The 51,271-nt window shown below is 58.5% G+C and carries 43 protein-coding genes; 28 read left to right on the plus strand and 15 right to left on the minus strand.

Annotation, left to right across the window (positions count from 1 at the left end; genetic code table 11):
* Positions 1-54: 54 nt before the first annotated feature.
* The 4 genes from PMI16_RS26655 to PMI16_RS05080 all read right to left on the minus strand — a co-directional run bounded on the left by PMI16_RS26655 (position 55) and on the right by PMI16_RS05080 (position 12,047).
* Positions 55-177 (minus strand): hypothetical protein, encoded by a 123-nt coding sequence (locus tag PMI16_RS26655; protein WP_007877038.1) that lies wholly within the window; start codon positions 175-177, stop codon positions 55-57.
* A gap of 112 nt (positions 178-289) precedes the next feature.
* A complete protein-coding gene (locus PMI16_RS05070) occupies positions 290-1,423 on the minus strand; it encodes a sensor histidine kinase (protein WP_007877039.1) in 1,134 nt (377 codons plus the stop codon).
* Between the two features lie 53 nt (positions 1,424-1,476).
* Positions 1,477-10,203 carry a GH36-type glycosyl hydrolase domain-containing protein gene (locus PMI16_RS05075; RefSeq protein WP_337469344.1) on the minus strand — a complete coding sequence of 2,909 codons (8,727 nt, stop codon included), beginning with the start codon at positions 10,201-10,203 and terminating at the stop codon, positions 1,477-1,479.
* A gap of 362 nt (positions 10,204-10,565) precedes the next feature.
* Positions 10,566-12,047: an MDR family MFS transporter gene (locus tag PMI16_RS05080; RefSeq protein ID WP_007877041.1), complete on the minus strand. Its 1,482-nt coding sequence runs from the start codon at positions 12,045-12,047 to the stop codon at positions 10,566-10,568.
* 295 nt (positions 12,048-12,342) lie between these two features.
* Between PMI16_RS05080 and ilvD the strand changes: the two genes are divergently transcribed.
* Complete coding sequence (gene ilvD / locus PMI16_RS05085; protein ID WP_007877043.1) at positions 12,343-14,205, plus strand: dihydroxy-acid dehydratase; 1,863 nt, start codon at positions 12,343-12,345, stop codon at positions 14,203-14,205.
* 128 nt (positions 14,206-14,333) lie between these two features.
* On the opposite strand, the gene PMI16_RS25725 is transcribed toward ilvD, so the two are convergent.
* Positions 14,334-14,498, minus strand: coding sequence for a hypothetical protein (locus PMI16_RS25725; RefSeq protein WP_007877045.1), 165 nt, complete (start codon positions 14,496-14,498; stop codon positions 14,334-14,336).
* A 360-nt stretch (positions 14,499-14,858) separates the two neighbouring features.
* On the opposite strand from PMI16_RS25725, the gene PMI16_RS05090 reads away from it, so the two are divergent.
* The gene (locus PMI16_RS05090; protein ID WP_007877047.1) at positions 14,859-15,974 is read left to right on the plus strand and encodes a zinc-binding metallopeptidase family protein; all 1,116 of its coding nucleotides are present in this window, start codon (positions 14,859-14,861) and stop codon (positions 15,972-15,974) included.
* A gap of 64 nt (positions 15,975-16,038) precedes the next feature.
* Here the strand turns inward: PMI16_RS05090 and PMI16_RS25730 are convergent, their stop codons facing one another.
* From PMI16_RS25730 to PMI16_RS05100, 3 genes are all read right to left on the minus strand, one after another.
* Positions 16,039-16,296 carry a hypothetical protein gene (locus PMI16_RS25730; RefSeq protein WP_157212530.1) on the minus strand — a complete coding sequence of 86 codons (258 nt, stop codon included), beginning with the start codon at positions 16,294-16,296 and terminating at the stop codon, positions 16,039-16,041.
* Between the two features lie 19 nt (positions 16,297-16,315).
* On the minus strand, positions 16,316-17,341 hold the full coding sequence (locus tag PMI16_RS05095) for a D-cysteine desulfhydrase family protein (RefSeq protein ID WP_007877051.1): 1,026 nt from the start codon (positions 17,339-17,341) through the stop codon (positions 16,316-16,318).
* 96 nt (positions 17,342-17,437) lie between these two features.
* Positions 17,438-18,352 carry a LysR substrate-binding domain-containing protein gene (locus PMI16_RS05100; protein ID WP_007877056.1) on the minus strand — a complete coding sequence of 305 codons (915 nt, stop codon included), beginning with the start codon at positions 18,350-18,352 and terminating at the stop codon, positions 17,438-17,440.
* A gap of 118 nt (positions 18,353-18,470) precedes the next feature.
* Here PMI16_RS05100 and leuC point away from each other — a divergent pair, with 118 nt between their 5' ends.
* From leuC to PMI16_RS05115, 3 genes are all read left to right on the plus strand, one after another.
* Complete coding sequence (leuC, locus tag PMI16_RS05105; RefSeq protein ID WP_007877062.1) at positions 18,471-19,886, plus strand: 3-isopropylmalate dehydratase large subunit; 1,416 nt, start codon at positions 18,471-18,473, stop codon at positions 19,884-19,886.
* A complete protein-coding gene (leuD, locus tag PMI16_RS05110) occupies positions 19,879-20,553 on the plus strand; it encodes a 3-isopropylmalate dehydratase small subunit (protein ID WP_007877064.1) in 675 nt (224 codons plus the stop codon). The genes leuC and leuD overlap by 8 nt, the downstream gene beginning before the upstream one ends.
* Positions 20,554-20,625: 72 nt before the next feature.
* Complete coding sequence (locus tag PMI16_RS05115) at positions 20,626-21,948, plus strand: 2-hydroxycarboxylate transporter family protein (RefSeq protein WP_007877066.1); 1,323 nt, start codon at positions 20,626-20,628, stop codon at positions 21,946-21,948.
* A 38-nt stretch (positions 21,949-21,986) separates the two neighbouring features.
* Here the strand turns inward: PMI16_RS05115 and PMI16_RS05120 are convergent, their stop codons facing one another.
* Positions 21,987-24,572, minus strand: coding sequence for an EAL domain-containing protein (locus PMI16_RS05120; RefSeq protein ID WP_007877068.1), 2,586 nt, complete (start codon positions 24,570-24,572; stop codon positions 21,987-21,989).
* 225 nt (positions 24,573-24,797) lie between these two features.
* Here PMI16_RS05120 and PMI16_RS05125 point away from each other — a divergent pair, with 225 nt between their 5' ends.
* Genes PMI16_RS05125 through PMI16_RS05150 form a run of 6 tightly spaced genes read left to right on the plus strand, consistent with a single transcriptional unit; the run spans position 24,798 to position 30,992 of the window.
* Positions 24,798-26,093, plus strand: coding sequence for an ATP-binding protein (locus PMI16_RS05125; protein WP_007877073.1), 1,296 nt, complete (start codon positions 24,798-24,800; stop codon positions 26,091-26,093).
* Positions 26,094-26,148: 55 nt separating this feature from the next.
* Positions 26,149-27,498, plus strand: coding sequence for an HD domain-containing phosphohydrolase (locus PMI16_RS05130; protein WP_007877075.1), 1,350 nt, complete (start codon positions 26,149-26,151; stop codon positions 27,496-27,498).
* Positions 27,499-27,515: 17 nt separating this feature from the next.
* On the plus strand, positions 27,516-28,334 hold the full coding sequence (locus tag PMI16_RS05135) for a response regulator (protein WP_007877080.1): 819 nt from the start codon (positions 27,516-27,518) through the stop codon (positions 28,332-28,334).
* A gap of 6 nt (positions 28,335-28,340) precedes the next feature.
* The gene (locus PMI16_RS05140) at positions 28,341-28,664 is read left to right on the plus strand and encodes a hypothetical protein (protein WP_007877081.1); all 324 of its coding nucleotides are present in this window, start codon (positions 28,341-28,343) and stop codon (positions 28,662-28,664) included.
* Positions 28,661-29,515, plus strand: a complete 855-nt coding sequence (locus tag PMI16_RS05145) for an HDOD domain-containing protein (RefSeq protein ID WP_007877087.1) — start codon at positions 28,661-28,663, stop codon at positions 29,513-29,515. Before PMI16_RS05140 ends, PMI16_RS05145 begins: the two co-directional genes overlap by 4 nt.
* A 31-nt stretch (positions 29,516-29,546) precedes the next feature.
* The gene (locus PMI16_RS05150) at positions 29,547-30,992 is read left to right on the plus strand and encodes an ATP-binding protein (protein ID WP_237719791.1); all 1,446 of its coding nucleotides are present in this window, start codon (positions 29,547-29,549) and stop codon (positions 30,990-30,992) included.
* A 51-nt stretch (positions 30,993-31,043) separates the two neighbouring features.
* Here PMI16_RS05150 and PMI16_RS05155 read toward each other — a convergent pair whose 3' ends face one another.
* Positions 31,044-31,682, minus strand: a complete 639-nt coding sequence (locus tag PMI16_RS05155) for a response regulator (protein ID WP_007877091.1) — start codon at positions 31,680-31,682, stop codon at positions 31,044-31,046.
* Entirely contained in the window at positions 31,675-33,048 is a 1,374-nt protein-coding gene (locus PMI16_RS05160; protein ID WP_034379293.1) for a cache domain-containing protein, read from the minus strand. Before PMI16_RS05160 ends, PMI16_RS05155 begins: the two co-directional genes overlap by 8 nt.
* A gap of 348 nt (positions 33,049-33,396) precedes the next feature.
* Here PMI16_RS05160 and PMI16_RS25735 point away from each other — a divergent pair, with 348 nt between their 5' ends.
* The 10 genes from PMI16_RS25735 (at position 33,397) to PMI16_RS05205 (ending at position 41,198) form a co-directional block, all read left to right on the plus strand.
* Positions 33,397-33,555 (plus strand): hypothetical protein, encoded by a 159-nt coding sequence (locus PMI16_RS25735; protein ID WP_007877096.1) that lies wholly within the window; start codon positions 33,397-33,399, stop codon positions 33,553-33,555.
* 16 nt (positions 33,556-33,571) lie between these two features.
* A complete protein-coding gene (locus PMI16_RS05165) occupies positions 33,572-33,793 on the plus strand; it encodes a DUF3311 domain-containing protein (protein WP_007877098.1) in 222 nt (73 codons plus the stop codon).
* Positions 33,793-35,292, plus strand: a complete 1,500-nt coding sequence (gene mctP, locus PMI16_RS05170) for a monocarboxylate uptake permease MctP (protein WP_007877103.1) — start codon at positions 33,793-33,795, stop codon at positions 35,290-35,292. Before PMI16_RS05165 ends, mctP begins: the two co-directional genes overlap by 1 nt.
* A gap of 296 nt (positions 35,293-35,588) precedes the next feature.
* Positions 35,589-36,119: a TetR/AcrR family transcriptional regulator gene (locus PMI16_RS05175; RefSeq protein ID WP_237719792.1), complete on the plus strand. Its 531-nt coding sequence runs from the start codon at positions 35,589-35,591 to the stop codon at positions 36,117-36,119.
* A 329-nt stretch (positions 36,120-36,448) separates the two neighbouring features.
* A complete protein-coding gene (locus PMI16_RS05180) occupies positions 36,449-37,114 on the plus strand; it encodes a DUF3313 domain-containing protein (RefSeq protein ID WP_007877116.1) in 666 nt (221 codons plus the stop codon).
* A 42-nt stretch (positions 37,115-37,156) separates the two neighbouring features.
* A complete protein-coding gene (locus tag PMI16_RS05185; RefSeq protein WP_007877119.1) occupies positions 37,157-37,357 on the plus strand; it encodes a hypothetical protein in 201 nt (66 codons plus the stop codon).
* Entirely contained in the window at positions 37,344-38,969 is a 1,626-nt protein-coding gene (locus PMI16_RS05190) for a PqiB family protein (protein WP_007877121.1), read from the plus strand. Before PMI16_RS05185 ends, PMI16_RS05190 begins: the two co-directional genes overlap by 14 nt.
* Entirely contained in the window at positions 38,966-39,562 is a 597-nt protein-coding gene (locus tag PMI16_RS05195; protein ID WP_007877123.1) for a PqiC family protein, read from the plus strand. The genes PMI16_RS05190 and PMI16_RS05195 overlap by 4 nt, the downstream gene beginning before the upstream one ends.
* Positions 39,563-39,912: 350 nt before the next feature.
* Positions 39,913-40,614, plus strand: coding sequence for an alpha/beta hydrolase (locus tag PMI16_RS05200; RefSeq protein ID WP_007877125.1), 702 nt, complete (start codon positions 39,913-39,915; stop codon positions 40,612-40,614).
* A 134-nt stretch (positions 40,615-40,748) separates the two neighbouring features.
* A complete protein-coding gene (locus tag PMI16_RS05205) occupies positions 40,749-41,198 on the plus strand; it encodes a MarR family winged helix-turn-helix transcriptional regulator (protein ID WP_007877127.1) in 450 nt (149 codons plus the stop codon).
* Between the two features lie 169 nt (positions 41,199-41,367).
* On the opposite strand, the gene PMI16_RS05210 is transcribed toward PMI16_RS05205, so the two are convergent.
* Positions 41,368-42,417, minus strand: coding sequence for an asparaginase (locus PMI16_RS05210; protein ID WP_034379296.1), 1,050 nt, complete (start codon positions 42,415-42,417; stop codon positions 41,368-41,370).
* Between the two features lie 58 nt (positions 42,418-42,475).
* Between PMI16_RS05210 and PMI16_RS25740 the strand changes: the two genes are divergently transcribed.
* Together PMI16_RS25740 and PMI16_RS05215 are read left to right on the plus strand one after the other, a co-directional pair.
* On the plus strand, positions 42,476-42,796 hold the full coding sequence (locus PMI16_RS25740; protein ID WP_157212531.1) for a hypothetical protein: 321 nt from the start codon (positions 42,476-42,478) through the stop codon (positions 42,794-42,796).
* Between the two features lie 40 nt (positions 42,797-42,836).
* Complete coding sequence (locus PMI16_RS05215; RefSeq protein WP_007877133.1) at positions 42,837-43,523, plus strand: DJ-1/PfpI family protein; 687 nt, start codon at positions 42,837-42,839, stop codon at positions 43,521-43,523.
* Between the two features lie 443 nt (positions 43,524-43,966).
* Here the strand turns inward: PMI16_RS05215 and PMI16_RS05220 are convergent, their stop codons facing one another.
* Positions 43,967-44,863, minus strand: a complete 897-nt coding sequence (locus PMI16_RS05220; protein ID WP_007877134.1) for a LysR family transcriptional regulator — start codon at positions 44,861-44,863, stop codon at positions 43,967-43,969.
* A gap of 130 nt (positions 44,864-44,993) precedes the next feature.
* Between PMI16_RS05220 and PMI16_RS05225 the strand changes: the two genes are divergently transcribed.
* The 4 genes from PMI16_RS05225 (at position 44,994) to PMI16_RS05240 (ending at position 47,897) form a co-directional block, all read left to right on the plus strand.
* Positions 44,994-45,974, plus strand: a complete 981-nt coding sequence (locus PMI16_RS05225) for an aldo/keto reductase (protein WP_007877135.1) — start codon at positions 44,994-44,996, stop codon at positions 45,972-45,974.
* Positions 45,975-46,053: 79 nt separating this feature from the next.
* Positions 46,054-46,827 carry an SDR family oxidoreductase gene (locus PMI16_RS05230; protein ID WP_007877136.1) on the plus strand — a complete coding sequence of 258 codons (774 nt, stop codon included), beginning with the start codon at positions 46,054-46,056 and terminating at the stop codon, positions 46,825-46,827.
* A gap of 10 nt (positions 46,828-46,837) precedes the next feature.
* Complete coding sequence (locus PMI16_RS05235; protein ID WP_007877138.1) at positions 46,838-47,149, plus strand: putative quinol monooxygenase; 312 nt, start codon at positions 46,838-46,840, stop codon at positions 47,147-47,149.
* A gap of 16 nt (positions 47,150-47,165) precedes the next feature.
* Positions 47,166-47,897, plus strand: coding sequence for a carboxymuconolactone decarboxylase family protein (locus PMI16_RS05240; RefSeq protein WP_007877139.1), 732 nt, complete (start codon positions 47,166-47,168; stop codon positions 47,895-47,897).
* Positions 47,898-48,067: 170 nt separating this feature from the next.
* Here PMI16_RS05240 and glmS read toward each other — a convergent pair whose 3' ends face one another.
* Complete coding sequence (glmS, locus tag PMI16_RS05245) at positions 48,068-49,885, minus strand: glutamine--fructose-6-phosphate transaminase (isomerizing) (RefSeq protein WP_007877141.1); 1,818 nt, start codon at positions 49,883-49,885, stop codon at positions 48,068-48,070.
* Positions 49,886-50,023: 138 nt separating this feature from the next.
* Here glmS and PMI16_RS05250 point away from each other — a divergent pair, with 138 nt between their 5' ends.
* A complete protein-coding gene (locus PMI16_RS05250) occupies positions 50,024-50,491 on the plus strand; it encodes an Lrp/AsnC family transcriptional regulator (RefSeq protein WP_007877144.1) in 468 nt (155 codons plus the stop codon).
* Positions 50,492-50,506: 15 nt separating this feature from the next.
* On the opposite strand, the gene PMI16_RS05255 is transcribed toward PMI16_RS05250, so the two are convergent.
* On the minus strand, positions 50,507-51,271 hold a 765-nt coding region (locus tag PMI16_RS05255; protein ID WP_007877146.1), incomplete at its 5' end, for a bifunctional UDP-N-acetylglucosamine diphosphorylase/glucosamine-1-phosphate N-acetyltransferase GlmU.

A 51,271-nucleotide genomic window follows, 5' to 3' on the forward strand; every position in this document is an offset into this window, starting at 1 on the left:
GTGGTGGTGGCCAGCCACATCCGGCCGCCCACGATGGAAGCGCGCAACGAGGTCTTACTTCTCGCCGCTGCGTTCGGCCACTTCCGCAGCCAGTTCTTCCAGCATGCTGTTGACCAGCTTGGTGAAGTAGATGCGATAGGTCGCTTCCATGTTCTTGATACGTCTGAGCTTGCGCATGTTGTTCCTTTGCCTGGGTTGCTGTGTTGAAATTTTCCGGCGTCATTTCTGACGATAGCGCGGCAGTATATCCCAGTACGCGGCCTGCACCGCCTGATACGCCTGATTCCGTTCAGAGAGCGTTCTTGGGAAGCGTGACGGTAAAAATCGTTCCCGACTCCACGTCCGACTCGACCTTGATGCTGCCGCCATGCGCCAGCGCCACTTCGCGCGCGATGAAGAGTCCCAGGCCCAGGCTGGTCCTGGGACGTCCGTCGCTGCTCGATTCGGTGGGCAACTGGACCAGCGGCTTGAAGATGGATTGCAATGATTCGAACGGGATCTCCGAACCGTAGTTCTTCACGCTGACCATGATATTGCCGTCGGCGCTGCGCGCGGCGATGCTGACCGGCCGGTCGGGCGTGCCGTATTGCGCGGCATTGAGCAGCAGGTTGGAAAACAGCTGGTGCAGGCGCACGGCGTCGAAGGAACCGCGCATGTCGCCTTCCGCATGCAGCTGGAATTGCATTGCCGGATGCATGGCGCCGGCTTCTTCCACCACCGACCGGAACACCTCGCGCAGATCGATCGGCAGGCGCAGCGTCGGCATGCCGTTGCCAAGTTGCGTCCTGGTATAGCCGAGCAGATCGTCGACCATGCAATTCATCATGCGCGCGCTGCGCTTGACGCGCGCACCGAGTTCGACGGTTTTTTCCGCCGACAAGGTCGCGCGGATCAACAGATCGCCGGCCAGACCCATGTTGCTGAGCGGCGCGCGCAGATCATGGCCGAGAATCGCGAGGAACAACTCGCGAGTGTGATCGGCGCGGGCCGAAAAGGTCAGTATCGATTCGCTCAACGCCTGGTCGATCGCTTCGTTGAAGCGCACCATCTGTTGCATCGCTTCGCCGGACATGGCGGTGACTTCCGGCAACCACAAGCGCAGGACCGTGGCGCGCAAGGCACGGTATTCCGCGCTGACCTGCAACAGCGAAAAATCGCCGGCCTGGCGCAGCGCGCCATGGATCGAGGCAGCACTGCGCTGCGAATACAATCCCGGCGCCAGGCCTTGCGACTTCAGTTGTTGCTGTTGCGGATTCTGCAATGTCTCGATATCGACGGCGATGGCCTGGAGAATCTCCCTGGCATGATCGCGCAACACCAGGTCGGGCTGTTCGCGCGCATTGCCCGAGACGGTATGCGCAAAACGCTCCCACTCCGCGAGGATGTCGTCCATGCGTTTGGTGATGAAATAGTAGAGTTTCATAACAGCCTTTCGTGGCCCTGTGTGATCATGGCGAGGTCACAGTGCAAAAACGCTCAGCGGGACAATGCGACATTGATCTGATGCTCCTGACGGTCGTCCACCAGCGTCAACGCCGGTTCGGGCAAATCGATGCCATCGCGGCTGAAGCGGCATGTTCCCGGCGGTTTGGTCGCCGTCGCAGGGGAGATCCTGACCGTCATCCGATAACGCGTGGCGCCGTAGCGATAGTCCATTTCGTAACTTTCCCAATCGGGCGACAGGCAGGCCTGGATCGTCAGCTTGTTGCCTTCGATGCGCAGCCCCAGCAGCGATTCCACCAGCAGCCGGTACATCCAGCCTGCCGAACCGGTGTACCAGGTCCAGCCGCCGCGGCCGGTGTGCGGCGTCACGGCATAGACATCCGCTGCGACGACGTAGGGCTCGACTTTATAGACGGCGATCTGTTCCGCGTTGCCGGCATGGTTGAGCGGATTGATCATGCGCATCAGGTCCCATGCCGATTGTTGATCGCCCATGCGGGCAAAGGCCATGATGGTCCAGATCGCGGCATGCGTGTACTGCCCGCCGTTTTCGCGCACGCCGGGCACGTAGCCGCGGATGTAGCCGGGATTCTGGTCGGAGCGGTCGAACGGCGGATCGAGCAGTTGGACCAGTTTGTCTTCATCGCGCACCAGGCGTCGCCGCACCGCCTGCATGGCTTGCTGCGCGCGTTGCGGATCGCCGGCGCCGGACAGGACGGCCCAGCTTTGCGAGATCGAATCGATCTGGCATTCGGCGTTGGCGGATGAGCCCAGCGGACTGCCGTCGTCGAAATAGGCGCGCAGATACCAGTCGCCGTCCCAGCCGTTCTGTTCGATGTGCTGCTGCAGCATCTGCGCGTGGTCGCGGCAAGCGAGGCCGAATTCTGCATCCTTGTGCAGGACGGCCACTTCCGCAAAACGCATCATGACTTCGTAGAAGAAGAAGCTGAGCCAGACGCTTTCGCCCTTGCCATGTTCGCCGACTTTATCCATGCCGTCGTTCCAGTCGCAGGAGCCGATCAGCGACAAGCCATGCTGGCCGAATCGCAGCCCGTGCCGGATGGCGCGCACGCAATGTTGATAAAGGCTCGCGCTTTCGGCGGAGCGTTGCGGCAGGTCGTAGTAGGAGTCTTCTTCCGCACCGACTGCCCGCCCTTCAAGGAAATGCACCGTTTCATCGAGCACGCTGGTGTCGCCGGTGGCGACGACGTAACGATGCACCGCCAGCGGCAGCCACAGATAATCATCCGAGCAATGCGTGCGCACGCCGCGATCGGTCGGCGGATGCCACCAATGCTGGACGTCGCCTTCGACGAACTGATGCGCCGCGCACAGCAGCAAATGCTTGCGCACCAGAGCCGGTTCGCTGTGCACCAGCGCCATGCCGTCCTGCAACTGGTCGCGGAAGCCGAACGCGCCGCCGGACTGATAGTAGCCGCTGCGCGCCCACAGCCGGCAAGCCAGCGTCTGGTACAACAGCCAGCCGTTGGCGAGTACGTCCAGCGCCGGCTCGGGCGTGCTGACCTGAATCGTGCCCAGCGTGTGTTGCCAGTAGTTCTTCACCGCTTGCAATGCCGAACGCGCCGTGACGATGCCGCGATGGTGCAGGATCAACGCGCTCGCATTGGTTTGGCGCGTATCGCACAGGCCGAGCAGGAATACCAGTTCGCGCTCTTGCCCGGGCGCCAGTTCGAAGATCGTCTGCATCGCGGCGCACGGGTCCAGACCCGCGCCGGTCTTGCCGGACAGGCGTTGCCGCTCCAGCGCCACGGGATTGTGCAGCGAACGATTGCGCCCGATGAATTCATTGCGATCGCAGGTGACGGTCTTGACGGCGGCATCCAGGTCGAAAAAAGCGACGCGTTGCGGAAACTCGGTGTTGTAGTGGTTGCTTGCCAGCAGCGCGCCGGTGGCGACGTCGGCCTCGCTGCCGACGTGCATCGCGGTCTTGGCGCGCAAGTCGCCCAGCACCCATTCGACGTAGCCGGTGGCCGACAACTGGCGTTGCATCGGCGAATCGTTGCGCACGCGCAGCACCATGTATTTGACCGGCGCATCCAGGGCGACGAACATGGTCAGCTCGGAAAAAATACCGGTTTCGCTGTGTTCGAAGACGCTGTAGCCGAAACCGTGCCGCGTCAGATAGTCGCCGCTGCCGCGTCGCGGCAAGGGCGTCGGCGACCAGCTGAGGCCGCTGTGTTCGTCGCGCAGATAGAAGGCTTCGCCGCCGCCGTCGCTGACGGGATCGTTGGCCCACGGCGTGAGGCGGAATTCATGTGCATTCTCGGCCCAGCTATAGGCCTGGCCGCTTTCCGACACCACGCTGCCGAAGTGCGCATTGGCGATGACGTTGCTCCACGGCGCCGGTGTATAGCGGGCGTCGCCGGTGGTGATCAGGTATTCGCGGCCGTCGGCGCTGAAACCGCCTATGCCGTTGTCCAGCAATGGCGGTCGAGGAGCAATCGCCGGTAACGTCGCTTCCGCTTCATCCGGCGTGATGGCGGCCTTGGGAGACAGCAGCGGCATCTTCACCTCGGGCGTGTCGCGGCGGGCGACCTGCTCGGCCAGGGTGCCGCTGCTGTCGTTGAGGATCACGCGCGCCACCGATTGGAACAGGATGCGGTCTTCGTCGGAAATCTGATCCAGCAGGCGTACGAAGATGCCGCCCGGCCGGTCGATGGTGTGCGCGCCGGTGACGGAAGAGATCAGATTCAGGATCTGCTCCTGCAGCACTTGCCGATAACCGGCATGGTCTTCGTTCCAGATCACCAGATCGACGGCCAGCCCTTTGGAACGCCAGTAGGCATGGGCCTGCACCAGCTGGCGCACCAGTTCGATGTTGACCATGTCGCGGATCTGCACCAGCACGATAGGCAGATCGCCCGAGATGGCATAACTCCACAGCGCCGACTGGCCGCGCCGGTTGCGCGCCAGGATGCTGGCGTCGGCACGCAGCAAGGGATTGGCATAGACCACCGAGTTGGCCAGGCGGCCATACAGTTGAGCCTCGGCCTCGCTGGCGTTGAGCTGGCGCAAGACCACCTGATTGTGGGTCCATGCCAGTTCCATCACGCGGTCGGCCAGGTGGAGGTCCTGGTATTTGCCGATCAGTTCTTCGCAGATGTCGCGGTTGACGGCGACGCCGGTCACCATGTCGATGGTCGCGGATTGCTCGGCCTCGAGCGTGATGCGGCGACGGATAGCCACGATGGGATCGAGTACCGATCCGGCGCTGTTCGACAGCGCTCCGGTTTGTCGCATGGCCCGCGGCGCGGCCGGCGTGTTGCCGCGGCCGAGGAACTGCATGCGGTCGGTTTCGTAAGATGCCGCCTCGGCTTCGGCGCCATGCACGGCCATCAGGTGGAACATCCACGGCACGCTTTCATTGACCGAACGCGGCCGGCGCGTGCACAGGATGGCGCCGCGCTGCATGTCGATCTCGGTCTGCACGAACAGGTTGCTGAACGCCGGATGCATGGCGTCCGCGGCCGCCGGCGCCAGCACCACTTCGCCGTAGCTGGTGATTTCCAGCGTGCGCGTGGTGCGCGAGCGATTGGTGATCTTGGTGCGGCGCAGTTCGATGTCGTCTTCGGGCGAGACCACGATCTCCGTGTGCATGTCGATGTCGCGGTCGCTGCGGCGGAACTCGGCGCGGCCTTCGGAAAAAATCACTTCGTAATGCGTCGGCGGCGTCAGCGTCGGCTGATAGGCCGTCGACCAGAATGCATCGTTACTGATGTCGCGCACGTAGCAAAAGCTGCCCCAGTGATCGCGCGTGGTGTCTTCGCGCCAGCGCGTGACGGCCACGTCGTTCCAGCGGCTGTAACCGCCGCCGGCACTGGTAATCATGACGTGATAGCGACCGTTGGAGAGCAACTGCACTTCCGGCGTGCGTGGATCGGGACGGCGCACTACGCGGATCTGCTGGTTCTGGTCGACGGCGGCAATGCGCACGTCGGCCAGTTCGGACGCGGTGGAGTAATTGGCGCCGGCCTTGGGAACCCGCTCATGCAGCAGCGACATGGTGGCCTGGAACAGCGGATGCGACTCGAAGCGCCGTTGCATCGGCCGGTCCAGCAGCAGATACGACAGCGACAGCAATCCCATGCCCTGATGATGCGCCATGAACGAGCGAATCACCGCATTGCCCTGGCCGCGCGGCAGGCGCGACGGCGTATAGTCGATCGCTTCGTACATCCCGAAGACGCCTTCGAAGCCGGCGGCGCTCATGGCCTGCAGATTGTCGCAAGCCTGTTCCGGCGCCACCATCAACGCCATCATCGTGGCATATGGCGCAATCACCAGATCGTCGCCCAGGCCGCGCTTGAAGCCGAGTCCCGGCACGCCGAAGGTGCGGTATTGATAATTCAGGCTGGCGTCGAAGCTGTGATAGCCCGACTCCGACATGCCCCAGTACACGCCGCGTTGCGTACCGTAACCGATCTGTCGTTCCACCACCGAGCGGTAGGTTTGGTCGAGCAGGGTGCCGGCAAAGGTCGGCATCACCAGCAGCGGCATCAGGTATTCGAACATGGAGCCGCTCCACGACAGCAGGATGGGTTCGCCGCCAGCCAGGGTGAGTTGCCGGCCCAGCGCGAACCAGCTGTCTTGCGGCAACTGGCCTTGGGCGATGCCGACGAAGGTCGCCAGCCGGGCTTCGGATGCCAGCAGATCGTAGAAACCGGTATCGCGGCGACGTTCGGCGGCGTTGTAGCCGATCGCCAGCAGGTGTGTGGCGGGGTCGTACAGGAAGCGGTATTCCATGCGCGAGAATTCGGTCGCCTGGGTGATCAGCATGTCGATGGCGGCCAGGCGCGAGGCAGCCAGGTCGCTGCCTTCTTTGAGCAGGGCTTGCAGGGCCGCCGGCATGGTCTGGGTCAGTTGAATCAGGGCCGGCAACTGCGCAATCTGACGCAGCGTAAAACTGCCGTTGAGTGCAGCCGCGAGTACAGGCAGGTCGTCGCCGCATCGCGCGAACTCGTCGTTGCGCAGCCATGGCGCCAACGCCTGCAGTTCGGCCAGTGCTTCCCGGCATTGGCTGGCGAGCGCGCGTTCCCATTGATGGATCCGGCCCAGGCGCTGCAGGTTCTTGTCGGATGGCGTGCCTGGCGCGGCGGACGTGGAAGCCTGGTGCAGCCGGTGCGAGAAATCGTTCACATGGCGATGCAGGCTCTCGAGAATCGCGCAGGCCTGCGCCGGAGACGGCGGCGTCCGACAGGCGGATTCCAGTTCGGCGGCGAACAGCGGCGACAATTGTTTCTCTTCGGGCAGCGGCAGGGACTGCGACAGCTCATGGAGGATGACATGGGCCGCGCGGATGCCGTGAAACACATTGGCATGCAGCACCGGCGCATCGGCCAGCGCTTGCAGGCCCGGCACCAGCGTCAGCAGATGGCCGGCCAGGTTGCCGCTGTCGACCGTCGATACATACGCCGGCGGCAACGGACGGAGATATTGCGTGTCGTACCAATTGTAAAAGTGACCCTGATAACGTTCCAGCGCCGCCATGGTCTGGAAGGTGTTGTGCGTGCGTTCCAGCAATTGTCCACCGGGAATGTAGCCGAAATCATAGGCCGTCAGATTGGCCAGCAGCGACAGTCCGATATTGGTGGGGGAAGTGCGCCGCGCCAGGACTTCCACCGGATGTTCCTGCATGTTGTCGGGCGGCAGCCAGTTGTCGGCCGGACCGACGTAGGTCTCGAAGAATAGCCAGGTCTTGCGCGCCAGTGAATTCAGGTAGGTCTGTTGCATATCGTTCAGACGCGGCCGGCGCCGCGTGACCGGCTGGCTGATGCGGAACACAATGACCGGCGCCAGCCACCAGAGCAGCAGGATCGGCGCGGCGGCCGCCAGCGCGGCCGGATGGCGCAGGTCAAGGTATACGGCGACCAGCAGCGCCAGCAATGGCGACTGCCACATCGCGGCGTAGTAGGAACGCAAGCGATTGCCGGTGCGTACATGGGCTTGGGCTTCGCCGGAGCTGTTCCATTCCAGCAGATGCTTGCCCGAGACGTGCAGACGCCATTGCGTGCGGAGGACGGCGTCGAGGTGATACCAACTCTCGTAGGGCAACAAGCTGATGGCCAGGCCGGCATGAATCAACTGCGCGCCCAATGTCGCGAGCGACGCCGAGACATGTTGCTGCAGCCGTATGTCGTCCGGTTTTTTCAGCAGGTTCAGCAGCAAAGAACAGAAGGCCGGCACCAGCGCCACCGCCAATACCGCGCCAGTCCAGAACCAGGCCTGCGGCAGCAAAATCCATCCGCTCGCTGCGACCAGCGTCAATGCCGGCGCCGCCAGGCTGCGGCGCAGATTGTCGAACAGTTTCCAGCGCGACAGGGCCGACAACGGCGTTTTTTCGTACTGCAGTTTTCCGGCCTTATCCCGGCTGACCGGCACGCGCGGCCACAGCCAGGCGGCAATCTGCCAGTCGCCGCGAATCCAGCGATGGCGCCGGCTGACGTCGGCGCTGTAGCGCGACGGATACCGCTCGTACAACTGCACGTCGCTGATCAGGCCGGCGCGCGCATAGCAGCCTTCCAGCAGATCGTGGCTGAGGATGCGGTTTTCGGGCATGCGTGCGTCCAGAACTCGTTCGAAGGCGTCGACATCGTAGATGCCCTTGCCGATGAACGAGCCTTCGCCGAACAGATCCTGATAGACGTCGGAGACGGTGCGGGTATACGGATCGATGCCGGTTTCGCCGCCATAGAGCAGTTCATAGCGCGAGGCCTGGGCGCTCGGCGAGCTGACCGCGATGCGCGGTTGCAGGATGCCGTAGCCGTCGGTGATTTTCTTTTGCGCGGCATCGTAGTGCGGACGGTTGAGCGGATGCGACATGGTGGCGACGAACTGGCGCGCGGCATCGCGCGGCAGTTCGGTGTCAGTGTCGAGCGTGATGACGTAACGGGTATTGACAAGTCCGGCGGTATCGCCGGCGACGGCGCAGAACGCCTCTTGTCCCGCACCCCGCAGGAAGGCATTGAGGTCCCCGAGTTTGCCGCGCTTGCGTTCGTAGGCCATCCAGGCCGCTTGCGTCGGGTTCCAGCGGCGCGGGCGATGCAGCAGCAGGAAGTTGTCGCCGCCCGTGCGCGGATACTTGATATTGAGGTCGCTCATGAGCCTGGTCGCCAACTCCAGCAACGGCGCATCGTCCGGCATGTTCTCGCTGGCGGCGTCGGCGAAGTCGGTCAGCAGGCAAAAGCGCAGGTTGATATCCTGATTGGCAAGGAAGCGCACCTCCAGCGCCTCGACCAGGCTTTCCGCGCCGGCCGGGGTGATCAGTAGCGTCGGCACCACGACCAGCGTACGGCATTCGGGCGGAATGCCGCCGGAAAGATCCATTCGCGGCAACAGTCGCGGCGGCACCAGCAACGGCACCAGCCAGTTAACGATGGATTGCGCCAACTGGCTGGCCGGAAATGCCGCCAGCAATCCCAGCAGCGCCAGCCAGACCGGATGCCACTGATGTGCGCCGTTACGATGCGCTTCGGCCAGCACCCACCACGTCGACAAAGCCGTGATCAGCAAGATGGCGCCGAGATACATCGCCAACGGAGACGAGCTCGCGAGCCGCGCCAGTTTTGTGCGCGCCGGCACATGCTTGACGACGCTGGCCTGCAATTGTTGCAGTCCTTGCCCGATCAGGTAATAGCCGACATGCGCCTGCCGGTCGCCGATATCGCTCTGCATCGCTGCGGCGCGCGCCATGGAAACCGCCTGGCGCGCCACATCGGTTTCGGAAATGGCAGCTTCGCGAGAGGTTTTTTCCACCACGTGGCGGTAACGGTCGCGCGTGGCGAAGTCCATGCGTGCATACGTATCGTCGGGGTCTTCGCGCAGAATATGGTCGACGGCGCTCATGGTCTCGACGAATTCGCGCCAGTCCATGCTGCTCAAAAAACGCAGCGAGCCGATGCTGTTGCTGATGGAGACCTGATCGGCAGCCTGGCGCTGGCTTTCCTGCTGCACCAGTTGCTCGATGCTGGTGCCGGCGGCGGCCAGCCGTTGCGCCAGCCAGGTCAGCGGCAACGTGAGCGAGGGACTGTGTCCTTGCAAACGGCGCACCATTTCAGCGACGAAGGAGCTCTCCATCGGCGGCGCCGAACGCGCCATGTCGGCTACTTGCAGAATCAGGTCGCCGGGGTTCTTCTCCGCGACGTCCAGCATGGCGTCGGCCCAGTAATGCGCGAGGTTGCGATGGATGCGCGTCGCCGACAGATGCGCCGCAACGCGTCGCAGGTTCTCGATCAGCGCCAGGCGCAGCATGATGGGAATGGCCCATAGTTCGCCCAGGTTGAGCGTCGTGGTCTGCTGATAGGCGACCACGAAGCGGCTCAGGCTTTCCGGATCGACGCGGCCGTCGCCGTGCGAGATCGTCTCCAGCGCGATGTCGTAGACGCGCGGACGGCCTGCGGAATGACCGTGCAGCAGTCGCGGCAACTCCTTGCTGTAGTTTTTGGGAAGGTGACGCTTGGCGGTGCGGATTTGCTCTTCGATGAGATAAAAATTGTCCAGCAGCCATTCCGCCGCAGGCGTCACCTGGCGGCCGGCCTTGATGGCTTCGGTCAGGCGGGTGCAGGCCAGGATGATGGTTGCTTCATTGTCCGCCAGCCGCGCCAGCAATTTGTCGGGACCGTGAGTCGGACTGAGCTTGTGGGCATTGGCCAGCACGCGGCCGTGTTGCTCCATCTGCAGGGCGCTGAACAATTCTGCGCGCAGTGGCAATTCTTCTTCGATGGGAGTTTGGTCTGGGTTCACGATTCACGTCTTTCATCCTGCCGGTACGCACGCGGACGTCTGTCGCCGCGATGGCTGCGAAGACGCGTTTCGTACAAGCGTATAAATACCGCCCGACTGCGCGTTGCGGCGCAGAAGCGGTCAGTGGGGACTTGCGGAAAGAGCTGAATCCAGGTTTGTGTGCTCCGGGGTCACACGCAGGATGGCTGGGTTCGATGCAGGTTGAGTCGCCTTGCGGCGACTCAGAAAGACGGGATCGGGTTGGCAGCTTGACGATGTCTTGTCATGAACAATGTTTCACGAGTGTACGCCAATTCTGGCCATCTTTTTGGTATTGCGGGGGAATGGTGCATTAGGGGTGCATCAATGCTGTGCTGGCGGCGTCAAAGTCCTTCGTGCGCAGACACCTGCACGACCCGCTTGAGGGTGATGTGCGGCACCACCATCGCGGCCAGCAGAATGGCGATGGCAATCAGGAACATGACCACGAAGGTGATGTGCAGCGAATGGTGCAAGGCCATTTGCACCACGGTGTTCTGTACGCCGCCGCTGACTTCGGCGTCGAGCAGTTGCTTGATCTGGTCCGCGGTGATCGACACGGGCCCGGCGTTATGGGCAAGTCCATAATTGAGCACCGCGCCGAACAGCGTCGCGCCGAGCGTGTTGCCCAGGTTGCGCGAGAACAGGTTGGACGCCGTCGCGCTGCCGCGCTGGCCGGGCTCGACGATTTCCTGGATCAGCACCAGACAGCTGACGCTGGCGATGCCCATGCCCAGTCCCATGATGAGCGAACCGATGCCGGCCAGCACCGGCGAACTGTCGGGATTGAGCAGCACGAAGAAGATCGCACCCAGCGGGATCACGCCGCTGCCGAACACCATCAATTGGCGCAAGCCGAAGCGATGCAGCGACTTCGCCGTCATCGTCGCCCCCATCGGCCAGCCCACCATCATCATGGTCAGCGCCAGGCCGGCAACCACCGGCGTGCGATGCAATACGCCCTGCACATATACCGGCAGGAAAGTGGTCAGCCCCATCATCGCCATGCCGACGAACACCGTCGCGCAATTGGACGCCGCAATCGGGCGATGGGCCCAGATGCCGAATGAAATCATGGGGTCGGCCGCGCGCCGCTCCTGCCACACGAACAGCACGGTACAGGCGCCGAATATCGCCAGCTCGATCAGGGCGTGTTCCGTGTTGGAGGCGCCGACGTCGGTCAGGGCGAACATCAGCGCGCCGATCGCGGCGGTGAACAGCACCGCGCCCGGAATGTCGAGCGAAGGCTTGCCGTGCCGGTCGCCTTCACGCAGGAACACCATGAAGCCGACGGCGGCGGCCAGGCCGATAGGCACGTTCAGCCAGAAGATCCAGGCCCACGACATGTCGTGGATGATCAGGCTGCCGACCAGCGGGCCCAGCACGGCGGAAACCGCCCACACGCTGGCGAGATAGCCTTGCACCTTGCCGCGTTCGCGCGCCGGATAGAGGTCGGCCACGATGGTCATCGAGACCGGCTGGATGGCGCCCGCGCCGACGCCCTGGATCAGGCGAAACACGATCATCGCCGGCATCGACCAGGCGAAACCGGCCAGTACCGAACCGAGCAGGAAGATGGCGATGCCGGCCAGCATCACCGGCTTGCGGCCGTACAGGTCGGACAGCTTGCCGAACACCACGGTCATCGCGGTCTGCGTCAGCAGGAAGGAAGAAAACACCCAGCTGTAGAGATGCAGTCCGCCGAGTTGCGTGACGATCTGCGGCATGGCGGTGGCGACGATGGTGGCTTCGAGCGCGACCATCGCCATCGAGGCCATCACTGCGGCGATGACGAGGTGGCGTTTGGATTGTGTGGATTCGGACATGGCGTCGGTATGGAGGTGGCTGCCTGCGCAGTCTTGACTGCGTCGGCCTGAGCAAGGCGGCCGTCGATAGGTGGCTGGTGCAGGGCATTATGCCGTGTCCCGGGAAAACGTGCTGACGGGCAACCAGGATGCGCAGCTTGGGGAAAATGCATGAGGGCGCAATACAGCCTCTGATATGCAATGCGAATCACAGGGTCCCCAATTATATATTGGACAACTCGCGACGAAAACGGCAATCTTCGGCCTTATTTTGTTTTTTCTTCCTTTCTTTCGTCGCTCTGAGGAGACACCCAGCATGCCAGTCTATCGTTCCCGCACCACCACCCAAGGCCGCAACATGGCGGGCGCCCGCGCACTGTGGCGCGCCACCGGCATGAAGGACGGCGATTTCGACAAGCCGATCGTCGCGGTGGTCAACTCGTTCACGCAATTCGTGCCGGGCCACGTGCATCTGAAGGACCTGGGCCAACTGGTGGCGCGCGAGATCGAAGCGTCCGGCGGCGTCGCGAAGGAATTCAACACCATCGCCGTCGACGACGGCATCGCCATGGGGCACGGCGGCATGCTGTACTCGCTGCCCTCGCGCGACCTGATCGCCGACTCGGTGGAATACATGGTCAATGCCCATTGCGCCGACGCCATGGTGTGCATCTCCAACTGCGACAAGATCACGCCGGGCATGCTGATGGCCGCGATGCGCCTGAACATCCCCGTCGTGTTCGTCTCCGGCGGCCCGATGGAAGCCGGCAAGGTGGTCAAGGTCGTCAACAACGACCGCAAGGTCATCAAGCTCGACCTGATCGACGCCATGATCAAGGCCGGCGATTCCACCGTGTCCGACGCCGACGTGGCCGAAATCGAACGTTCCGCCTGTCCGACCTGCGGCTCGTGTTCCGGCATGTTCACCGCCAACTCGATGAACTGCCTGACCGAAGCGCTGGGCCTCGCGTTGCCGGGCAACGGCACGATCGTGGCGACTCACGCCGACCGCAAGGAACTGTTCCTCGGCGCCGGCCGCCTGATCGTCGAGCTGGCCAAGCGCCACTACGAGCAGGACGACTACTCGGTCCTGCCGCGCAGCATCGCCAGCAAGGCCGCGTTTGAAAACGCCATGGCGCTGGACGTGTCCATGGGCGGCTCCACCAACACCGTGCTGCACTTGCTGGCCGCCGCGCATGAAGCGCAGGTCGAGTTCACCATGGCCGACATCGACCGCATCTCGCGCAAGGTGCCCTGCCTGTGCAAGGTCGCGCCGATGACCGACAAGTTCCACATCGAAGACGTGCATCGCGCCGGCGGCATCATCGCCATCCTCGGCGAACTGGCGCGCGCCGGCCTGCTCGACACGTCCTTGCCGACCGTGCACAGCAAGACGCTGGGCGAAGCCATCGAGAAGTTCGACATCCGCGTCAGCAGCGATGCCGCCGTGCACAAGCTGTTCCGCGCAGCGCCGGGCGGCGTGCCGTCGCAGACCGCGTTCTCGCAGGCCGAACGTTACGAACACGGCGACCTCGACCGCAGCATCGGTTGCATCCGCGACCGCGAACACGCGTATTCGCAGGACGGCGGCCTCGCGGTCCTGTACGGCAACATCGCCGAAAAGGGTTGCATCGTCAAAACCGCCGGCGTGGATGAAAGCATCCTGAAGTTCTCCGGCAAGGCGCGCGTGTTCGAGAGCCAGGACGCGGCAGTCGAAGGCATCCTCGGCGACACGGTGCATGCCGGCGACGTCGTCATCATCCGCTACGAAGGTCCGAAGGGCGGTCCGGGCATGCAGGAAATGCTGTACCCGACCTCGTACATCAAGTCCAAGGGGCTCGGCAAAGCCTGCGCACTGTTCACCGACGGCCGTTTCTCGGGCGGTTCTTCCGGCCTGGTGATCGGCCACGCTTCGCCGGAAGCGGCCGAAGGCGGCGCCATCGGCCTGGTGGAAGAGGGCGACATGATCGACATCGACATCCCGGCCCGCACCATCAACCTGCGTGTTGCTCCCGAAGATCTGGCGCAACGTCGTGCCGCAATGGAAGCACGCGGCCATGACGCATGGCAGCCGCTGGGTCGCGAGCGCGTCGTGTCGCAGGCGCTGCAAGCCTATGCCGCGCTGACCACGTCCGCCGATCGTGGCGCGGTGCGCGACCTGTCGCAACTGAAGCGTTGACGGATCGCCCTGCATCGGTATCGCGGGTTTGCTCCGATATCGATGCAGGGCGACAAGCATTCAAAGCGGAGAAACATCTCCGCTTTTTTTATGCGTTCTCTTGAGCCGACGTCGACAACGTCGCGCGCTTAAAAACTCTCCCATGCATCGCTGTCAGCCTTTGCCGGCAAACGCTTCACGTCCTTGCGCGCCGTGTCGGCGGCCTCCTTGGCCTTCAGCGTAGCGTCGTCGATGTTTTCCTTGTAGGTGGTGTAGGTATCGGCTACGCGTTTCTCCGCATCGGCCTGGCTCATGCCCGTGCGGCGGGATTGCTATCCGAACCGGGCGCCGCCGGTGCTCCAGTCTGCGTCGCGGTCGGACGGAACAGCGCATCGATGAAGTAGCCCGACATGCCGTCTACGCCATTGCCGCCGAAGTTGCTACTGAGCTTGCCGGTGGCGTCGCCCGCCTCCGAACGTAGGACGATGGCGGGAGATTTCGCAGGACTTGCGGCAAACCTGCGGCTCGTGGAGACGATTGCATGAGGTATCGTGTTCCACGCCGGAACAAGCTTGCCGCTTTCGCAGTCAGTAATAAGGTATCGCCGCGATCATGACGCCATCCCGGCGCCATTGCAGACCCCTCTCGCCGGACATGACAAAGCAGGACACAGCATGAAAACGTTTCACTGCGACAATTGCGCGCGCCAGGTTTTTTTTGAGAATACGCTGTGCGAGAACTGCGGCTGGCTATTGGGTTATCAGCCAGAACTCCAGATCATCAGCAGCTTTGCGCCTGCGGCAGAGATGCCGGGCGTGAATGACGACGGCGCAACGGCGCCGCGCTGGCGCAGCATCAATCCGGTCAATCAGGGACGCCTTTTCCGGCAGTGCAGCAACTATGCGCAGGAAGACGTATGCAACTGGATGATCGACGATGGTGGCGACAATGCGCTGTGCGCATCCTGCCGCCTGACCACGGTCATTCCCTCGCTGGCCGTCGAACAGAATCGCTTGCTCTGGAAGCGTCTCGAAGTCGCAAAGCGCCGCTTGCTGCATACGCTGTGGACGCTGCATCTGCAACCGACGCCCAGGCCGGAGGACACCCATACCGGTCTGGCGTTTGAATTCCTGGAAGAGGCACCGCACGGACCGCGCGTGATGACCGGGCATGCCGAGGGCGTCATCACCATCAACATTGCTGAAGCCGACCCTGCCTATCGCGAGCAGATGCGTGAACAGATGGCGGAGCCTTATCGCACCCTGCTCGGACATTTTCGTCATGAAAGCGGGCACTACTATTTCGATCGGCTGATCGCCGGCACCACCAGGATCGACGCCTTTCGCCGGATCTTCGGCGACGAGACCGTCAACTACACGGACAGTCTGCAACGCCATTATGACAACGGTCCGTCGCCGGACTGGAACCAGCAGTTCGTCAGTGTCTATGCCAGCAGCCACCCCTGGGAAGACTGGGCGGAAACCTGGGCGCATTACCTGCACATGTTCGACACGCTGGAGACCGCCTATTCCTGCGGCGTGCAACTGCATCCGAAGAACCGCAGCGAACAGCAGCTGACGATCAATGCGTCGCCCGTGAACGTCGCGTCATTCGATGAACTGATAGTCGACTGGTTTGCGCTGACCTACGTACTCAATAGCCTGAACCGCAGCATTGGCATGCCCGATTCGTATCCCTTCACACTATCGACGCCAGTGCTGGACAAGCTGAGGTTCGTGCATGAGGTGGTGATGGAATGCATGCACGGCGGGGCGGCCCTGCAGACATAGGCACGAATGGGCGCCACTTATATGGCCGGCCGATTACCGCCGGACAAACGAGGCATGTTCTCTCTCAAAGTCGCTTTTCCTTGTCGAGAAACTCAATAAAATCTTCCGCCAGCGAGGCGATAGTGTTCGGATTGGCGCCGGTTTTGGAACTGAACAGAAGATAAGACTTACGGACCACCGACACCGGCTGCACGCCGATCATCTTGCCGAACTTTGCCCATTCCATGGCAGACGCGGTTGCGCCTGAAAATGTCACGACGCAGATCGCAGCAGTCTGGAATGCAATACGCGAAAGAGAGAAGGGGCGCGTCCAGGATGTCATTTTTTTCTTGTAGCGTGCTTCATTCGAACGCGTCGCGATACGCATAAATGGAGGGCGTGCCGCCGGTCATGATGAACAGCACGTTCGCTCCGGGTTTGAATTTCCCTTCACGGATATACGACAGCATGCCGGCAAAGGCTTTTCCGGAATAGACCGGATCGAGCAGAATGCCTTCCGAGCGCGCCAGCGCCAGTACGGCGTTTTTCATGTCTTCCGTCGGGATGCCGTATCCGGGGCCGCGCTGGCTGCCATCCACCAGAATGTCGTCTTCCGGCATGGACGCCTGCTGGCCGAGAATGCCCAAAGCGGCTTCCGCCAGGGCTGCGGTGGTCTTGCGGCTCGCGCCATCGTCGAACAAGGTGGTGAACGCCTGAACGATCCGGGGTGATTTGCCGGCGCTGCGCAGTCCGGCTGTCAGGCCGGCGTGTGTTCCGGAGCTGCCGTTCGCAACCACGATATGGTCGAATTGCACCGACAACTGTTCCTGTTGCTCAAGGATTTCGTAGAGGCAGCTAACGTAGCCCAGGCTGCCGATTGCGGTGGATCCGCCTGTCGGCACCAGATACGGCCGGCGCCCGGATTTGGCGAGTTCCGCCATGCGCTCGCGCGCCCGTTCCAGCGGCGCGATGCCGGCTTGCGCCACCTCGACGCGGGCGCCGAACAGCTTGTTCAGGAAAACGTTGCCGCCGTGTTCGTATTCGTCATTGGTCTTGGGAACCTGGCGTCCGAGGATGATCTCGCAATGCAGTCCGACCCTGGCGGCAGCGGCTGCGGTGAGTCTGGCGTGATTCGATTGCAGCCCGCCGATGGTGACGATGGTGTCGGCGCCTTCCGCCCTTGCCGCGCCCAGGAGGAATTCCAGCTTCCTCAGTTTGTTGCCGCCGCCGCCAAGCGCCATCAGGTCATCGCGTTTGACGAACACGTTGACGTCGCCGGCGTAGGGAATCTGCCGCGTCAATTCCTTGAGTCGGTGGATGGGCGTCGCGCCGTCGACGAGGCGAACGCGTGGCAGCGATGCAAGGAGGTCTGTTTTATCGGGGGACATGGTTTTCTCGGATTGATGGATTGGGCGTGCGAATGGAGATGGATATGAATACGGAGATGAATATACAGATTCCAGACGTTTTGTGCGCCGCGCGGGTTATCGGATCCGGTTGACCCACGCGGCTTCCGTTGCAAACCAGGAGGTCAGGAAATCGATGAAGGCGCTGACTTTGGCGGAAAGGTGCGCCCGCTCCGGATAGACTGCAAAGATGTCTGCGCCCGGCAATGACCAGTCGTCCAGGACGGGGACCAATCTGCCCGCCTCGATGTAGGGATAGACATCCCACGCCGAGCGCATCAGGATGCCGAAGCCTTCAAGCGCCCACACCACGCCGGCTTCTCCGTCGTTCGTGCTCAGATTGCCGCGGACTTTGATGGTTTCCTGTTTGCTCCCTCGCGTCAGATGCCAGGTTCCATAGGCGGCGTCGCTCTCCCTCAGGACGATGCATTGATGTGTTTGCAGATCTCTTGGCACCAATGGCGTGCCGGCCTTTTCAAGGTAGGCGGGAGAAGCGCAAAGCAGGCGTTGATTCGAGACGATTTTCCGCGCGACCATGCGCGAGTCGGGGACGGTGCCGAACCAGATGCCGATATCAAACGCCTTGTCCGCCAGGTTGATGGATCTGTCGGTGAGTTCAAGCTGCACCTCCACTTCGGGATAACGCCTGACGAACGCCGCAATCGCGGGCGTAATGTGTCGTCGACCAAATCCAAAGGTGGCGTTGACGCGCAACACGCCCTTGGGAACACCGCGGCTGCTCGATACCGTTTGCTCAAGCTCCTGCAATTCCGCAAGCAACCTGGCGCCGGTCGCCAAATACACCTCGCCTTCGTGGGTCACGCTGATGCGCCTGGTGGTGCGGTTGAGCAGCCTGACGCCCAGCCGTCTTTCTATCTGCGCCAGGCGCGACGTCACCGCCGGCGGCGTCACGCCCAGCTCGCGGGCAAGCGAGGCAAGCGATCCCTGCTTCACCAGCCGAATGAAAAATTCCAGATCGGATAGACGATCCATTATTAATTTTTATTAAAGAATAGATGAAGTGAATATGAATTATAAGTATCAGTGGAATTATTACACTTCTTCTTCATGAGGTGCGCAAAAAACTTGCACCATTTGAAGAGGAAGAAACATGGCCAAAACGCTTTATCAAAAGCTGGTGGAGTCGCATACCGTCGCCCGGCTCGATGAGCAGAACGTCTTGCTCTACGCCGACCTCCACATCATGAATGAATACACCAGCCCGCAGGCGTTCGCCGGGTTGAAGGAGGCCGGACGTCCCGTGGCCGCGCCGGGGCAGAACCTGGCGGTGGTCGACCATATCATCCCGACGCATCCGGTAAGCATCCGCGTCATTGAAGACCCATCCTCCGCTTTGCAAGCCACCAATCTTGCAAAGAACTGCACCGGACATGGCATCGTGCTGTTCGACACCAACGATGCGTTGCAGGGAATCGAACACGTCATCGCCCCGGAACTGGGAATGATCCGGCCCGGCATGGTGGTGCTGTGCGGCGACAGCCATACCACCACCTACGGTGCGTTCGGCGCGCTCGGTTTCGGCATCGGCACGTCGGAGGTCGAGCACGTACTGGCGACGCAGACCCTGGTATATCGGCTCGCAAAGAACATGCGGATTCGCGTGGATGGATTGCTGCCGCCAGGTTCAAGCGCCAAGGATTTGATCATGCATGTCATCAGCTGCATCGGCGCCCAGGGCGCGCGCGGCTATGCGGTGGAGTTTCAGGGGAGCGCCATCCGGGCGCTGTCGATCGAGGCGCGCATGACGCTGTGCAACATGGCCGTGGAAGCCGGCGCCCGCGGCGCCTTGATCGCGCCGGATGACGCCGTTCAACGCTATGTGCTGGATCGCGCGCCGGAAATCGCCGCGCATCATCTTGACGCGGCGCTGGCCGACTGGGCGACCCTGTACAGCGATGCCGACGCGGTCTTCGACGTCGAGCACGCATTCGATGCGAGCGACGTCGCGCCTTACGTGACGTGGGGGACCAGCCCGGACCAGGCGGTGCCGGTGACCGGTAAGATTCCTTTCCCTGACGCGATGATGGACGCCACGCTGCGGGCAGCGTCGGAACAGGCGCTGCGCTACACCGGGCTGCAAGGCGGTGCGGACATCGAGGGCATTGCCGTCCAGCGGGTATTCATCGGATCGTGCACCAATGCCCGCATCGAAGACCTGCGCGTCGTGGCCGCGATCGTCAAGGGACGGAAAGTCGCGGCGTCGGTACGGGCGATGGTGGTGCCGGGCTCCGGCGCCGTCCGCAGGCAGGCAGAGCGGGAAGGCATCGCACAGATCCTGATCGACAGCGGCTTCGAGTGGAGGCAGCCGGGCTGCTCCATGTGCCTGGCCATGAACGACGACTTCCTGCTGCCCGGCGAACGCTGCGCTTCCACGACCAACAGGAACTTCGAAGGACGGCAAGGACGCGGCGGCATTACGCATCTGATGAGCCCCGCCATGGCCGCAGCGGCCGCGATTGCCGGATGCATTACCGATGTACGGAAACTAGGAGACGCACATGTCTGATACCACGCTTGTTGAGGGCATTGCGGCAGCCTTGCCCACACCGAATCTGGACACCGACCAGATCATGCCCAAGCAGTTCTTGCGCGGAATCGATAAAACAGGGCTGGACCAAGGTTTGCTCTATGACCTGCGCTATGACGCGAATAACCAGCTGCGCAGCGGCTTCGTTCTCAACCAGCCGGCCTACCGGGGCGCCGCGATCCTTGTCGGCGGCAGCAACTTCGGCTGCGGTTCCAGCCGTGAACATGCGGTATGGGGATTGCAGCAATTCGGCATCCGTGCAGTCATCGCGTCCAGTTTCGGCGAAATTTTCTACAGCAATGCGATGAATAACCGCTTGCTTCTGGTGATGCTTGCCGAAGCCGACGTGCAGCGCATCATGGAAGACGTCTCGGACCCGCTGACAAATAAGGTGCTGATCGACGTGGGCAGCATGACCGTCAGGAGTCATCGGGTGGAAGCATCGTTCGCGCTGTCCGCTCGTCACCACCGCATGTTTCTGGAGGGACAGGACATCATCGGCTCGACCTTGTCGCTGCAAGGCGAAATCGCCGCCTTCCAGGAACGACATTGGCAAAAGCGCCCCTGGCTGCGCGACGTCGCGCGTCGCGTCAGGGACAGGCTCGATGCGTCGACGCCGATCCAGGCTGCGGGCAGCAACAGCTAGCACTATTTTTAGATCGGGCGGTAGCCGGATGTACAAAAAAAGAAACTACCGCTCCCCACTATGGAGACAAGCATGGAAGCCACTTCAATCGACTCGCCGGAGATCCGGCAAGGCATATGGACATTGATCAATCGCTGCAAGATCGGACCAATGCCGCTGCCGGTCTACGTCGCCATCGCAGCGATCACGATCATTGCCGCCATCAATAAAAAACTTCCCAACGACATGATCGGCGGCTTCGCGGTGCTGATGCTTGCCGGATTTCTGCTGGGAGAGATCGGCAGCCGTCTCCCTGTATTCAAACATATCGGCGGCGCGGCAATTCTTTGTCTCTTCGTGCCGTCGGCGCTGATCGGCTTCAGGCTGATGGATCCCGAAATGCTGAAGGCCGTGACAACCACCATGAAGACGGCGAACCTGCAATATCTGTATATCGCATGCCTGGTGGCCGGCAGCATCCTGGGCATGAGCCACAAGGTCCTGGTGCAGGGTTTCATGCGCATGTTCCTGCCCTTGCTGGCGGGAACGCTGGCCGCCATCGTGGTGGGGATCTCCGTGGGACTGCTGTTCGGCTATTCGCCCGGACACAGCTTTTTCTTTATCGTCGTCCCCATCGTCGGCGGCGGTATCGGCGAGGGCATCCTTCCTCTTTCCATCGGCTATTCGGAGATTCTCGGCAAGCCGCAGGCAGAGCTGATTGCGATGCTGGTTCCCGCCGCGTTGCTGGGCAATGTCGTCGCGATCTTGTCGAGCGGCGTCCTGCGCTGGCTCGGCGACAAGAACCCGCATCTGACCGGCAACGGCTTCCTGGTCAAGTCGGGCGAAGACGTCGATCTGCTCAAGGCCGACCACACCCATGTGCCGATTGACCTGGGTCTGATGGGCGCGGGGCTGTTGATCAGCTGCGCATTCTTTATTCTGGGCGCCGTTCTGTCGGAATACACGGGGATTCCCGGCCCCATTCTGATGATCGTCAGCGCCGCCTTGCTGAAGGTCTTCAAACTGATTCCGGAGAAGATCGAACTGGGTGCATATCAGATGTACAAATTCGTTTCCGCCAATCTGACTTTCGCGATTCTGGTCGGTTTGGGGGCCTTGTTCGTGTCATGGAAAGATCTGGTGCATGCCTTCAGCCCGGGCTATTTCGCAGTCTGCGCCGCGACCGTCACGGCACTGGTGGCATCGGGATTTTTCGTGGGGAAATGGCTCAACATGTACCCGGTCGAATCGGGCATCGTCACGGCATGTCACAGCGGCCTGGGAGGAACGGGCGACGTCGCGATCCTTTCCGCTTCCAACAGAATGGGACTGATGCCGTTCGCGCAAATCTCGACGCGCATCGGCGGCGCCGCCATGATCGTGTGCGCCACCATTCTGCTGAAATTCTTCAACTGAGACCGGGTTGGGAAGAAGAGGGGATGATGATGGGGGGCTCAGGAGTTTTCAAATTTTTCAAATGCTTCCAGGACCGTTTTTTCCAACTCGTCGTTGTCCCAGGGTTTGACCAGGAACTTGTAAATGGCGCCTTGATTGATCGCCTGCGTCACGCTTTGCAGATTGGCGTGTCCCGTCAGCATGATGCGTACGGTGTTCGGGAACATATGCCGGACTTTTTCCAGCAGTTCGGTTCCCAGGATGTCCGGCATTTGCTGGTCGGTGAGCACCACGCCGATCTGGTGTTTCGCCAGGATCTCAAATGCCTCGTTGGCATGATTCGCCGTGAATATCTGATATCCGGAACGGCTTAGCGTTCGCTTGATTGCGGACAGTATATTCACTTCGTCGTCTATCACGAGCAGCGAGCGTGCATGGGACTGTCGCTGGATAGTTTCCATCGGCAAGGAAATGTTGCGCTCCAGAAGCGAGGTGCAGTCGTCCGCCGGCAAGGGGCGGCTAAAGTAATACCCCTGAATCTTGTCGCAGCCCTCTGCATGCAGCATTTTCAGCTGGCTGACTGTTTCCACGCCTTCGGCGACGACTTCCAGGCGCAGGCTTTTGGCGATGGCGATGATGGACCTGCATATGGCGAGGTCATGCGGATCGTCCACCAAATCGCGTACAAATGACCTGTCGATCTTGAGTCGTCCCACCGGAAATCGCTTCAGATAGCTCAGGTTCGAATAGCCCGTCCCGAAGTCGTCGATGGAAAGGGTGATCCCGAGTTTACGCAAATGCACCATGATGGCGATACTTTGGTCAGGATCATCCATCGAAATACTTTCCGTCAGCTCCAATTCGAGATGCTGGGGATCCAATCCTGACTCGTGCAGAATTTGCCCGAGCAGTACTTTCAAATTTTTCTCTGTAAATTGCATCGCGGACAAGTTGACCGCGATCGTTCCCGGATGCAGGCCCTTTTCTTGCCACTCCTTGCATTGGCGGCACGCGGCTCGCAGCACCCATTCCCCCAAATCAAATATCAAGTCGGATTCTTCCGCCAGGGCGATAAATTCCGCTGGCATCAATAGCCCTCGTTCAGGATGATTCCAGCGCACCAATGCTTCAAATCCGGCGATCCTTCCGTTTTTCAAGGACACTTGCGGCTGGTAATGCAATACGAGCGCGTCTTCCCGGATCGCATCGCGCAGCTCATTGACCAGCGCGTGGCGCCTGGCAATCTCTTCGTTGAATTCCGGAGAATAAAATTGATGGTGGCCGTGCGCGTTTAATTGTGCGCGATGCAAGGCAACTTCTGCGAAGTGCAACAAGGATTCTGATGTCTGGGTGTCGTTGGGGTAAATGGATATGCCGAGTTTGGGAAAGAGATGGATGCTAGGCTGTCCCGGAATGGAATAAGGACTGAGCAATATTCGCGTCACATCTTCTATGATCGCGTCCATTTCGTTCTTTTTTACCCGCTCAAGCAAAAGAGCGAAAATACCGTCGGCGTACTGGGTGACGGTCGCGTCCTCGGGACGTTTCCAGGATTGCAGGCGCTGGGCTGCCGTGATTGCCAGCGATATGCCGGCCTGGACGCCGAAACCATCCCGGATTTGGGTATGTCCATTCAATTCGATCAGCATGAGTGCGACCAATTCTTCGCCCGATTCGTGGCGCAACATGGCTTGGTCCAGGCGATCCCGGAGAACAACGCGATTCGGCAATCCTGTGATGTGGTCGAAATGGCTGAGATGGTAGATTTTCTCCTCGGCCTCTTGCCACTCGGTAATGTCAATGCCGCTCAGGACAAAAACAGTTTTGAAGTGACGATTCTCCAGAATGCTAAGGGAACACAATAAGACGCGAGCCTGGCCATCATGCGTCAGCCATTGGCTTTGAAACTGCAGCGGAAACGCAGACTTGTCGCTACCCAGATAGCGTTCTTTCTCTTCCTGTGCATGCGAGGGCGAAAAAAATATGTCCCAGAAACACAACCCCAGGATGTCTTTGCTCAGATATCCGGTGGATTTTTCCCCCGCATGGTTAAACCGGAGGATGCGGCCTTCCGCATCAAGCATGACCCCCACCGCACCCGCCGTATCAAAGACCGCGGACAAGAGATTGCTCTCTGCGTACAGTATCTCTTCCGTTCTTCGACGGATTGCACGTTCGTGGGATTCTTGCAGCGCGCGACGTACCGACGACGGCAGGCGCGCAATATTGTTCTTCAGGACATAGTCGTAGGCGCCAAGCTTCAAGGCCTGAATCGCCAATTCCTCGCCTATGGTCCCGGAGACGAAGATAAACGGGACGTCCGGACTCCGTTCCTTGGCAAGTTGCAAGGCGGTCATGCCGTCGAAGACCGGCAGTGAAAAGTCGCACAGAATGATATCGACCCGGCTTTCCAGGGCAAGCAGGAAAGCCGCCTGTGTCTCGACCCGATTGAAAGACGAACGCAGCCCGGATCGTTCCAGCTCGTGATAAACAAGTTCTGCATCCTCGATGACATCTTCAACGAAGATAATGCGAAGGTTTTCTTCCGAGTACGACGGGTGCTCAGAAAGGGCCGCTTTATACATAGACTTTCTACCAGAAGGAAGAATTGCCGGGTCGAAATAATCACGGGAATATATTGTCATGCCAGACACTCAAATTTCATGTTATTCCCATGGACGGTTAAAGACAATGTATCCGCATGCGCTCCAAGCCGACATAGTTGCTAAATTGAATTGCCTGTGGAGGTCTTTACTGATAATAATGTGACTGCAGGGGACCATGTCGCGAAATAGTCGAAGAAAAAGCAACGCTGGATATTGGCAGCCAGTCTGTTACCGAGCATCTGTAAGGCCACTTCCCTATAGATCATGACTCAACAATTTGAAACTTTCGAATCGAACGTTCCCATCCCGCAGCCGATGGAGATTACGCAACGATTTGAGTATTTGATCGCGAATACGCCGGCAATCATCTATAGCAGCGTGCCGTCAGGGGATTTTAAAATGACGTTCGTTAGCGAAAATGCATCGAGGGTGCTGGGCTACGCTCCGCGCGAGATGGTTGAGGACCCTAATTTCTGGTTCGACCATATCCATCCCGACGATGCTCCGAACATCTTTTCAAGTTTGGCCTTGCTTTTTGTAGAAGGAGAGCGGGCTTATGAATATCGCTTCCTTACCAAGGACAGGCGCTATTTGTGGATGCACGACAGTCTACGTCTTATCCGGGATGAAAATAACAATCCGATTGAAGTTATTGGCTCTTTGACAAATATCACCGAACGAAAACTGATGGAAGAAGCGCTGCATCGCACCGGAGAAGAGCAGCGCAGTCTTATTGAAAAGCTAAAAGAAACCCAGGCGCAGTTGCTGCAATCGGAAAAAATGGCTTCCATCGGGCAGCTGGCTGCCGGTGTTGCGCATGAAATCAATAATCCTGTCGGATTCGTCAGTTCCAATGTGAAATCGCTTCAAACCTATGTTGACAAGCTGCTTCTGGTGATCAATCAACAAGAGGAATTGTTGCAACGGAATGAACTCAGCGACGACTTGAAAAATCAGGCAAAAAAACTCAGTACGGAGGCGGATCTCTCCTATTTGAGAGAAGATGTTGTTGATTTGATCGCGGAATCCCTGGACGGTTTGAAACGCGTCAAGGATATCGTCCAATCCTTGAAAGATTTTTCGCACGTCGGAGAGAGCGACTGGCAAATGGTGGACATCACGAAGGGGTTGGAGAGCACGATCACCATCGCGAACAATGAAGTGAAATATAAAGCCGTGATTGAAAAACACTACGGCGAACTGCCGCTTGTAAAGGGACTGGCCTCTCAGTTGAATCAGGTGTTCATGAATCTCCTGGTCAATGCCGCCCATTCCATCGTGGAGAGAGGGACCATCAGCATTTACACGGAATGCAAAGATGACTGGGTATATATAAAAGTTCAAGATACCGGCTGCGGTATTCCGCCTGAGAACCTGTCACGCATTTTTGAACCTTTTTTTACGACGAAACCGATCGGAAGCGGCACGGGTTTGGGTCTGTCGCTTTCCTATGGGATTGTCCAAAAGCATAGTGGCCGCATTGACGTGCAAAGCGAGGTCGGTGTCGGCACCAGCTTTACAGTGTGTTTGCCGGTGAGTCAGTTATCCGTCAACAATTAGACGGGTATGCGTCAATAGCATAGTACGGAACAGATTAAAGAATAGGACCTCAGACATGTCGAATACCGTTACCGCTTCGGATCCCCCCGCTGTAGAAAATGTGCTGCCGTCCTCCGTCATTTTGCTGGTCGACGATGAAGCGAGCATTCTGTCGTCGCTCAAACGCGTGCTCAGGCCAAAAGGCTATACCTTGCTTACCGCCGAGAGCGGGGCGGAAGGGTTAAGGCTGCTGGAACAGAATACCGTTGACCTGATCATCTCCGATATGCGCATGCCGGAAATGACAGGCGCCCAATTTTTGGGGAAGGCAAAAGAGCGCTACCCTGAAGTCACCCGCATTCTTCTGACAGGATATTCGGAAATCACGTCGACCGTTTCCGCCATCAACGATGGCGGCATTTATCACTATCTCCAGAAGCCGTGGGACGAGCAGGATCTTTTGCTGACGATACAGCGCGCCCTGGAGCAGCAACATCTGAAGAAAGAGGCTGCGCGACTCAATGAAGTCGTGAGAAAGCAGAATGAAGAATTGTTGACGTTCAATGCGCGACTGGAAAAGCAGGTTCAGGCGCGCACGGAAGAGATACGCCAGACCGTCATGTTTCTGGAAAACAGCCAGGCGGAAATCAAGCTGAATTTCTTGACGATGCTCAAGGTTTTTTCAAACATGATCGAGCTGCGCTCCGGCATGCTCGGCGGACAGTCCGATCGCGTGAGCGGATTGTGCCGAAGGTTGGGGAAAAAATTCAAGATCCCGGAATTTGCAATCCAGGATTTGGCGATTGCGGGTCTGTTGCATGCGATCGGGAAGATCGGATTGCCTGATGAGTTGATCCGCAAACCGCAGGAAAAGATGTCCGGCGAGGAGTCGCGTGTTTTCATGACGCATCCCGTCAAAGGGCATGTGGTTCTTACGCCTGTGGCCGCGTTCAAGGAGGTCGGCGATCTGATCTTGCATCAATACGAACGCTACGACGGGCGCGGCCTGCCCGAGGGGCTTTCCGGCGATGAAATTCCACTGGGTTCCCGCATTCTCGCCGTTGCGCGGGATTTTGAAGCATTGCGTTCCGGGGCCATCGCCACGTTGCCTCTTCCATTGGACAAGTCCATCCAGATTATCAAGTCCCAAAGCGGTCATCGCTACGATCCCGCGGTGGTGGATAGCTTTATTGCCCTTGTCAACGAGGGAGACTCCTTGCTGGCCGAACGATCGCGCGACATCAAGTCCCGGGATCTCGAAGTGGGCATGCAGCTGGCGGAAGATTTGCGCACCCACGAAGGGGTGCTGCTGATTGTCCAGGATTCCATCATTACCGCAAGCAACATCCAGCAAATCCGCAAGTTTGAACGACTGGAAGACATCGCTTTGCAGATATCGATCAAAGTCCTGGAAAAAGATGCTTAGCGGAGGAGTCGAAGATCATGTCGGAAGAAGCCATTTCTGAAAGTCCCCGACGTCGCTTGCTGCTGGTGGATGACGAGATCAACATCCTGTCGGCATTAAAGCGCCTGCTGCGCCAGGACAAGTACGACATCATGACTGCCAACAACGGGCAGGAAGCATTGGAGGTTTTAAAGAACAATCCGGTGGATGTTATCGTCACGGATCAACGCATGCCTGGCATGACAGGGGTGGAGTTTCTGCGGCTGGCGAAAGAATCCTATCCGGACACCATTCGTATCGTGCTCAGCGGTTATACGGAGTTGCAGTCCGTCACGGATGCGGTCAACGAAGGCGCCGTATATAAATTCCTCACCAAACCGTGGGACGACGTTCAACTGAGAGGGCACGTGGCGGAAGCCTTCAAACGCAAGGAAATGGGAGATGAAAATCTGCGCCTGCAACAACAACTTCTGCTCGCCAATCTGGCCCTGGAAACAACAAACCGGGAATTGGACAAACTCCTGAAAGAACAGGAAGAGCGAATCGAACACGACGAGGTGAGCTTGCAAATCACGCACGAGATATTGGAGCACGTCAGTACGCCGATACTCGGTATCGATGACGAGAAGAATATCGTCTTCATCAATGCGGCCGCGCAGGAACTTCTCGGAGGATCGCATGCATTGCTGGGGATGAAGATGACACGCAATGCCCCTCAGCTGGAACCGGCGTGGAGCCAGGCCAGCACCGAGATCGACATTCACGATGAACGATATAAAGTACTTACCCATCCCATGGGAAGAAGCTCCCGGTCCCGGGGAAAATTGATGACGCTCATCAAATTGAATGCAGGTTGAAAGACGATGGCTGCCACCGACACCACCCAAGAGATACTTCTGGATGATGCGATTCCGGGAATGACATTGGCCGAGGCAGTCTTGGACAGATCGGGCGCGCGCCTGATATCGCCTGGCGTCGAGCTTACCGAAAAATCCATCCATGCGTTAAGGCAACGCGGAGTGCTTCGCGTTCACGTCGTCGTGTCGTTGAACGAGCAAGCCCGCAGCAAACAGACCGAAAAGAGCCTGCAGAGGCTGGACGTGCTGTTCAAGAACAGTATCGATAGCAAGCCCAATCGACTGTTATTGGATAGTCTGCGTCGCTATCGCACAAGGACGACGCAATGAACCCGATAACCAGCGAGGAAATCAGCGAGGCGGTTGTCAGGCTTCCGTCGCTGCCGACCATCGTTCTAGAGCTTATCAATGCGCTCGACAACGGCGACGTGGATACCAACACGCTCGCACAAAAAATTTCGCATGACCAGGCGCTGACGGCAAAAGTACTCGGATTGGCAAACTCCTCGTTCTACGGCATGCAAAACAAAGTGGGTTCCATACCGCATGCGGTGACCGTATTGGGTTTCAATAGCGTACGTTCCTTGGTGACGGCCGCGGCAGTAGTCGGGACTTTTTCCGGCAGCAAATCCAAGGTGCTTGATTATGCGGAGTTCTGGAAGCACGCGATCGCGACGGCATTGTCCGCCAAAGCAATCGCAAGGAAACTTGGCGCCAACGAAGACCAGGCTTTCATCGGCGGTCTATTGCATAACATCGGCCGTCTGGTGCTGGCCACCTATTCGCCGTCACGCTATCAGGAAGTCCTGAACTGGCGTTCGCAACATGACGGAGACCTGATGGCGGCGGAAATCCACGTTCTCGGCATCGATCACAAAACCGTCGGAAGGGCGATGCTGACGCATTGGAAATTTCCCGCATCCATCGTCGAAACCCTGAATACTCCCGATGTCGCTCATCCGCATGAACAGTCCCGGGCCGCAGCCGTTGTGACCGTTGCCGATGCGATTGCCTATGGGCTGGATGTCAGCGGCGGGGAGCATGATCGTATTCCTGTGATCTCGCAGATCGAATGGGACATGCTGCACTTGAACGACGCGATGCTGACGGAGATTTTCAGTACAACCGAAAGACAATTCGAAGAAGCATGCATGATTTTGGGAACCAATGCAGGAGAATGATCGCAGCCCGTTTTATTTGGAGGAGGAGACCGTGTCATTTCTCAGCTCACAGAAGCCACTATCAGAGCCGCAAATCTCCGAGTTCTTTGATGGTTGTCCCGTCCCCGCTTTCGCCATCGACAGCAATCATCTCATTACGCATTGGAACAAGGCTTGTGAGCATATTCTCGGCATTCCTGCTGCGCAGATGGTCGGCACCAAGAATCAATGGAAGCCTTTTTACCTCTATGAACGCCCTGTCCTCGCCGATCTTATCGTCGCCGGCTCTTTGGAGAACGTTGTCGGGGCCTATTATCACGATGATGACAAGTTCCGCAGTTCAGTCGTCATTCCTGGCGCGGTAGAGGCAGAGAAGTTTTTTCCTCATCTGGGAGGTGAAGGGCGATGGCTGTATTTCTCCGCGGCGCCGTTACGTTCGAGGTCCGGAGAGATCGTCGGCGCCATTGAAGTCCTGCAAGATGTGACGGCACAAAAATCTGCGGAGCTGGACCTGAGAAGAATGCACCAGGATTTGGAACTGCTGGTGGTAAAACGCACGCACGAACTTGCCGCCGCCAATGAAAAGATGGAAGAGGATTTGCGCCGCCGCACGGCGGCGGAGGCCGAGCTTGTCCGACGAAATGTGGAACTCACCGAAGTCAATCGCAAACTGTCCATGGCTCAAGAGCAGCTTATGCAGTCGGAAAAACTCGCCTCCATAGGCCAGCTTGCCGCGGGAGTTGCCCATGAGATCAATAACCCGATCGGCTATATTTTTTCCAATTTCAGCACGCTGGAAACCTATATTGAATCCTTGTTGAAAATATTGAATGCCTATGAAAAACTGGATAGAAATCGCGATTCCCAGGAAGCCTGTGAAGAACTGAATGCAGCGCGAGAAGATGTCGAGATAGATTATCTAAAGGAAGATATCCCTGCATTGATGAGCGAATCCCGCGAGGGCATTACGCGCGTCAGGAAGATCGTGCAGGATCTGAAGGATTTTTCTCGCACCGATACGGCTCTGGAATGGCAATGGGCGAACCTGCATCAAGGCATCGACTCGACGCTGAACATCGTCAACAATGAAATCAAATACAAGGCCGATATCGTTAAAAATTACGGAGACTTGCCCGACGTCGAGTGTCTGCCAAGCCAGATAAATCAGGTCGTCATGAATCTGGTCGTCAATGCGGCGCATGCGATTGACGGCCGGCGAGGCAAGATATCGATCACGACCAAAGTCGTGGACAAAGACATTCAGATTGAAATAGAAGACACCGGAGGCGGCATCGCCCCCGAGAATGTCTCGCGCATATTCGATCCGTTTTTTACGACGAAACCTGTCGGTCAAGGCACGGGCCTGGGGCTGTCACTGTCCTACGGCATCATGCAGAAGCATCACGGGAGCATCAACGTCAGGAGCGTACTCGGTCAAGGCACAACCTTTACTTTGCGGCTGCCCATCAAGCACGAATCCCAAGAGGAACAATCGTAATCGCCGTTTTTCGATGACGCAATTTCGGCGATGCAAGCTTTCAGCTTGTGCTCAGGCACCGGATTTCGGCAAATGCTCCAGGGCGAATTTGATCAATTCGCTGCGGCCTTCGATATTGAGCTTGCGCTTGATGTTGAGGCAATGCGTCTCTACGGTGCGGATGCTCAAGTCCAGGGCTTTGGCGATTTTGCGGTTTGAGGCGCCGATGGCGATTTGCTCCAGCACCTGATACTCGCGCGCCGTCAGGCTCTCGTCGACCATGCGTGGACGCGCAATCATGGGGATGAGCGCCGCGCTGTAATAAATCCCGCCGGACAACACCGTTTCGATGGCGCGCACGATATCGTTGCCCGGCGCGTCCTTCAGAATATAGCCGCGTGCACCGGCGCGTATGGATTGCATGACGTACTCGGCTTTGTCATGCATGCTCAGGATTAACACCGCTATCCCCGGAAACATTGCATGAAACGCAGCAGTCAGTTCAATGCCGTTCATGCCGCGCAGATTGATATCCATGAGCACCAGATGGACGTCATGCCGGGCGGCATGGGCCAGCGCTTCATCGGCGCCGCCGGCTTCGGCCACGACCCGCAGGCTGGGCACGCTTTCGAGACGGACGCGCAATCCCTCCCGGATCATCGGATGATCATCCACGATCATGATATTGGTCACTGCAATTGCGTCAGACATGTGCCTCCACCCTGGATAGGTGCGCAACTTTAGCCTGCACCGTCGTCCCCGTTTGTGATGAAAAAATCGCAAAGCGACCACCCACCGCGGCCAGTCGCTCCGACATATTCCTGAGGCCGATGCCTCGTGTCGGATGTTGAGCGATCAGGCTGGTATCGAAGCCGACGCCGTTGTCCCGGATCGTCAGCGTGAAACACGCACCGTCGTCCAGCAGCTCCAGCGATACATGGGAAGCTTGCGCATGTCGTCGCACATTGTTCAGGGCTTCTTGCGCGATCCGGAACAGCACGGTATTGACGACCACCGACGAGGCCGTCGAGGCGCCATCGGAAATAAAGTCGATCTTCGGTCCCGAATGGGCTTCCCATTCTTCGCACAGATGTTGCAATGCGCTGGACAAGCCGAGATCGTCCAGAATCGCTGGCCGCAAGTCATGCGAGATATGCCTGATTTCCCCCAGCAGATCATGCATTTGGTTGACGGTGCGTTCGAATGACGCGCGCGCCGAGGAAAGCTGCTCCGGCGTATCGAGCTTGATGATGGCCGCTTCCGTTTGCAGTTTGATGGAGACCAGGTACTGGCTGACGCCATCGTGCAAATCGCGCGACACGCGCGCGCGTTCCTCTTCCTGGGATACCACCACGCGTTGCGCCAGCTCCCTCAATTTGGCATCCGCCACGCGGTGTTCGCTGAGATTGAGAAACAGCCCGCAACAGGCGATCGCCACCACGCTCATGATGGCGATGGCGCCGATGAGCGACATCGTATCGCGCACGTGTCCGGAGATCTGTTGGTCAATCTTGGTCAGCGCCGCATCGACGTCGTCGAGATAAATGCCGGTGCCGATAATCCAGCCCCATTTCGGCAGGGCAATGACATACGCAAGTTTAGGGGCGACGGTATTGCTCGACGGCTTTTTCCACAAGTATCGTTCGTAGCCGCCGCCGGCCCTGGCGCGCGCAATCAACAGCTGAATGGTCTTGGTGCCGTCAACGTTGGTCCAGTCCCACAGATTTTTTTCCAGCAGTTCTGGTTGGCGCGGATGCATCACGGTGTTGCCGGCAAAGTCGTAGACAAAAAAGTATCCGTCGTTGCCATAGTCAAGCTGCGCCAGGATATGCATGGCGGCGCGCTTGGTGGCGGCGTCGCTCAGGCCCGAGTCATAGAGATGGGAAACGGCGTGCTCCGCCAGATCGACGTAATGCCGCAACTCGGCATCCTTGCTGCTCTGATATGCCTGTTCTATCGATAAGCGTTGCTGCGCGCCGAGCTGTATCGTCTGATGCCTGACCACCAGTGCAATCACACAAAAAGCAATCATCAACGGTGTGACGGCAAAAAAAATAAGCTTGTGTCTGAGTTTCATTTTGGCAATTCGTCTCCCGCGGCAGCACTGGCTGCTGCTCTTGTCTTGTGTCGCCTCGTGTCGTTTTTCAGGCAGATCTACGTATTACTACGCAGACGTTCTACGTGATCGCACGCTTGTTCTATGTGACGTAAATCCGAATACTACGGCACATTCAAATACCAATAAAAATAATTTTAAATATCAGGAGACGCGCTCGCAAGCGGGTGACAAGCATGGCGGAACGGTGGGCATCCATTGTTTTTTTGTGGATCGCCTTATCGATCCGACGCCAGGCGACGCCCTCTGTTTCCGACGCTGATTGACTCAGCGCGCGAGAAATGTTTGCAGTGCCAAAGAGGAGAGCGCATGAAAAATTCAACTATGTCGACCAGGCTCAATCCGGGCTTTTTGTCGGAGCTGATCGGCAATGCCGTGTCGGCATTCAAAAATCAAGCAAACGCCTGCGCCGCCCGTGCTCTCGCTGCGCTGGAAAATACGATGCATTCATCGCCCGTCCTTCCATAAAAACCAAGGAGATCTCATGTCGTCTGACACCGAAACCCCGGTGGATAGTCCCGTCGCATCCCGTGCGGGTTATCTGCATTTGTTGCTGTTGATTCCGTTTATCGCGTTGTTGTGGCTGCCGTTCTACAACTTCAGCAAGCCTGCCTTGTTCGGCTTTCCCTTTTTTTACTGGTATCAATTCTTATGGGTCCCTCTGACTTCTTTCATCATTCTGATCGTCTACAAGGGAGATAGATAATGCCCGTCACTTTGAACATCATTGCACTCACTGTTTTCCTGGGATTTTTTGCGCTCGTCACCGTGATTGGCTTCATGGCGTCCCGCTGGAAAGCCGGCGATCTGAATGACCTGCATCAATGGGGTTTGGGAGGCCGTCAGTTTGGCACCCTGATCACCTGGTTCCTGATCGGCGGCGACTTTTATACAGCCTATACCGTCATCGCGGTGCCGGCGCTGGTGTATGCCGTGGGTGCCTACGGCTTTTTCGCACTGCCTTACACCATCATCGTTTATCCGTTTGTTTTCCTAGTCATGCCGCGTCTGTGGAAGGCCTGCCATAAAGGCAATCACATCACCGCAGCCGACTACGTCCAGGGCGAATACGGCGGTAAATGGTTTGCCGCCGCCATTGCCGTCACAGGCATCGTGGCGACGATGCCCTACATCGCGTTGCAGCTTATCGGCATGCAGGTCGTCATCAAGAGCCTGGGTATTTCCGGCGAGATTCCGTTGACGGTGGCTTTCCTGATTCTGGCTTTCTACACTTACGCCAGCGGCATCCGCGCGCCGGCGATGATTGCTTTCGTCAAGGACATCATGATCTACATCGTGGTCATCGTGGCGGTGTGCCTGATTCCAAGCAAACTCGGCGGTTATGCCTCGGTATTCGATTCTGCCGGCGCCTATTTCGCCGCCAAGGGCGGCGTCACCGGTTTGACGTTGCAACCCTCGCAAGTCTTCGCCTATGCTTCGCTGGCGCTCGGCTCTGCGCTGGCAGCCTTCATGTATCCGCATACGATGACTGCCATCCTGAGTTCGTCGAGCGAAAAAACGATCAAGAAGAATGCAATCCTGCTGCCGGTTTACTCGGTGTTGTTGGGCTTGATCGCGTTGATGGGTTACATGGCGATTGCCGCCGGCGTCAAGGTGACAAACAATACCGAGGTCGTGCCCGCCTTGTTCGCACAGCTGTTTCCGTCATGGTTCGTGGGTTTTGCGGCGGCCGCGATTGCCATCAGCGCGCTGGTTCCCGCGGCGATCATGTCGATCGGTTCGGCCAATTTGTTCACGCGCAATTTGTGGAAGCCGCTGGTCAATCCCAAGCTGACCGCCAAACAAGAAAGCCAGAATGCGAAGTTGGTATCGCTCCTCGTCAAACTGGGGGCCTTGGGTTTTATCGTTTTCTTGCCCACCAAATTTGCGATTGATCTTCAATTGCTGGGCGGCGTCTGGATCCTGCAGACCTTGCCTGCCATCGTGCTGACGCTATATACCAAGCGGCTCAGACTGCCGGCGCTGTTTGTCGGATGGTTGGCGGGGATTGCGTTGGGCACCAGCCTGGTCTATATCCAGGGACTCAAACCGATCTTTGCACTTCAGATCGCCGGCAATACCTATCCGGTCTATATCGGTCTCATCGCATTGGCCTTGAATCTGGTGCTGACTGCCGCCATCTCCGTGCTGTTGCCGGCAAAAGCGATACCTGCTGTTTCAGGAAAAATGGCGAATACCGCGTAACCGACGATTGGCCCGCATTGCGTTGTAAAGCAATGCGGGCCAATTGATTGCGGCCATCGAGAAAGCAGATTCTGTGATGCGAGACAAAGTTGTCAATGCCCTGCATGAAATTCAATGCAACGGCATCACGGGACCTATTTCCTTTGATGCAAGCGGGCGCCATTCGGGGCGGACGTGCGACGTAAAACCGGAGCGGTTGGATTGTTTTTGGTTATAGTTCGGGCTATCGTCGTGCTCTTAGCCTACAGAAGCAGAAAATGGACAACACAACCCGGTCGGAACGAACTCGCAATACCGTGATTCAGGCGGCATTAACCATTATCGTGCGCGATGGTCCCAAGCGGCTGACGCTTGACGCGATCGCGCGCGAAGGCGGCATGAGCAAAGGGGGACTGATGCATCAGTTTCCGACCAAGGCTGCAGTCCTGAAGGCGTTGCTGGAGCATCAGGTCAGTTATTTTGAAAATTTCTCGAAAGCCTATCAGGCAGAACATGGCGCCAGTTTGGTCGAGCCTGAGCTTGCCGCGCAGATTGCCGTCGCGCGTGAGGCCGTCTCTCAGCAGCAATCCGTGGTGTTTGCCATCCTCGGCGTCATCGGGGAAGACCCCGGACTTTTATCCATGTTTCGTGAACTCGATGCCAAGCGGCTTGAAGCGATCCGGGCTGAAGCCGCGGATCCTGAACTGGCGACGCTGCGCTGGATGGCCACTCGAGGGATGATTCTGACGGCCATTTTCGGTTTTTGCCCTTTGTCGCCGGACGAGCGCGAACGCTTGTTTGAGCGCTTGCTCGACAGCCGGCAATGGCAGGCTTTCTCCAAGCCATAAAAACAATCCTCCTGCCTGCGCGATGAACGCCATGTCGGCGTCCACCGCGCGGGCCATGCCAGTCTCCCTTTCTTCGGCAATAGCTTGCATCTGCTGCGGCAATCCTGACGTTCGCCAGTCGCTTCCTGCCTGATTCCTCTCTTCGGCCGCATTCTTTGTTTCAGTTTCTGAGGCTGGTATGCATTAATTCAAATAAAAACCGACTAGACGGTTTGTAAATGTCGAATTTAGTGCTATATTTCTCGCCAGAGTCGGCGCAGCAAGGGCCGAAGGCCAGGCAAGGCGCATCAATCCGCAGCAACAATCCGCATTCATCCGAAGGAATCGACATGTTCACATCCATCAGATCCGGCCGAGTGGTCACTATCGCAGCATTTTGCGTGGCGCTTTCAGCCTGCAGCACCACCAAACCTGTCCCTTATGCCAATCTCAGCTCCGCCGCTCAATTGCAACCGAGTTCGCAAGAGGACGCCGACAAGACGCCTTTCGTCTATTCCTCCGCCGCGAATTGGAGTGGCTATTCAGCCATCGTCATGGAGCCCGTCGTTGTCTATCGCGGCCCTGATCATCAGTTTGGCGATTTGTCGGACGCCGACAAGCAGGAACTTGCCCGCTATATGGGCGCCACATTCAGAAAAGCGCTGGGCCAGCGATTCCGGCTGGTCTCCGGCGCCGGGCCCAACACCCTCAAGCTCAGATTGACGTTGGCCGGAGCAGACACCAACACTGCCGTGGCGTCGACGGTAACCCGTTTCGATCTGGCCGGAATGCCATATAACGTGGTCCAGTCGATACGAGGCAAGGAGGGAGTGCTCATGGGATCGGTCAGTTATTCGGTCGAAATCTATGACGCCACGAACAATCAGCTATTGAAGGCGTTCGTGACAAAGCAGTATCCCAATGCGATGAATGTTGGCGCTACCTTCGGTTCGCTCAGCGCTGCCAAAACAGGCATCGACAAAGGGGCGGAGGCCTTGGTTGCACAGCTGAAATAATCATCTGGCCGGACAGGCAGGATTCATTCATCGGAGGCTTCGATGCATGTCGCGCGCAACCTTATCGAGAGAGAAGTGCCGGCCAGGACGGATCCTTCGCATCGGATCGTGGAAATCGTCGGTCGCCGGTCCATGCCCGATATCTTCGTCGGCGCCATGGTGGTGCTGACGATGCCGGCTTCGCAGTGCTTGGATCTTCGTCTGCCATGGACCATTCTCGATCAAACCGATGAGCGAACCTGACTCCACGCCTGCGCCGGTCTCCCCGGACATTCGCCAACCTGTGCGCTGGTTGCCATCGCTGGTTTGGCTGATACCTCTCATCGCCGCTGTCGTCGGTCTGTCGCTATTGATTCATACGCTGCTGCAGAACGGGCCGGAGATCAGCGTCACCTTTCGTACCGCGGAAGGGCTGACGCCGGGGAAGACGGTCGTACGTTATAAATCCGTCGACATCGGTCGCGTGAAATCAGTACATCTGGCGCAAGATCGTTCGCATGTGATCGCGGTCATCGCGTTGTCCAACGATGCTGAAAGCTTCCTGGCCAGAGATACGCGTTTCTGGGTGGTGCGTCCTCGTCTTGCCGTCTCCGGCGTCTCGGGACTGGAGACCCTGCTGTCCGGCGCCTATATCGGTGTGGACGCGGGGAAATCGGCGATACGCGTCAAGAAATTCAACGGACTGGAAGTGCCGCCGGCCATTACGACGGATGTATCGGGCAAGCAATTTACATTGCGCGCTGCCGACCTGGGTTCATTGGATATCGGTTCGCCGGTCTATTACCGGCGCATGCAGGTCGGCCAGGTCGTGGCATACCGGTTGAATCCGGACGCCCGGGGAATCTCTTTGCGCGTATTCGTCAACCGGCCCTACGACAAGCTTGTCACGACGGACACCCGCTTCTGGCACGCAAGCGGGGTCGACCTCAAGCTCGACGCCGGCGGCATCAAGCTCAATACACAGGCACTGGCCACCGTACTGCTTGGCGGCGTGGCTTTTCAGGAACCGGATCATCCGATAAACGCGGCGCTTGCCAACGAAAACGCGGAGTTCATGCTGGCCGCCGACCAGGCGGAGGCAATGAAGCCGCGCGACGAGCTCGCGCCTGAACTTGCCGTGCTCAACTTCGATCAATCCGTACGGGGTTTGTCGCCGGGATCGCCGGTGGATTTTCGCGGGATCGTGATCGGCCAGGTCCGCTCCATCGGCATCGACTATGTACGCGAGAAAAAAATGTTCCGCTTTCCGGTAGTGATCGAACTCTATCCGTCACGCATCGGCCTTGACGTCGGCGAGCTGAGAAACAAACGATACGCGCGCGATATTGCAGAAACCATGAACAAGCGAGGCATGCGCGCACAGCTTCGCACCGGCAATATGCTGACCGGCCAGCTATATGTGGCCTTCGATTTCTTTCCCAATGCGCCTGCGGCCAAAGTAAATATCGACGGGCCGATGCCGGAACTGGCGACGATGCCCGGCGGACTCGATGAGCTGCAAACCAAGCTGGGAAATATCGTCGCCAGGATCGACAAGATTCCCTTCGATGATATCGCTCGGGAATTGCGTGTTTCCATGGCGTCGCTGGACAAGACGCTCAACAATGCAGACAAGCTGCTGGTGCAACTCAACGGCAATGTTGTACCGGAGTTCGCGGCGGCGATGCAGGATGCGCGCAAGATGCTGCAAACCGCCAACAGCACGCTTTCTTCAGATGCGCCGTTGCAGCAGGACACGCGCAGGACGCTGCAGGAACTGACGCGCGCAGCGGCATCGTTGCGGACCTTGACCGACTATCTGGAACGCCATCCGGAGGCGCTGATACGCGGCAAGGTCAGGGAGGAGGCGCCATGACCGCCGGCATCCGTCTGCGGTTTTCCTTCCCGGCTTTCGTTGTCATGACAGTTGTACTCTCCGCTTGTGCATCGCCGGATCCTCGCTACTACACGCTGTTGCCGGACGTCGTAGCGGACTCGCGGACCTTCTTGCCGACGGCACCGATGTTGATTGAAGTCGCTCCCGTGCGCGTACCCGAACACCTGAATCGCTCCAACCTGGCGATCGGAAACGGTGACGGAAGTTTCAGGTTGCTCGAACAGGCCCGCTGGGGAGCGCCGCTTCCCGATGCATTGCGGGATGCCATTTCCGAGCGGCTGCAAACTGACCTGAGCGCCATCGACACCTACCACCAGTCGATGCGCGATGCGAAGCCGCGTTATCGTATCAATATCGACGTTCTGCAGATGTCTCTCGAATTCGACGGGCGTGTCGATGTCCGCGCCAGCTGGGTCGTGACCAGGCTGGCGGATGGAAAGGCGGCGGCAGGACGGACAGAGCGCCGGATGCGCACTCCGGGCGGGGTCGCGGAGATGGTGGCGGCCTGTCGGCAGATGATCGCCGGGACGGCGACAGACGTGGCAGAAACTTTGCGTTCTCTCAAAGACTAGCCGATGGATCGTTGCTGGTAAGGGAGGGATCGCCGTGCAGCGTTTTTGGACATTTCCCATACCTGCTCCCGGCTGCTGATTCAACCGGTGATGCAACAGATTGATGGAAGCATTCCGCTGGTATTTATTGGCGTCAAGCAAATAGCGAATAATCCTTATCAAATTTGCATTGTTGGTATTTGGCGTCATTGATAAAGTTGTTGACAATTATTAGCGCGCTAAGTATATTGTCACTCAGGCGCTCGGAAACAGGCGATTGGCGTCAAATATATTGCTTACAATTTAATTGCCTACTATTTTTATCGTGTCTTTACATTGATTCTTCATCTCATCTTATAAAGGAAATCATCATGAACTCATTAGTACTTTCTATCGTTTTGGTGCACGGCGGTTTTGTCGACGGATCCGGCTGGGAAGGTGTCCACAACATCCTGAAGCAGGACGGCTACAATGTCAGCATCGTCCAGAATCCGACCACCAGCCTGGCGGACGATGTTGCGTATACCAAGCGTGTCATCAATGCCCAGCAAGGCCCCGTTCTGCTGGTCGGTCATTCCTACGGCGGCGCGGTCATCACGGAAGCCGGCAATGCTCCCAAGGTCAAGGGACTGGTGTATGTGGCTGCATTTGCTCCGGACAAGGGCGAATCGGTTGAAACCCTGATCAAGAACCCCGCTCCGGACGCGCCGGTGCCGCCGATCCTGCCTCCGGTTGATGGCTTCCTGCTGCTGGATCAGGCCAAGTTCGCAGCGTCGTTTGCAGCGGATGTCGATCCCAAAAAAGCCAGCTTCATGGCCAACTCGCAAGTGCCTTGGGGCCTGGGAGCGCTGACCGGCACCGTGACCGAGGCTTCATGGAAGGTCAAGCCCAGCTACTATCTGCTCACCAAGGACGACAAGATGATCCCGCCGGCAGTCCAGCGGTTCATGGCGAAGCGCATCAAGGCCGAAACTGTTGAAGTTCCCGGCAGCCATGCGGTGTACGTATCGCATCCCGAGGTCGTGGCGGCGCTGATCGAAAAGGCCGCGAAAGCAATCGCGGAAAGCAAATAATTACGCCCCGCGGGGCGCGGACATGGTCATGCTTTCCATCCGCGCCCCACATCATTTAATTTATTAGCGCGCAAATTAATTTTGATACAATAGGATATCTACCAATCGGAATTGCACCCTGCAGAGGGAGGAAAATGAAGCCGGAAAGTCCGCCAACACTGAGTGAGCATCTCTGCTTTAAACTTTATTCAACTTCGTTGAAGATGACCCAGCTATACAAACCGTTACTGGCACCACTCAATTTGACCTACCCGCAGTATCTGGTGATGGTGGTCTTGTGGGAGGAGGAGGGGATTGGGATGAAAGACTTGGCCGAACGTCTTCATCTGGATGCCGGATCCGTGACTCCGCTTGTCAAGCGGCTGGAAGTCAACGGTTATGTTATTCGAAGCAGGAACCCGCACGACGAGCGCAATCGTATTTTGACGCTGACAAAGGCCGGAAAAGCGCTTCGAACGAGCGGAATGGAGGTCAGCCGGCAGATCGTCTCACTGTGCGGCATCAGCATGCCAAAGGCAGACATCCTGATGAACAATCTTGATGTGTTGAACCGTAATATCGGCGAAGTCCTGACCGACGCGTAAGCCGGCAGTCGCTTCGCGAGAAAGCGGAATAGAAAAAGGAAAAGGCCCCTGGATGAGGGGCCTTTGCATTTCCGGCTAACGATAGAGTCGCTTGCTGCCAGGCGCTGCGCAGCGCGAGCGGCGGTAGCGCAACCTGTGCCGCACGGAGTCGATTCCCGGCCAGCCGTCTCTAATAATCGAACGCGGCTTGCAGCTCGTTCTTGCTTGTCTTTCCCTGATGCAGCAACAATATGAGGAGCAAACGCGCTTTCTGCGGGCTCAGGTCTCCTGCCATCACGGCGCCGGCGTCGAATGTCGTCTTGCCGCCTCCGGGAAAACCGTAAACCGGCATGGTGCGGCCGTTATAGACGCGGGTCGAGATCACCACGGGCACGTTCTTGGACAAAGCATATTTCACCGCCTCGAACATGGAAACATTCATGTTTCCCATGCCTGTCGCCTGCACGACGATTCCCTTGGCGCCTTGGTCCACCGCGTAGCGCAGCAATGCTCCGTCGGCACCGCCGAACATGGAGAGAATTTCCACGCGCGGCATCTCGCCTGTACCGATATCGATATGCTGGCGGCGCAACGCCGTCCGTGAAAACACCACCTTGTCATCCCACACTTCGCCAAGGAAACCGAAATCGCCGGATTTGAAGGTTTCCACATCGCCGGTGTGCGTTTTGGTCACGCTGCGGGCGGCGTTGATCTGATTGTTCATCGCCACCATCACGCCCTTGCCCTTGGCGTCTGCGCTCGTGGCGATACGAATGGCGTTGAGCAGGTTGCGCGGCCCGTCAAAGTCGGATTCCGATGCGTTGCGTTGCGCACCGATGAGCACCACGGGCTTGTCGGACTTGACGGTCAGATCAAGCCAGTAAGCAGTCTCTTCCATGGTGTCTGTGCCTTGCGAAACGACTACCCCCGCCACTTCCGGCCTGGCAAGCGCATCATCGACCGCCTTGGTCAAACGCGACCACCATTTCGGCTCTACATAGTTGGCCGACATGTTGGAGAAATTATTCACTTCAATCGTGGCAAATTTCGCGGCATCCGGCACCGTCTTCATCAGGTCATCGCCGGAAATCGCCGGAACCACTCCCTTGGTCACGGGATCGATTTTCATGGCAATGGTGCCGCCGGTGGCGATGAACTGCACGACAGGCTTGCCCTGTGCCAGCGCTGCACCCGACACCAGGCAACACGCGACAAAGGCAATAACGGGACGCTTCGGCATCGGGATGCGGCGGAGTCTGGCTATAAAGATTTCCGGCCGGTACATTTCAGGAAAATTCATGATGTCTCCTCATTTTCTATTTATAAAAATGCGCAGCAAATATGCATGCGGTTCAGGCTCGCGTCTGCATTGCAGATTCCATTCAGGAACCGGCAATCAAGCGACATTGACGGTTCTCGGTATGAATGCCGTCTTCCAGATTTGGCCTGGGAAAGGTACTGCAAGTATCGAGCCAGTCGAAGGAGTTCACATCGAAAATTCCAACATATTGATTTCATTGCTTCTTTCATTTCGTCACTATCAATCAATTGCGGAATTTCGGAATTTCTTGTTCGGGGTGTGCGAATTGCCGCAAAGGTGCAGCCAAATGATGTTATGAACGTCCGTTACTGGCCCAGGGTGTTTCAAAAGACAGATCCATGCACGTGAATATCATCACGGTTCCTGACATGGTCCAGCTCGACATTACCGGCCCCTACGAGGTGCTGGCGCGAACGCCGGGATGGACAGTCAACCTGGTCGCCGCTACGCCGGAGGCGGTACGCACTGATCGTGGATTGCGATTGTTGCCCAACGTCACGCGAGCGACCGCCAAACCGTCGAACATTTTGGTCATACCAGGTGGGACTGGTATCGATACCGCGATGCTGGATCCGGAATGGGTAGAGTACGTGCGCAAGGAAAGTGCCAAATGCGACTATGTATTTGGCGTCTGTACCGGCTCCTTACTGCTGGGTGCTGCGGGAGTTTTAAAAGGAAAGCGCGCCGGCGGTCACTGGCAAGCGCGCGACATGTTGACGCAGTTTGGCGCCACCGTCTCCAATGACCGGATGACTCGGGACGGGAATATCTATACTTCCGGCGGCGTGACGTCCGGCATCGATATGGCTCTTCGTGTCGTGGCCGATATTGCCGGCCTTGAAACGGCGCAAAAAATCCAGTTGGCGATGGAATACGATCCGGCACCGCCGTTTGCCGGTGGCACCCCTTATACGTCGCCACCTGACATTGTCGCGGCCGTCCTCAAGGACTCAAGCAAGCGCCGCGCACTGCGAGAATCGATGGTTGCCGAGGCTGCACAGAGGCTCAATCGTTCGGGTGGATAACGGAAGTTATTACTGTCACGAACCGTACCGCGACCGCTTGGGCAAGTCGCGGTTTTTTAGTTTGTTGTCAAACATCGTCATCTTCATGCCTCGGGACATTCGGTGTTGGCCGGTTGCGGACTTTAACTCTTATCGCAGAAGCGTTGCTTGTTCTCAATTGTAGGCGTCTACAAGAAGTCAAGAACTATAAGCTTGGATTCGCGGTTAATAAATCAACTTTGAGGCGCTTCAACAAGAGCACACTCGCTAAGGCACAAACCGAACCAGATTCCGTTACCACGCAATCCAAAACCATAACTGCACAGAAGGAAAGCAACGGTGACGAGAGCGAATAAAGTTGAGCGCAAATCGAAGGCGTAAGCATCTGATTTTGATAGAACACAGGAAGCGTCCAAAGTTGGTCGGAGCTATTTCTTCCTTCGACGTTCATTACACCTGCCCCATCAGTTTTTTAACCGCAGAGCCTCCAACACAAGCATAAATGCCGGAGACGCATTTCGCCTGCTCGGATAATACAAATGATAGCCAGGATAAGTTGGCCGCCAGTCGTCGAGCACTTGGACCAAATCGCCAGTTGCGATGTATCGGTCGGCGACGTCCTGAGGTACGTAAGCCAAGCCATATCCTTCAAGCGCAGCTGTCAGTATCTCTGACGATGTGTTGAGAATGAGTTGTCCTTGCACATGCACGCTCAATTCCTGACCTGCCTTTTCGAATTCCCATGCGTAAAGTCCACCATGTGTAGGCAGGCGCAAGTTGATGCAATTGTGTTTAGTCAGGAGGTCTTGAGGGACTATCGGTGCCGACCGTGCTGAGAAATAGGAAGGCGAGCCGACAACCGTCATATGGAAGTCTGGGCTGATGCGGACCGCGATCATGTCTTTTGCCACTTGGTCGCCAACGCGCACCCCTGCGTCGAATCGTTCGGCAACGATGTCGATAAGGCCGTAGTGGATTGAGAATTCCACCTTTAAATCAGGATAGGTGGGCAGCAGCGCGGACAACTTCGGCCATAAGATCGTACGGACTGCATGGTCGTGTGAACTGATCCTGATCGTGCCGGCCGGTTTGTCACGCTCTTCGCTTAGCGACGCCAATCCGGCCTCGATGCCTTCACAGTACGGGCCGACTGTTGCCAGTAGGCGCTCCCCAGCGTCAGTGGGCGACACGCCGCGCGTCGTCCGCGTCAGCAGCCGTATTCCCAGCTTTGCTTCGAGCGCGCTAATTGTGTGGCTCAAGGACGACTGTGACAGGCCGAGCTGTGCCGCGGCCCGAGTAAAGCTCCGCTCCCGAGCAACCACGACAAAAGCTGCCACATTATTAAGATTTATACGTTCCATTTATCGAAATTCTGCATATGGGTATTCGGAGTATATGCCTTCACGTACGAACTGTCCGCGCCTATAGTGAGTCAACAGGTTCTGCCGGCTACTTCACACATCCTTGGCCGGCCCTTTTTAGGAGCGCGACATGCAACAACGTAAATTGGGAAACAGTGGTTTAGAAGTATCAGCAATCGGACTCGGTTGCATGGGTTTAACGTTTGGCTACGGTCCGGCAACCGATAAGAGTAGTGCTGTTGCCTTGATCCGTGCCGCTTTTGAGCGTGGGGTGACATTGTTTGACTCCGCCGAAGCATATGGCCAAGCAAATGAAGAAATGGTAGGAGAAGCTGTTGCGCCGTTCCGTGACAAGGTCGTCATCGCCACAAAGTTCGGCTTCAAAGATGGCGATCCTAAAGCGGGCTTGGACAGCCGCCCTGAGCGTATCCGCCAGGTCGCGGAACAGTCGCTCAAGCGCCTTAAAACGGATCGCATCGACCTGTTCTACCAGCACCGTGTCGATCCGAACGTGCCGATGGAAGACGTTGCCGGCGCCGTGCGCGACCTGATCGCGGAAGGCAAGGTCAAATACTTCGGTATGTGCGAAGCCGGCGTGGACGCCATCAGCCGCGCTCACGCCGTGCAGCCTCTGTCGGCCCTGCAAAGCGAATATTCGATGTTCACCCGTGAGCCGGAGCACGAAATCCTGCCGCTGCTGGAAAAGCTGCGTATCGGTTTCATTCCGTTCAGCCCGCTCGGCAAAGGCTTCCTGACCGGCAAGATCGACGGTGGCACGACCTTCGCAGCAGGTGACGTGCGTAACAACCTGCCGCGTTTTGCCGACGAAGCTCGTGAAGCCAATCACAACCTGGTGACCCTGATCGGCGAAGTTGCCGCCCGCAAGAGTGCCACGCCGGCACAGGTGGCCCTGGCGTGGCTGCTGGCCCAGAAGCCGTGGATTGCGCCGATTCCTGGTACGACCAAGCTGCACCGCTTGGAAGAGAACGTCGGCGGCGCCGAGGTTCTCCTGACGTCGGAAGATATCAAGGCGCTGGCAGACGTGCTGGCAAGGGTGCAGGTACAAGGCGAGCGCTACAACGCACAGATGATGAAGACCATTAACCGCTAAACCATCTTGCTATCGCGCGTCTTTCCAGGAGAAGTCTCCAACGGATGCACGCGCGCCCACTTCAACGCAGGAACACAACATGACTTCACATACTCTCAACGGGCGCATCGCACTCGTCACCGGCGGCACGACCGGCATTGGCTTCGGCGCGGCCCAGTGCCTGATCAAAGCAGGCGCAACAGTCTACATCACTGGCCGTCGCCGCGAAGTGCTTGATAACGCGGTGGAAAAATTGGGTAAGGGCGCCATCGGCGTCCAGGCCGACGCGTCCGTCAAGGCAGACATGCAGCGCGTGGCTGACACCATTAAGCAGGCTCATGGCCAGCTCGACATCCTGTTCGCCAATGCTGGTGGCGGCCACGCCACGCCGCTGGCGGAATTGACTGAAGAGCAGATCGACAGTGAACTGTCGATCAACGTTAAAGGCGTCGTGCTGACGATGCAGACCGCATTGTCGGTGTTACGCGACGGTGCGTCCGTTATCCTGAACGCTTCCATCACCGCCGACATGGGCCTGAAAGGCTTTGGCGTCTACGCGGCCACCAAGGCAGCGGTGCGCTCGCTTGCGCGCAGCTGGACCACTGACTTGCGCGATCGCGATATCCGCGTCAACACAGTCAGCCCGGGTGTCGTGCCCACCGAAGGCTACGGCAAGGAACAAAAAATGAGCGACCAGGATGTGGCCGATTATGTGGCCCGCGTCGCCACCGAGATTCCGGCGGGACGCGTCGGCACCACGCGCGACATCGGCAATGCCGTCGTGTTCCTGGCGTCCGATGCGAGCAACTATATTCGCGGCATCGACCTGATCGTCGACGGCGGCATGACGCGCGTCTACGCGGGGAAGAACTGAGAATAGCGCCATGAACAACGCCAAGTCGAACGAACGTCACATCATTTGCGAACTACGCTGCGAATCAAAGGACCGCGAGCGCGTGCGCGAACTGATCCTGCGATTCGTGCAGCCGGCACGCGCGGAACCGGGCTGCTTGTATTACGACCTGTACCAGCAAGTCGATGCGCCCGACATTTTTTTCATCATCGACGGTTGGGTCGATGATGCCGCCGTCAACAGCCATGCCGCGCATCCCCATGTGGCCGAAGTGATGAAAGAGCTCGGACCGCTCCTGACATTCGGACCATCCATCACATTGACCACGCGCGCCAGCGACTAATATTGAAAGGATTTCCATGACCGATCTGAATCAACAATCGCTCGCCGCAGCGCCGGAAGCGCGGCAAGCCATGAAGAGGATTGCGCCCGCACTTGGCAGCTATACCGATAGCGTTCTATTTGGAACGCTTTGGCAACGGCCGGACCTGTCGAAGCGTGATCGCAGCATCGTCACGCTGTCGGCCATTATCGCCCGCAACCATACTGCAGAGCTCGATTTCTACCTGGAGTTCGCGCTGGATAACGGCGTGAGTACAGCGGAGATTTCTGAAATCATTACGCATCTGGCTTTCTATTCCGGGTGGGGCGCAGCCATGTCAGCGATTGAAGTTGCGCAACCGCTCTTTACGCGCCGCTCCGTGGAGCCAGCGTCGTTGCTTGGCGCAGCGGTTGCATTCCTTAAGATCGACGAGACTACAGAGTCGCAGCGCGCTGCGATGGCCGAGCAGAGCGCCGGCAAGGTCGCGCCCGGTCTGGTGCAGTTCACCACCGACGTTCTTTTTAAGGACCTTTGGCTACGCTCGGGGTTGGCGCCGCGTGACCGCAGTCTGGTCACCGTCAGCGCTCTGGTTGCCGCAGGCCATTTTCCGCAAATCACTTACCACCTAAATCGCGCGATGGATAATGGCTTGACAGAGGCCCAAGCGTCAGAAGTTATTACGCATTTGGCATTCTACGCCGGCTGGCCGAATGCGTTTTCGTCGGTTCCCGTCATGAAAGATGTGTTCGAGAAACGCGCGAAATATTAGTACATAGGGTCGATGCTGCCCATTTGGAGATTGCAAAGCCTGTCCGGCTCACACATTTATCTAACTCTCAGCTCGACCAACTTTCATCAGCTTTAGTCAAACGTTAGCTCGACCAATCTTATTCGGACCCGACCAACTTTATTAGCTCTAGTCAACGATGCGCCCCAACCTTATTCGACCGTCACCGACTTCGCCAGGTTACGCGGCTTGTCGACGTCAGTGCCGCGCGCCAGTGCCGTGTGATACGCCAGCAACTGCAGCGGCACCACGTGCAGGATCGGCGACAGCAGGCCGTAGTGTTCCGGCAGGCGGATGACGTGCAGGCCTTCGCTGGAAACGATGCTGGAGCCGGCGTCGGCGAAGACGTAGAGCTGGCCGCCGCGGGCGCGGACTTCCTGCATGTTGGATTTCAGTTTTTCGATCAGCGCGTCGTTCGGTGCGATGGTGACGACTGGCATTTCTTCCGTGACCAGCGCCAGCGGACCGTGCTTGAGTTCGCCTGCGGCGTAGGCTTCGGCGTGGATGTAGGTGATTTCCTTGAGCTTCAGCGCGCCTTCGAGTGCGATCGGATAGTGCAGGCCGCGGCCGAGGAAGAGGGCGTTTTCCTTGCGTGCGAAGGCTTCGGCCCAGGCGACGATGCTCGGTTCCAGCGCCAGTACGCTTTGCAGTGCCGCCGGCAGGTGGCGCATCGCCTTGAGGTGCGCGGCTTCCTGTTCGTCGCTGAGCAGGCCGCGGGTTTGCGCCAGCGCCAGCGTCAACAGGAACAGTGCCGCCAGCTGTGTGGTGAACGCCTTGGTGGAGGCGACGCCGACCTCGACGCCGGCGCGCGTGATGTAGGCCAGTTCGGACTCGCGCACCATGGCGCTGGTGGCGACGTTGCAGATGGTCAGCGTGTGGCCCATGCCTTGCGCGCGCGCGTGTTTGAGCGCCGCCAGCGTGTCGGCAGTTTCGCCGCTTTGCGAGATGGTGACGACCAGCGTTTTCGGATTGGCGACGCTGTCGCGGTAGCGGTATTCGCTGGCGATTTCGACGTTGACCGGGATCCTGGCGATCGACTCGATCCAGTATCTGGCGGTCAGGCCGGAGTAATAACTGGTGCCGCAGGCGAGGATGAGGACGGAGTCGATGTCCTTGAAGATCTTGTGGGCGCCGTCGCCGAACAGCTCGGGCATGATGCCGTCGACGCCTTCGAGCGTGTCGGCGATGGCGCGCGGCTGTTCGAAGATTTCCTTTTGCATGAAGTGCTGATAGGGGCCGAGCTCGACCGCGCTGGTGAAGGCGTGCACGGTTTTGACTTCGCGCTCGGCCGGCTTGCCGTTGACGTCGACGATCCAGTAGCGTTGCAGTTGCAGGTCGACGACGTCGCCTTCTTCCAGGTAGACGATCTGGTCGGTGGTGCCGGCCAGCGCCATGGCGTCGGAAGCGACGAAGTTCTGTCCTTCGCCGACGCCGAGGATCAGCGGCGAACCCTGGCGCGCAGCGACCACGCGGTGCGGTTCGTCGACGCAGAAGACGGCGATGGCGTAGGCGCCGGTGAGGCGGCGCACGGCTTGTTGCACGGTGTCGAACAGGTCACCGGTGTACATATGGTCGACCAGGTGGGCGATGACTTCGGTGTCGGTCTGGCTTTCGAAGACGTAGCCCGCGCCTTGCAGTTCCGTGCGCAGCTCTTCGTAGTTTTCGATGATGCCGTTGTGGACCAGCGCAATGCGGTCGCGCGAAAAGTGCGGATGGGCGTTGTGGGTTGCCGGCGCGCCGTGCGTGGCCCAGCGGGTGTGGGCGATGCCGGTGAAGCCGGCGAGATGGGTTTCGGCGACTTGCTTTTGCAGTTCGGCAACACGCGAGGTGCTGCGCGAGCGTTGCAGCTTGCCGTCCATGTGCACGGCCACGCCGCAGGAGTCATAGCCGCGGTATTCGAGGCGTTTCAATCCTTCCAACAGAATTGGAGTGACATCCTTTTGCGCCACGGCGCCGACGATTCCGCACATATGCTGCCTTTCGTGATTGAGTGAATGGGCTCATCTTATGGCAGGTGATATGAAATAAGATTTCTAATTTATCCAATATTTGGATTATTATTCTAATGGCTATTCGTGTTGAATTAATATTTCAAATATTGAATAAAAATGGAAAAAATAGATATCGATGATCTCGATCGCCGTATCCTGAACGCCCTGCAGGACGACGCCTCGCAAACCAACCATCAGTTGGCCGGGCGCGTGCATGCGTCGGCGCCGACTTGCCTGCGCCGGGTCAAACGTCTGGTGGATGCGGGGGTGATCGCGCGCCAGGTGGCCCTGCTGGCGCCGGAGAAACTCGGTCCCGCGCTGACGGCCATCGTCGAGATCACGCTGGATCGGCAGGGCGACGAGCGGCAGGTGGAGTTTGAGGAGCTGGTGGCGGGCGAGGCGGCGGTGCTGCAGTGCTACCGCGTCTCACCGGGACCGGATTTCGTGTTGATGGTGCAGGTGGCGGACATGCCGGCCTACCATGCGCTGGCGCACCGCCTGTTCGCCACCCACAAGAACGTGCGCAACGTGCGCAGCTATTTTTCCATCCACCGCAGCAAGTTCGAAACGCGGATCGCCGTCTGAGGCGAGTGCCGCGCTTTATTTCTTGATCTTGACCGGCCGGGTCCAGCCGGGCAGCGACATTTGCTTGGCGCGCGAGAGCGTCAGCTGATCCGCCGGCGCATCCTTGGTCAAGGTGGTGCCTGCACCGATGGTGGCGCCCTTGCCGATGCGCACCGGGGCGACCAGTTGGCTGTCGCTGCCGACGAAGACGTCGTCTTCGATGATGGTCTCGAACTTGTTGACGCCGTCGTAGTTGCAGGTGATGACGCCGGCGCCGATGTTGACGCCCGAGCCGATGGTGGCGTCGCCGATGTAGGCAAGGTGATTGGCCTTGCTGCGGGCGGCGATCTTGCTCTTCTTGACTTCCACGAAGTTGCCGATATGCACGTCTTCGCCCAGTTCGGCGCCCGGGCGCAGGCGCGCATAGGGGCCGACTTGCGCCGCCGCGCCGACGACGGCGTCGTCGATGTGGGTGAACGGCTTGATCTGCGCGCCTTTGCCGATGCGGGCGTTTTTGATGATGCAGTTGGCGCCGATGACGACGCCGTCTTCGATCTCGACCTTGCCTTCGAAGATGCAGTTGACGTCGATGCTGACGTCGCGGCCGCAGGTCAGCGCGCCGCGCACATCCAGGCGCGCGGGGTCGAGCAGCGTGACGCCTTGTTCCAGCAGCGTGTCGGCGATACGACGCTGGTAGACGCGTTCCAGTTGCGCCAGTTGCGCCTTGCTGTTGACGCCGAGCGTCTCGGCGATATCGGCAGGCTGGGCCGACACGACTTCGACGCCGTCGGCGACCGCCGC

The organism is Herbaspirillum sp. CF444, assembly GCF_000282135.1.
Classification (GTDB): Bacteria; Pseudomonadota; Gammaproteobacteria; order Burkholderiales; family Burkholderiaceae_D; genus Herbaspirillum.

What these genes read in the sequence shown, in the direction of transcription:
- PMI16_RS05230 (WP_007877136.1), top strand. Translation starts at nt 46,054, where the DNA reads ATGACTTCACATACTCTCAACGGGCGCATCGCACTCGTCACCGGCGGC.
- PMI16_RS05250 (WP_007877144.1), top strand. Translation starts at nt 50,024, where the DNA reads ATGGAAAAAATAGATATCGATGATCTCGATCGCCGTATCCTGAACGCC.
- PMI16_RS25735 (WP_007877096.1), top strand. Translation starts at nt 33,397, where the DNA reads ATGAAAAATTCAACTATGTCGACCAGGCTCAATCCGGGCTTTTTGTCG.
- mctP (WP_007877103.1), top strand. Translation starts at nt 33,793, where the DNA reads ATGCCCGTCACTTTGAACATCATTGCACTCACTGTTTTCCTGGGATTT.
- PMI16_RS05145 (WP_007877087.1), top strand. Translation starts at nt 28,661, where the DNA reads ATGAACCCGATAACCAGCGAGGAAATCAGCGAGGCGGTTGTCAGGCTT.
- PMI16_RS05240 (WP_007877139.1), top strand. Translation starts at nt 47,166, where the DNA reads ATGACCGATCTGAATCAACAATCGCTCGCCGCAGCGCCGGAAGCGCGG.
- PMI16_RS05120 (WP_007877068.1), bottom strand. Translation starts at nt 24,572, where the DNA reads ATGACAATATATTCCCGTGATTATTTCGACCCGGCAATTCTTCCTTCT.
- PMI16_RS05140 (WP_007877081.1), top strand. Translation starts at nt 28,341, where the DNA reads ATGGCTGCCACCGACACCACCCAAGAGATACTTCTGGATGATGCGATT.
- PMI16_RS05070 (WP_007877039.1), bottom strand. Translation starts at nt 1,423, where the DNA reads ATGAAACTCTACTATTTCATCACCAAACGCATGGACGACATCCTCGCG.
- leuC (WP_007877062.1), top strand. Translation starts at nt 18,471, where the DNA reads ATGGCCAAAACGCTTTATCAAAAGCTGGTGGAGTCGCATACCGTCGCC.
- PMI16_RS05130 (WP_007877075.1), top strand. Translation starts at nt 26,149, where the DNA reads ATGTCGAATACCGTTACCGCTTCGGATCCCCCCGCTGTAGAAAATGTG.
- PMI16_RS05190 (WP_007877121.1), top strand. Translation starts at nt 37,344, where the DNA reads ATGAGCGAACCTGACTCCACGCCTGCGCCGGTCTCCCCGGACATTCGC.
- PMI16_RS05135 (WP_007877080.1), top strand. Translation starts at nt 27,516, where the DNA reads ATGTCGGAAGAAGCCATTTCTGAAAGTCCCCGACGTCGCTTGCTGCTG.
- ilvD (WP_007877043.1), top strand. Translation starts at nt 12,343, where the DNA reads ATGCCAGTCTATCGTTCCCGCACCACCACCCAAGGCCGCAACATGGCG.
- PMI16_RS05115 (WP_007877066.1), top strand. Translation starts at nt 20,626, where the DNA reads ATGGAAGCCACTTCAATCGACTCGCCGGAGATCCGGCAAGGCATATGG.
- PMI16_RS26655 (WP_007877038.1), bottom strand. Translation starts at nt 177, where the DNA reads ATGCGCAAGCTCAGACGTATCAAGAACATGGAAGCGACCTATCGCATC.
- PMI16_RS05220 (WP_007877134.1), bottom strand. Translation starts at nt 44,863, where the DNA reads ATGGAACGTATAAATCTTAATAATGTGGCAGCTTTTGTCGTGGTTGCT.
- PMI16_RS05165 (WP_007877098.1), top strand. Translation starts at nt 33,572, where the DNA reads ATGTCGTCTGACACCGAAACCCCGGTGGATAGTCCCGTCGCATCCCGT.
- PMI16_RS05160 (WP_034379293.1), bottom strand. Translation starts at nt 33,048, where the DNA reads ATGAAACTCAGACACAAGCTTATTTTTTTTGCCGTCACACCGTTGATG.
- PMI16_RS05215 (WP_007877133.1), top strand. Translation starts at nt 42,837, where the DNA reads ATGCACGTGAATATCATCACGGTTCCTGACATGGTCCAGCTCGACATT.
- PMI16_RS05155 (WP_007877091.1), bottom strand. Translation starts at nt 31,682, where the DNA reads ATGTCTGACGCAATTGCAGTGACCAATATCATGATCGTGGATGATCAT.
- PMI16_RS25725 (WP_007877045.1), bottom strand. Translation starts at nt 14,498, where the DNA reads ATGAGCCAGGCCGATGCGGAGAAACGCGTAGCCGATACCTACACCACC.
- PMI16_RS05095 (WP_007877051.1), bottom strand. Translation starts at nt 17,341, where the DNA reads ATGTCCCCCGATAAAACAGACCTCCTTGCATCGCTGCCACGCGTTCGC.
- PMI16_RS05235 (WP_007877138.1), top strand. Translation starts at nt 46,838, where the DNA reads ATGAACAACGCCAAGTCGAACGAACGTCACATCATTTGCGAACTACGC.
- PMI16_RS05080 (WP_007877041.1), bottom strand. Translation starts at nt 12,047, where the DNA reads ATGTCCGAATCCACACAATCCAAACGCCACCTCGTCATCGCCGCAGTG.
- PMI16_RS05195 (WP_007877123.1), top strand. Translation starts at nt 38,966, where the DNA reads ATGACCGCCGGCATCCGTCTGCGGTTTTCCTTCCCGGCTTTCGTTGTC.
- leuD (WP_007877064.1), top strand. Translation starts at nt 19,879, where the DNA reads ATGTCTGATACCACGCTTGTTGAGGGCATTGCGGCAGCCTTGCCCACA.
- PMI16_RS25740 (WP_157212531.1), top strand. Translation starts at nt 42,476, where the DNA reads ATGATGTCTCCTCATTTTCTATTTATAAAAATGCGCAGCAAATATGCA.
- PMI16_RS05125 (WP_007877073.1), top strand. Translation starts at nt 24,798, where the DNA reads ATGACTCAACAATTTGAAACTTTCGAATCGAACGTTCCCATCCCGCAG.
- PMI16_RS05090 (WP_007877047.1), top strand. Translation starts at nt 14,859, where the DNA reads ATGAAAACGTTTCACTGCGACAATTGCGCGCGCCAGGTTTTTTTTGAG.
- PMI16_RS05180 (WP_007877116.1), top strand. Translation starts at nt 36,449, where the DNA reads ATGTTCACATCCATCAGATCCGGCCGAGTGGTCACTATCGCAGCATTT.
- PMI16_RS05200 (WP_007877125.1), top strand. Translation starts at nt 39,913, where the DNA reads ATGAACTCATTAGTACTTTCTATCGTTTTGGTGCACGGCGGTTTTGTC.
- PMI16_RS25730 (WP_157212530.1), bottom strand. Translation starts at nt 16,296, where the DNA reads ATGACATCCTGGACGCGCCCCTTCTCTCTTTCGCGTATTGCATTCCAG.
- PMI16_RS05100 (WP_007877056.1), bottom strand. Translation starts at nt 18,352, where the DNA reads ATGGATCGTCTATCCGATCTGGAATTTTTCATTCGGCTGGTGAAGCAG.
- PMI16_RS05185 (WP_007877119.1), top strand. Translation starts at nt 37,157, where the DNA reads ATGCATGTCGCGCGCAACCTTATCGAGAGAGAAGTGCCGGCCAGGACG.
- PMI16_RS05225 (WP_007877135.1), top strand. Translation starts at nt 44,994, where the DNA reads ATGCAACAACGTAAATTGGGAAACAGTGGTTTAGAAGTATCAGCAATC.
- glmS (WP_007877141.1), bottom strand. Translation starts at nt 49,885, where the DNA reads ATGTGCGGAATCGTCGGCGCCGTGGCGCAAAAGGATGTCACTCCAATT.
- PMI16_RS05205 (WP_007877127.1), top strand. Translation starts at nt 40,749, where the DNA reads ATGAAGCCGGAAAGTCCGCCAACACTGAGTGAGCATCTCTGCTTTAAA.
- PMI16_RS05210 (WP_034379296.1), bottom strand. Translation starts at nt 42,417, where the DNA reads ATGCCGAAGCGTCCCGTTATTGCCTTTGTCGCGTGTTGCCTGGTGTCG.